Origin of the sequence: Thermococcus sp. LS2 (genome assembly GCF_012027375.1) — an archaeon.
In the GTDB taxonomy this organism is placed as follows: Archaea; Methanobacteriota_B; Thermococci; order Thermococcales; family Thermococcaceae; genus Thermococcus_B.
This window is the reverse complement of the sequence record NZ_SNUI01000003.1, coordinates 221116-274137: the sequence shown is the minus strand read 5'-3', so window position 1 is coordinate 274137 and position 53022 is coordinate 221116. Positions and strand designations below refer to the sequence as shown.

Here is a 53022-nt window from a genome sequence, read left to right as displayed (position 1 = left end):
TCGGCGAGGAAGATAAACAAGGTTGAAAAAGTGCTGGAGATAATTGAAGCTCTTCAAGACCAATCAGAATATGGTGCCCCAATAGATGACATAATTAAGGAGGCCGTGAGAGCAGGAATTGATAAGAAAGAAGTTAGAAAGCTTATTGAAGATCTTAAAGCTAGTTCAAGGATTTATGAACCAAGGAACGGTTACTATAAAGTACTGTGAAAAGGTTATAAAGGGGAATGAATAGCTTCCTACGGAGGTGTTGATATGGGAGAGAAGCATGACTATTACGATTATGAGAAGCTCTTGGAGAAAGCTTATGATGAATTACCGGAGAATGTTAAGCAGCATACGTCAAGATTTGAAGTACCAGTTGCCATAGTTACAATTGAGGGTAACAAGACGATCATAGAGAACTTTAGGGACATAGCCGAGGCTATGAACAGGGATCCAAATCACTTGCTTAAGTTCATTTTGAGAGAAGTTGCTACCGCTGGAACTCTCGAAGGAAGAAGAGTTGTTCTTCAGGGTAGATTCACTCCATACCTCATAGCAAATAAGATGAAGAAGTACCTCAAGGAATACGTCATCTGTCCAGTGTGTGGTTCACCAGATACAAAGATTATCAAAAAGGGTAGGTTCCACTACCTCAAGTGTGAAGCGTGTGGTGCAGAAACACCAATTGCACACTTGTGATGTAATTCATGGAATTCTTTATCTTTCATATTTTCGCTGCTGCGCTTTTTTCTCCAACTTTGTTCACTAAGTTTACAAAATTAACTGTAAAAGCTTGAATTTTGATTGTTCAATTTTGGGCAGCTTTACTTATTGAGCTTTTATTTTGCTAGTATAAAAATCCTTTTAAACTTTACAAACTACAAACTTTAGACTAATGCTAATGGGGGATTTCTATGAGCATGAAAGAGAAGGTGAACGAACTGTATGAAAAGAAGAAGAAAATTTTACAGATGGGAGGAGAGGCTAAGATTCAAAAGCAGCACGAAAAAGGCAAACTCACTGCAAGGGAGAGGATTGAGAAACTTCTCGACCCGGGGAGTTTTGTTGAGATTGGAGCCTTCGTCAAGCACAGAAACACTGAATTCGGTCTTGACAAGATGGAATTACCAGCGGATGGTGTCATAACAGGGTACGGAACAATAGACGGTAGATTAGTTTTCGTTTACGCTCAAGACTTCACAGTGATGGGTGGTTCATTAGGAGAAATGCATGCAATGAAAATTAAACGCATTATGGAGCTTGCATTAGAAGCAGGCGCTCCAATAATTGGGCTCAACGACTCCGGTGGTGCAAGGATTCAAGAAGGTGTAGATTCACTCAAGGGATACGGTGAGATTTTCAAGATGAATACAATTTTGAGTGGTGTTGTCCCACAGATTACAGCCATCATGGGTCCTTGTGCTGGTGGTGCAGTTTACAGCCCAGCCATTGGTGACTTCATTCTCATGGTTGACAATCCCGCAACATTCATGTTCATTACCGGACCACAAGTAGTTAAGGCAGTTACTGGAGTAGAAGTCTCGCCAACACAACTCGGTGGAGCAATGGTTCACGCCCAGAAGAGCGGACAGGCACACTTAATCGGCAAAAGCGACGAGGAAGTCCTCATGCTCATCAGAAGACTATTAAGCTACCTGCCATCAAACAACATGGAAAAGCCCCCAAGAGTCAAGACAAACGACCCACCATTTAGAAAGAGCGACAAACTTTACGAAATCGTCCCAGATGATCCAAACAAGGGTTATGACGTTAGACAAGTGATTTATGAGATCGTTGATAGGGACGCAAACGGAAACCCAGACTTTCTTGAGATACAGCCCTACTTTGCTCCCAATGCTGTTGTCGGCTTTGGAAGGATGAATGGGCAGACAGTTGGAATAGTAGCGAACAATCCAATCCACCTCGCTGGCGTCCTAGACATTGACAGCTCAGACAAAATAGCAAGATTCGTCAGAACTTGTGATGCATTCAACATTCCAATTGTAACACTCGTTGATGTTCCCGGTTACCTGCCAGGAGTTCAGCAAGAGTACGGAGGAATAATTAGGCACGGTGCAAAAGTTCTCTACGCTTATGCGGAAGCGACAGTCCCAATGGTCACTGTTATTTTAAGAAAAGCTTACGGTGGGGCTTACTTGGCCATGGGTTCAAAGCACTTGGGGGCTGATTTCGTCTTTGCTTGGCCGACTGCTGAGATTGCCGTCATGGGCCCAGAGGGGGCTGCAAACATAATCTTTAGAAAGGAGATTGCCAAGGCGGAGAATCCAGAGGAGTTCAGGCAACAAAAAATCAAGGAGTATAGGGACAAGTTTGCTAATCCATACGTTGCCGCAAGCAGGGGTTACATTGATGATGTGATTGACCCCGCAGAGACGAGAGGAAAAATCATAATGGCCCTTGAAGCCTTAGAGTCTAAGAGGGTTAAGTTGCCACCGAAGAAGCACGGAAACATTCCGCTGTGAGGTGTTCAACATGGTTACGATGCAAGCGTTCCTCGAGGGACTTTACATTACGATCTTAGGAGTTACAGTAGTTTTCGCCGTTTTAACTATTTTAGCTATTGCAATGTATGCAATCGGTTATTTCGAGAAGCGCTTGATTGAGAAGGAATCTCCAAAAGAAGCGCCAGTGGTTAGGGTTGAGAAAAAGGTCAAGGTTGAGGAGAAACCAAAGATTGAGCCCAGAAAGCTTGCTGTTATTACAGCGGCAATTTTGGCTTATATTGCTGAGAAGAATGCTCAGCTGAGACCCGTTCCATTTAGAAGGAAGCCTTCTGATGCTTGGCGTTTATATGGTATTCAAACTCAAATGGAGGAGGTTGAGAATTTCAATTATGAGTTAGGGAAGTGGTAGAGATGAAGGGGAAAGTCAAGGTCATCGTTGATGGTGTCACTTATGATGTTGAGGTTGAAGAACTTGGCATGGGTAAGTTCAGAGTATCATTTGAGGGGGAGAGTTATGAGGTTGAGGCTAAGGACTTGGGGATTCCATTGAGTGCACTGGAGATGCCAGTCCAGGCGCAAGTTCCTTCTGCACCTGCACCAGCTCCAACTCCTGTAACAACTCCTGTTTCGGCTCCAACGGCGCCAGCTCCTTCGCCGGCTCCGGCGGGTGAGGGTGTTGTTACTGCGCCGATGCCTGGTAAGATTTTGAGGATTCTTGTTAATGAAGGGGATCAGGTTAAGGTTGGTCAAGGGTTGTTAGTGTTAGAGGCAATGAAGATGGAGAATGAAATCCCAGCACCAAAAGATGGGGTAGTGAAAAAAATCCTCGTAAAAGAAGGCGACACAGTAGACACCGGACAACCACTAATAGAAATAGGGTGAGGAAACATGGGATTAGAACAAGCAATAATTGACTTCTTTGCACACATGGGTTTGCTTAACATTACAATAGGGCAAGTAATAATGATACTTGTGGGGCTCACGCTCGTCTATTTGGCTATAGTTAAGGAAATGGAACCCTTGCTGTTGCTTCCTATTGGTATAAGTGCTGTGCTTGTAAATCTGCCGTTTACTGGAATAGCTGATCCGCCACATGGTTTGTTATATTTAATCCACCGCTATCTCATTAGCACAGAGATAGTTCCATTGCTTATCTTCTTTGGTCTTGGCGCAATGACAGATTTTGGCCCTATGATAGCTGATCCCAAAACTGCATTACTCGGTGCAGCTGCTCAGATTGGTGTCTTCATCGCAATGCTTACGGCGGTTGCCTTGGGCTTTACTCTTCCAGAGGCGGCTTCAATTGGTATCATCGGTGGTGCTGATGGGCCTACAACAATTTATTTAACAACAAAATTAGCCCCTCATTTGCTCGGTGCAACAGCAGTTGCGGCTTACTCTTATATGAGCCTAGTTCCATTGATTCAGCCTCCAGTTATTAAGGCATTGACAACTCCAGAAGAGAGAAGGATCAGGATGGAGCAGCTGAGGCCAGTATCAAAGCGTGAAAAGATTCTCTTCCCAATTGCTTCAATGCTGATCATTGGTCTCTTAGTTCCTTCAGCAGCCCCACTAATTGGCATGCTCATGATAGGCAACCTCTTCAGAGAGAGTGGTGTCGTTGAGCGTTTAAGCAAAGCGGCAAGGGAAGAGCTTATGAACATCGTTACAATCTTCCTTGGACTTGGCGTTGGTTCAACAATGAGAGCTGAGTACTTCCTAAATGTCAAAACACTCATGATTCTTGGCTTAGGTGTCATTGCATTTGCAACAGCAACAGCCGGTGGCGTTCTCTTAGGAAAGCTCATGATGAAGCTCAGCGGAGGAAGAATAAACCCAATGATTGGTGCTGCTGGTGTTTCAGCAGTTCCTATGAGTGCAAGAGTTGTTCAAAAATTAGCAGCTGAAGAAGACCCAGGGAACTTTATATTAATGCATGCAATGGGTCCAAACGTTGCTGGTGTTATTGGAACTGCAGTGGTTGCCGGTGTCTTGCTTTCAGCTCTCGGCTGATTTTTCTTTTCTAACCATTTGGCAAATTAATTTTGATGTTTCGCCAATGAAAAGTTTAAATAGTAGGAGGGCATTTTAGTTAAGACCGGTGGTGAAAGTGAAAGTTAAAAGCATAATGACACCAGATCCCGTAGTTATTGAACTGCCAGCATCAAGGAGCTATGCTCTTGAGCTTTTTAAAAAGCACAAAGTTAGGTCTTTTCCTGTTGTCAGGAGAGGAACCAAAGAGCTAGTTGGTATTGTAAGCATTAAAAGGGTCCTTGTGAATCCTGATGAGGATCAGCTGGCAATGCTTGTGAAGAGGGATGTTCCCGTTGTTAAGCCTACTGATGACCTAAAGAAAGCCGTCCGCTTAATGCTTGAGTATGACTATAGGAGAGTAATTGTTGTTGATGATGAAGGTAAAGTTGTTGGAATTCTCACAGTTGGCGACATTATAAGGAGATATCTGGCAAAGAACGAGAAGTACAGGGAGGTTGAAATTGAGCCTTATTACCAAAGATATGTGAGTGTTGTGTGGAGAGGTACTCCGTTAAAGGCTGCTTTGAAAGCTCTGCTCTTGTGTAATGCAATGGCAATCCCGGTAATTGATGATGATGGAAACTTAATTGGAATAGTTGATGAGACAGATTTGCTTAAAGACAGTGAAGTTGTTAGAGTAATGAAGAGCTCCGCTTTAGCAGTTTCAAGCGAAGAAGAGTGGATTCTTGAAAGCAATCCAATTTTGCTCTTTGAGAAGGCTGAACTTCAGATGCCAAAGAAACCCGTTGAGGATATAATGACAAGAAATCCAATAATAGCAACTCCACACATGAGCGTCTATGATGTGGCAAACAAGATGGCCAAATACAGGATTGAACAGCTTCCAGTTATTAGAGGAGAAGGCGACCTCGTGGGATTAATCAGAGATATGGACTTAATAAAGGTCATTGTGAACAGAAAATGACTGAGATTTTTCTTTCTTTTATAGGTTTTGGAAACGTGGGCAAGGGAGTTGCGAGAGTTCTTCTTGAAAAAGCAGAACAGTTTAGGATAAAGTATGGTTTAGAGTTTAGAGTTGTTAGCATTTCTGATTCTAAAGCTACTATCTGGGATGAGAGTGGAATAGACTTGAGAGAGGCGCTAATGGTTAAGGAAACGTTTGGAAGCTTAGACAAATGGGGCAATGACTATGAGGTCTATCAAATGTCCCCAATGGAAGTTGTGAAGGAAGTTGAGAGCGACGTTGTTATTGACGTAACCAATGATGTGAACGCGTGGAAATGGCATATGGAGGCTTTCAGACATGGTAGGCATGTTGTAACTTCAAACAAACCTCCCTTAGTTTTTCATTTCATGGAGCTCACCCAAGAGGCTTACATGAGAGGAGTGAATTACAGATTTGAGGCAACTGTGATGGCTGGAACGCCAATAATAACCCTTTTGCAGGAAAGCCTCTTAGGAGATGAAATTTTGAGCATTCAGGGAGTTTTAAATGGTACAACAACTTTTATTTTGAGCCAGATGGAGAGAGGACTTAGCTTTGAAGATGCATTGAAGAAGGCTCAAGAGCTTGGAATAGCTGAGAGGGACCCAAGCACGGACATTAATGGTATAGATGCTGCTTATAAAGCTGCAATTCTCCATAACGTTGCTTTCTATCCAATAAGCTTTGAGAAGTTGAAAATTAAGGGCATTGCTGAAATATCAATGGAAGATATAGAGAGAGCTAAGAGAGAAGGTAAGGTCATAAGATTGGTTGCTGAAGTTAGAAAAGGTAAAGTCTCAGTTGAGCCGAAAGCCCTTCCGAAGGATTCACCGTTAGCTGTTTATGGAACACAAAATGTCGCAGTCATTGAAACGGACTTGTTGGGAGAGCTTGTAATTAAAGGCGCTGGCGCGGGAGTTAAGGAGACTGCTTCAGCTGTTGTGAGTGATGTCATCAAAGCCGTGAGGAGAGAATAACCAAATCTTTATATTTCCATAGTTGAGCTTTTCTTCGGTGAGAGCATGGAGCATGTGATTGCACTCCATCAAGTGTATGGCGAGCTCATATTTAGAGGGTTAAAGTCTCATGAAATTAGACGCTCACGCGTGTTTAATGAGGGGGATATTGTCTTCCTTTACATAGCGAGAGGAAATTTATTCACCCTTAAGAGAACACTTGAGAAACTCGGCTTAACTGAGGAACAGCTGTTGACTAAGAGGGGAACAATTGCGGGCGGCTTTGAGGTGGGGGAAGTCATAAAAGCTGATTTTGAAACCCTTTGGGAGCTCACAAAAGATACAAGCGGCTTAACCTTCGTTCACGGAGAAGAAAGGGGTAAGCAGTGGCTCAAAGAATATATCAAAAATTACGGCTACGCCTTTACTATCGAAAAGCCTTTCCTCTTCAAGGAGCCTATAAGCAGAGAAGAAATGAAGGAAAAGTACGGTGTTTTCGTGGAGGGTATTATCCACCTCTCAAGCAGGACGAGGCAACCTTGGGTTAAAGCTCTGCTTGAGGACTTAATGAGCAGGGAAGCGGTGTTCATTTAGCGTCTTCGTTCTCAAGTTCTTCGGGCTCAATTACTACATAAGGCCCCGTGCTGAGCTTTTTAATTTCTTCCTTTGTCAAAAGCCTACTCTTGACTTTTTCACCTATCAAAGCGCTGTTTCCAAAGGGATCCATGATCTTAACCGTTAGAGGTTTTCTGCCTTCCTTGACATCTTCAATATAGTCTAAGAGCTCATCAATCTTCTTTACTGCTTCCTTGTCGTTTTCCTGTTCTTTGAAGTTCCTTGCCATTAAGAGTGTTTCTCTAACTCTCTCTAAAACTCCTTCAACGTTGCTCACGAATCCTTGACTCGCTGGGCCGGGTTCAATCTTTATGCCGAGTTCTTCCAGTTCAATTGTCCCACTCTTGCTCCTCACGACTCTTGTAAACAAGTCCTTCTCTTCTTCTACTTTTACAGTATACAGCTTTGGTTCTTTTTCCTCTAATATCATCACATCTGCACTTCTGTAACCGCATTTTTCGCAGATAATCGTTGATTCCATGACTTTGCCAAAATAAGGGATGTCGTGAATGTATTGGAGGGCCTTAAGCGTGTTTTTGCCGCCACAGATTGGGCAGTCTCCTAATCTAATCTCTTGAATGTTAGGTTTTTCTTCACTCATGAGCGTCACCAATAGAAGAGCCAAAAAATGAGTTTATAAAGTCATGGTAGGAAAGGAAAGAAGAATCAGCCTTTGTATATCTTGATGTCTGGTGGAGTCACTATAAGCTTAATTTCATATTTTGAAATCTTTGCGAGGTCTCCCCCAAGAGCGTTGACCATGCCCTTTAGCTGTTCAGCCATTTTTGCTAAAACTTCTTGTTTTGATTCAAGTGGGGTGAAATCCGCAATAACGATATTTCCTTGCTGTAACTCCTCTGAAATTTTTCCTAAATCAGTGTAACTGGTAACGACGATCTTTTTGATGTATCTTATTTCAGGCTTTACAAGCTCTTTTGTGAGCTCATCTTCCTCTAGAGGAATGACATCGATGTCAGCTCTGGGGGTTGGACTTACCTCTTTCTTTATAGACTTGAGCGGTTTCTTTTTCGATTCATCTTTAATAATTTTGTCAAACAGTCCCATTATTTTTCCCTCCATGAAATCTAGACTGAATTTATTTTTGTGCATTGGTGTTTATATTTCTTGTGGAAGGACGACAAGGGGCTTTGCCCCTTATCTCCCTTTACCCTCAATCCCCATCTCTCTCTATTGGGGAAACTACGTTTCCCTCACCCTTCCTTTCCTCTCAACTACTGGGGGAGCTATGCTCCCCTCACCCCTCATATTTTTAAAATTAATTTCCGAAAATCTTTTCGATTTTTTCCAGTTCTCTTTTCTGAATCAACCTCAGCAGAGCAGAGTAGTAAGCAATTTCAAGAGCATTCTCTTCTATGTTTTGTTCTATGAGAGCATCGAGCCTGTGGATTATTTCTTCTTCAGCTTTCTTTAGGGCTTCCTCAGAATAGCCGGCAAATTTGAGTCCCATCACGATGGCGAGAACTTCCGGTGGAATGGTTTGAGATTTTGGTTTCTTCGTCTCTATCTTCTTCCCGCTGATCTCCGCGAGGAACTGCCTGAACTCCTCAAGCTCCGGCTCGATGTCGATGCCTGCTTGTTTGAGAATAACAAAGGGATCGTCTGCAGCACCAGATATTGCCTTGGATGTCGCTTTGAGATGTTTTAGACTTTCTACGGATGGGATCATCTTGTCCAATATCTTTGCAGACTTGTTGATCGACTGTATGATTACTTTCCGGTTTTTCTTTGTTTATTGGGGGTGTTTCTGCTTTGCTCTAAGTGGTAGATCAGCAAATCTGCGAATTCTTCCAGGTTCTTCTTCAACTCTTCCCAACCCTTCTCATCATCGGCCCACTCCAATAGTGCCTCGCCGATGGCATCTCCAAGGAGCGGTGAGCTTGTGCCGGCGTGTGGACAAGTGTTAGCGCCAGTTTGTATGATCCGTCAGGGCTTGCGCGGGCGAGAATCTTGAGAAGTCCATTTGCAGGGTTCGTATATACGCTCGATATGTAGTCAATGTTTTCCTTCGGAAGCCCATATTTCCTCGCAAACTCTTCCAGTATTTCATCCCAGGTTTTCTCCTGTGGCTTTTTCTCCTCTTTCTTCCTTTTCCAGAAGGGCATCACACCACTTATAAATCTTACACCTTCACTCCAATAAGCCTTTCCCTACTCCCAGACAATCCTCATATCTGTGGGTGTGTAAATTTCCTTTATTCTGAGCTCCTTCATATAAGCTCTCTATGGGGAGGAGGGGCGTTAGCCCCCGATGGACAAGAAGATAGGAAGGGCGTGGGAAACGTAGTTTCTCGAACTTTGGGAAAGTTTGATCAAATTGTTAAAGTTACTTAATTTGGTAAGGATTAAGTTTGTACGTCTTCTATTTGCTTGTGGAGTATTATGAGCTTAATTTAAATCCACAGGTCGGTTTTGGTTTGTGTTCCTTATTCTTTTGCGCTCGAAGAGCGCTGTTTTGAGTCGAACACTCTGCGAGTTTGTGATGTTTTGGCATAAGCTCTCTCTGTACATCTTAGTGAGCCTTTGACGTAGGAATTTTGATCAAACTTTGCGAAGGCAAAGTTTGCTTTGCAAAAATTTTTCACACTTCAAAGACAGAAAAAGGGTGGAAGGGTTCGAAAGCCTTTTAAATACTTTCCTTTTACTCCATCACAGCTTCCCTATGTGTATAAGTGAAGGATGAGCAAAAATGACCTTACACATCTTCATTCCAGATTCACTCCTTGAAGAAACAACTGACCCTAAAATACGAACCTACAAGGTTGGACAGATAGCAAGGGCAGCTGCAATATTCGGTGTTGAGCACATATGGATTTACAAAGCCGGCGGCAAGGATGGAAAGTTCATAAAACTAATCCTTGAATACGCAGAAACTCCCCAATATCTCCGCAAAGCACTGTTCCCAATAATGAAGGAGCTCAAATACGTTGGTGTGATCCCTCCCTTAAGAACCCCTCATCATAAGCTCAAGGGGAAACCCAAGGTGGGGGAAATTCGGGAGGGTGTAATCATTAAAAAGGGAAAGCGGCTTTACGCGGACATTGGCCTTGATGAGCTCGCTCTCGTTGAAGGCTCTGGAGAAGGGCGAATGACGTTCAAAATAGTCTCAGTAAAGCCTTTGAAAGTGATTCCAGTAAAACCCGTTGAATACTGGGGATACAGGGTTCATCTCACGAACAAAACATTGGCAAAAACACTTAAAAAGGCAAAGCTCAACCTTGCAATCGCGACCTCACGTAAAGGTGAGGATGTAAGAAAAGTTAAGCTCCCTCCGCTGGAGGGGGAAATTGGATTCGTGTTCGGGTCGCCGAGAAAGGGCGTGATGGAGATCCTGAGAGACTTCAATGAGGATTATCCCTTTGATTTAATCCTCAATACCATTCCAAATCAAAAGACGAAAACCGTTAGAACCGAAGAAGCCGTGTTGGCGACTTTGGCCGTGTTTAATTTCATAAGGAGGGATTGATATGGGTAAGATTAGCAAGCCAAGAAGAGGTTCATTGGCATATTCCCCAAGAAAAAGGGCTAAGAGCATAGTCCCTAGAATTAGAAAGTGGCCTCAAGAGGAAGAAGTAAGGTTGCTAGGATTTGCTGGCTACAAGGCAGGAATGACTCACATACTCATGATTGACGACAGACCAGGACTTACAAAGGGCAAAGAGATATTCATGCCAGTTACAATAGTCGAAACTCCACCAATGGTCGTCTTTGGAATCAGAGCATACAAGCAGGGCTACCTTGGATTGGAGACAGCAACAGAGGTCTGGATTCCAAATCTCAACCCAGACTTAAAGAGAAGGATCAAGACACTTCCAAAGAACTACAGTGAAGATGCATTCCAGCAGAAGCTTGGTGAGCTTGAAGACCTCGTTAAAAGCGGTGAAATCGTCGAAGTTAGGGCTTTGGTTCACACTCAGCCAAGGCTCATCAAGCTCAAGAAGAAGCCAGAAGTCATGGAGTACGCTGTTGGTGGAAAGAGCGTGGAAGAGAAGTTTGCTTATCTCAAAGAAAAGCTTGGAAAAGAAATCAGGGTAAAGGAAGTTCTTAAGGAAGGTGAACTCCTCGATGTTATAGCTGTCACAAAGGGTAAGGGAACCCAAGGTCCAGTTAAGAGATGGGGTATTAAGATCCAGTTCCACAAGGCTCAGAGAGCTGGAAAGGGAAGACACGTTGGTAACTTAGGTCCATGGCACCCAGCAAGAGTTATGTGGACAGTTCCACAAGCTGGTCAGATGGGCTTCCACCACAGGACAGAGTTCAACAAGAGGTTGATCGCTATTGGTGAGAACGGAGTTCTTGAGCTTGATGGAAACAAGATTGAGATTACACCAAAGGGCGGCTTCCCACACTATGGAATCGTTAGGAGTGACTTCCTCATGATTGCAGGTTCAATCCCCGGTGCAATTAAGAGAATCATTAGAGTTAGACCAGCAATCAGACCACCAGCTAAGAAGCCACCTGTTGAGAGACCACAGATTACATACGTTAGTAGGGAATCAAAGCAATGAGGTGAGTTAGATGAAGGTTAAGGTATTTTCACTCAACGGCGAGCCAATTGAGGAGATTGAGTTACCTAAGGTATTTGAGACCCCATTTAGACCAGATTTGATTAGGAGAGCGGTCATTGCTTCATGGACACACAGAATTCAGCCTCAAGGTAGAGACCCAATGGCTGGTAAGAGAAGGGTCACAGAGAACATTGGTAAGGGTCATGGAATGGCAAGAGTTGAGCGCATTAAGACTCCTCCAAGGTTTGCTGCATTCGTCCCATTTGCAAGAGGCGGTAGAAGAGCTCACCCACCAAAGGTCGAGAAGATAATCTGGGAAGACATCAACAAGAAAGAGAAGAAGCTCGCTCTCATGAGTGCAATTGCAGCAACAGCCAACTATGATTTAGTTAGAGCAAGAGGTCACATAATTGACAACGTTCCGCAGATTCCGCTCATCGTTGAGGATGAGCTCGAGAAGATAGGCAAGACAAGGGAGACAAGGGAGATATTCAAGAAGCTTGGCATTTGGGACGACATTGAGAGAGCTAAGAAGAACACAAAGGTTAGAGCTGGAAAAGGTAAGATGAGAGGAAGGAGATACAAGAAGGCTAAGGGTCCACTCATCGTCGTTGCAAAGAACGAAGGAATACTCTTGGGCGCAAGGAACCACCCAGGTGTTGATGTTGTATTAGTCGACAACCTTGGAGTTGAGATGCTTGCTCCAGGTACACACCCCGGAAGATTAACCGTGTGGACAAAGGGTGCAATTGAGAGATTGAGGGAGATTTACGGGTGATGAAAGATGGATCCGTACAAGGTTATTATCAGACCTGTCGTTACAGAAAAGGCAGTTTCGTTGATTGAGAAAGAGAACAAGCTCACATTCATTGTTGACAGAAGAGCCACTAAGCAAGATATCAAGAGAGCTGTGGAGGAAATCTACAAGGTTAAAGTTGAAAAGGTCAACACACTTATTACAATGAAAGGCGAGAAAAAGGCATACGTTAAGCTCAAGCCTGAGTACAACGCAAGTGAAATTGCTGCTAGAATAGGATTGTTCTGAGGTGGGTGAGAATGGGTAAGAGTTTGATTCAACAGAGGAGAGGTAAAGGAAGCACAACTTTCAGAGCTCCATCTCACAGGTATAGGGGAGCTGTGAGATACGTTCCCCTTAACTTGACAAAGGAGAAGACACTCGTTGGTAAGGTCGTTGAAATCCTCCACGACCCTGGAAGAACGGCACCAGTTGCAAGAGTTAAGTTTGAGAACGGTCTTGAAAAGCTCATCATAGCTCCAGAAGGGCTTCTTGTTGGAGATGAAATAGCCATTGGACCAAACGCACCAATCAAGATAGGCAACACACTTCCACTAGCAATGATTCCTGAGGGAACTTACGTTTATGACATTGAGGGAGTCCCAGGAGATGGAGGAAAGTTCGTAAGAGCTGGCGGTAGCTATGCACTGATTGTTTCAAGAGAAAAAGACAAGGTCATTGTTCAACTGCCGAGCGGTGAGCTTAAAGCCTTCAACCCAATGTGCAGAGCAACAATTGGTGTTGTCGCTGGCGGTGGAAGGTTGGAGAAGCCACTTGTCAAAGCAGGTAAAGCTTATTACGTCATGAAAGCAAGGAACAGGTTCTGGCCGAAGCCAAGAGGTGTCAAGATGAACGCTGTGAACCACCCACACGGTGGTAAGGAGCACCACATTGGTAGACCAAGTACAGTTTCAAGGAGAGCTCCACCTGGAAGAAAGGTTGGTCATATCGCTGCGAGAAGAACAGGTAGGAGAAAGTGAGGTGATTTGAATGGCAAGAAAAGAGTTTAGATATCGCGGTTACACCCTTGAAGAGCTCTTAAACATGCCTCTCGATAAGGTAGCTGAGCTTTTCCCTGCAAGACAGAGGAGGAGCTTAAAGAGAGGCTTTAGTCCAGAGCAGAAAAAGCTCTTAAGAAAGATTAGATTGGCTAAGAAGGGTAAATACAAGAAGCCGATCAGAACACACTGCAGAGACATGGTTATCCTTCCAGAGATGGTTGGAATAACAATCTACGTCCACAACGGAAAAGAGTTCGTACCCGTTGAAATAAAGCCAGAGATGATAGGACACTACTTAGGTGAGTTTGCATTAACAAGAAAGAGAGTCCAGCACGGTTCACCTGGTGTTGGTGCAACAAGATCATCAATGTTCGTTGCAATCAAGTGAGGTGGTATGAATGCCTAGAGGAAGATTTGGCTACTCTTTCCAAAATTTTGATCCAGAGAGGATGGCAAGGGCTAGTGGGAGAGATTTGAGAATCTCACCAAAGTTCTCAGTTGAAATCTGCAGAGAGATTAGGGGAATGATGCTCAACGATGCAATAAAATTCCTTGATGATGTAATTGCAATGAGGAGACCAGTTCCATTGAGAAGATTCAACGACTCACAGGGACACAAGAGAGGAAAGGGCTTCGGTCCAGGTAGATATCCAGTCAAGGTTGCAAAGGCAATCAAGAAAGTTCTCTTGAATGCAAAGAACAACGCAGAGCAGAAGGGCTTAGACCCAGACAAGCTTAAGATCATCCATGCAGCAGCTCACAGGGGACCAGTGCTTAGAGGATACATCCCAAGAGCTTTTGGAAGAGCTACACCATTCAATGAAGAAACAACACACATTGAGATAGTTGTTGAGGAGATTAGGAGGTGAGCTCATGGCTATTGAGAGATACTTCATTAGAGAAGCAGTTAGAGAAATGCTCATCGACGAATACCTTGAGAAGGAATTAAGGAGAGCTGGTTATGGCGGTTTAGATATCAAAAAGACACCTCTTGGAACAAAGGTCATAATCTTTGCAGCAAATCCAGGTTACGTTATAGGTAGAGGTGGAAGAAGAATCAGAGAGCTCACAAGAGTTCTTGAGAGACAGTTTGGTCTCGAGAACCCACAGATTGAAGTTGAGGAAATTAAGAACCCCTATCTAAACGCAAAGGTTCAGGCCGTTAGGCTTGCTCAAGCTTTAGAGAGGGGAGTTCACTTCAGAAGGGCAGCTTATGCGGCAATTAGAGCAATCATGAGAAACGGTGCAAGAGGTGTCGAGATTAGGCTCAGCGGAAAGCTTACAGGTGAGAGAGCAAAGAGCGTTAGATTCTACCAAGGCTACCTCGCAAAGGTCGGAAATCCAGCAGAGACACTCGTTAGCAAGGGATACGCCCAAGCTTTGCTCAAGCTTGGTGTTATCGGTGTTAAAGTTGCAATAATGCCACCAGAGGCAAAGCTTCCAGATGAGATTGAAATTATCGAGAAGCCAATTGAGGAAGAGGTGAGCGAACAATGAAGCCTAGCGAAATTAGAGAGATGAGCTTGGAAGAGATTGAGCAGAAGATTAGAGAGCTCAGAATGGAGTTGGCTAAGGAGAGAGGAATGCTCACAATGGGAACATCTTTAGAGAACCCGATGGTTATTAGGAACCTCAGACGGGATATAGCCCGTTTGTTAACAATTAAGAGGGAGAAGTTGAGAGAAAGAAGGTGATGTTTGGTGCCAAGGATCGTGAACCCTCTGGATGAGATGTTATTTAAGGAGGTATTGAAGGAGCAGCAGAGGATTAAGGTATATATTGAGCGTGCAAGGTATGGAAAGCTGAAGACCATAATTGAGGGCATAGATGAGAAGGAATTTGACCTTGAGGAGATTGCAAAAAAACTGAAGGCGAAACTAGCATGCGGAGGAACAGTAAAGAAAGGAAGGATAGAACTTCAAGGGGATCACAGAGAAAGGGTCAAGCAATTGTTGGCAGAGTATGGATTTTCAGAGGACTTAATAGAAATCGAGTGAACAAGAAAACATTAATATGGCACGAGCTAATAGGACTGAAAGTGAAAATCAAGAGAAGCTCCCATCCAGAGCTGGTTGGCATTGAAGGTTATGTAGTAGATGAGACCAAAAATACGCTCACAATCGTCGGGGAGAAAGTTTGGATAATCCCCAAGAACGTTGCTGAGTTTGAGTTTGAAGTTGGCGATAAAAAAATCGTGATTGATGGAAAGGAACTGATTGGAAGACCCGAGATGAGATTGAAAAAGAGGTGGAGAAGATGAGAGACATTGGGTTGAGAATTCAACCTCCCGCTGAAAAATGTGACGATCCCAAGTGCCCATGGCATGGGCACTTAAAAATCCACGGTAGAGTATTTGAGGGAATAGTTGTCAGCGACAAGCCAAGAAGAACTGTTACAGTTGAAAGACAGTACTACCACTACCTTAGAAAGTACGAGAGATACGAGCTCAGGAGAAGCAAAATACACGCACACAATCCGCCATGCATCAATGCAAAAGTTGGCGACAAAGTTTTGATTGCTGAGACAAGGCCATTAAGCAAGACAAAGCACTTTGTCGTCGTTGCAGTTTTGCAGAAAGCTGGTGAGAGGTGATTGCGATGGCAAAGAGGGGAAAGAAGGGTGCTGGTGCAACCAGAGGTGTTTCACCTGTAAGGCCTACAAGGGCTTTACCAATTGGTGCTTACCTTAAGGTTGCCGACAACAGCGGTGCAAAGGTCATCCAGATTATTGGTGTCGTTGAGTACCACGGCGTTAGAAGAAGATTAGCTTCCGCTGGAGTGGGAGACATGGTAGTTGCAACAGTTAAGAAAGGAAGACCAGACATGAGACACCAAGTCGTTAGAGCAGTCATTGTTAGACAGAGAAAGGAATACAGAAGATTGGATGGCATGAGGGTTAAGTTCGAGGACAATGCTGCTGTCATTACAACGGAAGATGGAGTTCCAAGGGGAACTGAAATCAGAGGTCCAATTGCAAGAGAGGCGGCTGAGAAGTGGGTTAGATTAGGTGGTATTGCGAGCATAGTATTGTGAGGTGAGATAAATGGAGCTTAAGAGTAAGCAACCAAGGAAGCAGAGGAAGTTTTTATATAACGCTCCTCTCCACTTGAGGCACAAGATAATGAGCGCTACACTTTCACCAGAGCTTAGGAAGAAATACGGCGTAAGGAACTTGCCAATAAGGACTGGTGATAAGGTTAGAATTATGCGCGGAGATTACAAGGGTGTCGAGGGCAAAGTAGTTGAAGTTGACCTCAGGAGATACAGGATTTACGTTGAGGGAGTTACACTTAAGAAGGTCAACGGAACCGAAGTGTTCTACCCAATACACCCCTCAAACGTTATGATTGTTGAGCTTAACCTTGACGATGAGAGAAGGAAGAAGATAATTGAGAGGAGGGCTTGAATATGGCAAGAAAAGGTGCTAAGAGGCATTTAAAGAGACTTGCTGCTCCAACTCAATGGTATATTGAGAGAAAAGCCTACAAGTGGGCTGTGAGACCAAGGCCAGGACCGCACAACATGAGGACATCAATTCCGCTCCTCTACATCGTTAGAGACTATCTTGGCTATGCAAAGACGGCAAGAGAGGCAAGAAAGATACTCAACGAAGGCAAAATCCTTGTAGATGGGAAGGCAAGAAAGGACTACAAGTTCCCCGTTGGGATTATGGATGTTGTCTCAATCCCAGAGACTGGTGAGCACTACAGGGTTTTACCAAACAGAATTGGTAAGCTCATCCTTCACCCAATAAGCGAGGAAGAGGCTAAGATAAAGCCGCTCAGGATTAACAACAAGAGAATGGTTAAGGGTGGAAACCTACAGCTCAACTTCCATGATGGAACCAACTATCTCGTAAAGCTCAGCTCACTCACCGATGAAGTCAAAGATCGCTTCAAGACATCATACACAGTCCTCATGAAGATGCCGGAGAGAGAAATCGTTGAGATACTTCCATTTGAAATCGGTGCATATGTCTTCGTTACACAGGGTAAGAACGTTGCAAGAATAGGTAAGATAGTTGAGGTCAGACACTTCCCAGCAGGCTGGCCAGATGTCGTTACAATTGAAGACCAAGAAGGCGAGCTCTTCGACACACTCAAAGAGTATGCCTTCGTTATTGGAAAGGACAAGCCAGAGATTTCACTGCCATGAGGTGAATTGAAATGATAGCAAATAGAGAGCAAATTTTAGCTGATTGGGAAGCTCATCCGATGAGAAGACCAAGGGTAGCCAAGGTTACAATTAACATTGGTGTTGGTGAGAGTGGAGAAAGGTTAACAAAAGCAGAGACAATGCTTCAACAACTTGTTGGGCAGAAGCCAATTAGGAGAAGGGCAAAGAAGACAAACAGAGACTTTGGAATTAGAAGAGGAGAGCCAATTGCTGTAAAAGTCACACTTAGAGGAAAAAAAGCCTACGAGATTCTTAAGAGACTTCTGGTAGCAGTTGATAACAAGCTCAAAGCTTCAAACTTTGACGAACACGGAAACGTCTGCTTTGGAATTGAGGAACACATAAACATCCCGGGTGTTGAGTACGACCCAGAGATCGGTATCTTCGGTATGGACGTCTGTGTCACACTCGAGAGACCAGGATTTAGAATTGCAAGGAGAAGAAGAAAGAGGACAAAGATACCCACAAGACACAAGCTCACAAAGGAAGAGGGTATAGTTTTCATGCAAGAGGAGTTTGGCGTTGAGATTGTGGAGGGATGAATATGGCCAAGGCAGATTACAATAAAAGAAAGCCGAGAAAGTTTGGTAAAGGTGCGAGAAGGTGCATTCGCTGCGGACAATATGGGCCAATCATCAGAATCCATGGACTTATGTTGTGCAGACACTGCTTTAGAGAGATAGCTCCAAAGTTAGGATTTAGGAAATACGAGTGAGGTGAGAGAAGATGACTTTACTTGACCCATTGGCAAATGCCCTATCACATATTACAAACAGTGAGAAGGTTGGGAAGAAGGAGGTTTACATAAAGCCAGCCTCAAAGCTCATTGGAGAAGTTTTGAGAGTTATGCAGGAGAACGGCTACATCGGTGAATTCGAATTCATTGACGACGGAAGGGCTGGAATTTACAGGGTTCAGCTAATAGGTAAAATAAACAAAGCCGGAGCAATAAAGCCAAGATTCCCCGTCAAAGCTAGGGACTACGAGTACTGGGAAAAGAGGTTCCTCCCAGCATTCGAGTTTGGAATATTGATAGTCTCAACATCACAGGGTGTAATGACACACAAAGAGGCAAGAGATAAGGGAATTGGCGGAAGGTTGATAGCTTACGTCTACTGAGGTGAGAGAGATGCCAATTGATGCGTGGGTAAGGGAAGAGATTGAAATCCCAGAGGGAGTTGAAGTCACAGTTGAGAATAACGTTGTCAAAGTAAAGGGGCCAAAGGGAGAGATTGAGAGAGAGCTGAAGTATCCTGGAGTTAAGATATTCACAGAAGACGGTAAGGTTGTGATATACAAGGACTTTCCAAGGAGAAAGGACATAGCAATTGCAAGAACCTTCAAAGCTCACATAAACAACATGATAAAGGGTGTAACAGAGGGCTTTACATACAAGCTTAAGGTTGTTTACAGCCACTTCCCAGTTACTGTTAAGGTTCAAGGGGACAAAGTTATCATTGAGAACTTCCTCGGTGAAAAAGCTCCAAGAATTGCTCAGATCTTGCCGGGAGTGAAAGTCAAGGTCATGGGACAGGAAATCATTGTTGAAGGAATTGACAAAGAAAAAGTTGGACAAACAGCTGCAAACATTGAGCAGGCAACAAGAATCACAAAATGGGATAGAAGAGTGTTCCAAGATGGAATTTACATTGTTGAGAAGGCTGGCAAGCCTATAAAGTTCTGAGGTGTGAGAAATGAATGAGAAAGCGAGACTCTTAAGAATTAGGGCAAAGCTCAAGAGAAAGAAGCCAAGATTCCTTAGGCAAGAATGGTGGCGCTTTCCAAAGTTCAAGAATGATCCAAAGTGGAGAAGACCAAGGGGAATTGACAGCAAGATGAGGCTCAAGAAGAAGGGTAAGCCAAGGTCACCAAGCATTGGATGGAGCTCACCTAAACTTGTTAGAGGATTACATCCAAGCGGATATGAGGAAGTGTTAGTTCACAACGTCAAAGAGCTTGAAGCCCTTGACCCAGCAAGACAGGCAGCAAGGATTGCAAGAACCGTCGGAAAGAAGAAGAGAATCATGATAATTGAGAGAGCAAAAGAGTTAGGTATTAAAGTGCTTAACGGGTGAGGATAATGAGAATGCAGAGAAGGATTGCTGCTGAGATTTTAAAATGTGGCGAGAACAGGGTCTGGATTGACCCTGAGAGAATTGAGGATGTTAAATCCGCTATCACAAGGGAAGATATCAAGCGTTTAATAAAAGAGGGAGTTATTAAGAAAAAGCCAATCAAGGGACAGAGCACTTACAGAGCCAAGATAAGGCATGAACAGAGGAAGAAGGGAAGACACAGGGGACCAGGAAGCAGAAAGGGTAAGAAGACAGCAAGAATGGGCAAGAAGGAAAGGTGGATTATGACTATCAGAGCATTGAGAAAAGAACTTAGAAAGCTCAAGGCAGAGAAGAAGATAGATGTTCACACCTACAGGAGATTGTACATAAGAGCGAAGGGTGGACAGTTCAAGAACAAGCACCAGCTCTACCTGTTCCTTGAGGAAAAGGGAATATTGAAGAGGTGATATAAATGGCACACGGGCCAAGATATAGGGTTCCATTCAGGAGAAGGAGAGAAGGCAAGACCAACTATCACAAGAGGCTCAAGCTCCTCAAATCAGGCAAGCCAAGGTTAGTGGTTAGAAAAACACTCAATCATCACATTGCCCAAATCATCGTTTACGATCCAAAGGGAGATAGAACTTTAGTTTCAGCTCACACAAGGGAATTGATGAGAGACTTTGGCTGGAAGGGACACGGTGGAAACACTCCAAGTGCTTATCTGCTCGGTCTGCTCATCGGCTACAAGGCACTGCAGAAGGGCATAAGCGAAGCTATCCTTGATATAGGCTTGCACCCACCAACAAAAGGTTCAAGCGTCTTTGCAGTCCTTAAGGGAGCTGTTGACGCTGGTTTAAACGTTCCGCACAGCGAGGAAATTTACCCAGAGGATTATAGAATCAGGGGAGAACACATAGCCGAATACGCTAAGATGCTCAAAGAGGAAGACGAGGAGAGATATAGAAGACAGTTTGGCGGTTACCTCCTTAAAGGTCTCGAACCTGAAAAGCTTCCAGAGCACTTTGATGAGGTCAAAGCGAGAATAATTGAAAAGTTTGAGGGGGCGAGAGAATGAGCCAAGACTGGAGGGAATACGCTCAAAGAGTATTAGAAGAATGGCAGCCCAAGACTAAGTTGGGCATGCTCGTTAAGGAAGGACAGATTACGGACATTCACGAGATCTTCAGAAAGGGCTACCAGATTAAGGAGCCAGAGATTGTTGATGTCCTCCTTCCAGAAGTCAATGCAAGAGAAAACCAACAAGTCCTTGATATTGCTCTGACAGTTAGAATGACTGACAGCGGTAGGAGAGTAAGATTTAGGGTCTTAGCTGCAGTTGGTAACAGAGATGGTTATGTTGGATTGGGCATTGGTCATGGAAAGGAAGTCGGTATCGCAATTAGAAAAGCAATAAACTATGCTAAGATGAACATCATCGAAATTAAGAGAGGCTGTGGTTCATGGGAGTGCAGATGTAGAAGACCACACTCAGTTCCATTCACCGTTGAAGGAAAAGAGGGAAGCGTCAGAGTCAAGCTCATACCAGGGCCAAGAGGTCTTGGACTTGTCATTGGTGATGTCGGCAAGAAGATACTGACCTTGGCAGGAGTTAAGGACGTATGGTCACAAAGCTTTGGTGAGACAAGAACAACAGTTAACTTTGCAAAAGCAGTGTTTAATGCACTCTACAACACAAACAAAGTTGCTATTAAGCCCGACATGATCGAAAAGTACGGCATCGTCGTTGGTAGAGAGATGCCACAGAACTTTGAACTGTGAGGTGAGCAAGGATGGCAAAGATAGCAATAATTAGGATTAGAGGAAGAGTTGGGGTTAAGAGACCAGTAAGGGATACACTCGCAATGCTTAGACTTCACAAGGTCAACCACCTCGTCATAGTTGATGACACACCAAGCTACAAGGGAATGATCCAGAAGGCGAAGGACTACATTACATGGGGCGAAATTAACGCGGAGACATTAGCTAAGCTCATAAGAAAGAGGGGCAGATTAATCGGGAACAAGAAGGTTACAGATGAGTATGTCCAAGAGAAGCTCGGAATGACAATTGAAGAGTTTGCCGAAAAAGTCATTAATGGAGAGATGAAGCTCAGCGACTTGCCAAACCTCAAACCAGTCTTTAGGCTCCACCCACCAAGGGGTGGCTTCAAGGGAAGCAAGAAGAGGACATTCAAAGAGGGCGGAGCTTTAGGTTATAGAGGCGAGAAGATTAACGAGCTTATAGAGAGAATGCTGTGAGGTGCTTGCGATGATTAGGAGAAGAAAGAAAGTGAGAAAGCTGAGAGGATCACACACTCATGGCTGGGGATGCAAGAAGAAGCACAGAGGTGGAGGTCACAAGGGCGGTAGAGGAATGGCTGGAACTGGAAAGAGGAAGAAGACAAAGTGGACTTGGGTTATCAAATACATGCCTGACCACCTCGGTAAGAGGGGATTCAGCAGACCAAAGGCTGTCCAGAGAGAAATCATAGCAGTCAACTTGAAGTTCATTGACGAGCACTTGGATGAGCTTATGCAAATGGGAATTGCATATGAAGAGAACGGAAAAATCATAGTTGACACAACCCAGTTCGCTGACAAGGTTTTGGGAACTGGAAAGCTCACAAAGCCTTTGGTTATCAAGGCTTATGCCTTCTCCCCCAAGGCTCAGGAAAAGATTGAGCAGGCAGGGGGAGAGGCAATCCTCGCTTGATCTTTTTATTTTAAATTTTGGCAGGTGTTAATCATGGGCGCAAGGGATATAGTTTATGCATTAGAGAGATGGTTCCCAGAGATTGAAAGACCAAAGAGGCATGTTCCTTTAAAAGAAAAGTTTGCTTGGACCGGAATTGTACTGCTATTGTATTTCATCTTATCAGAAATTCCTCTATTCGGTTTGCCACCAACTGTTCAAGACTATTTTGAAACCTTAAGAGTTGTTCTCGCTGGTAGAAGCGGTAGCATTCTCACCTTAGGTATCGGTCCTATTGTTACTGCTGGAATTATCATGCAGCTTTTAGTCGGTTCTGAGATAATAAAGCTCGACTTATCAGACCATGAGGATAGAAGATTTTACCAGGCACTGCAGAGAGTGTTTGCAGTATTCATGTGTTTCTTTGAGGCAGCTATCTATGTATTAGCTGGTGCGTTCGGAAACCCATCGTTAGGAATAAAAGTCCTCTTGATACTTCAGCTTGCATTTGGTGGATTACTCCTTATAATCATGGATGAACTCGTTAGCAAGTGGGGAATTGGGAGTGGTATCAGCTTATTCATTGCTGCTGGTGTTTCGCAGACAATAATTACAAGAGCATTCAATCCTTTAACCACAACACAAGTAATTGATCCCCTTACAGGACAGCCAGCAATAATCGGTGCGATTCCTGCATTCATCCAGCATCTAATTCATGGTGATCTGACGGGTGGATTTTACAGAGGAACCTTGCCAGATATGAGCAATGTATTGGCAACTCTGGTAGTGTTCCTTATCGTCGTATATTTAGAGAGCATGCGTGTTGAGATCCCACTCAGCTATGGAAGAGTTACAGTTAGAGGAAGATATCCAATTAGGTTCATGTATGTTTCGAACATTCCGATTATCTTAACCTTCGCACTTTATGCAAACATTCAGCTTTGGGCTAGATTATTGCAGAGACTTGGACATCCAATCTTAGGGCAGTTTGACCCCCAAACTGGAGCTGCAATTTCAGGATTTGTTAGATACACTATTCCTCCTAGGGATATCTTCCACGTTACAGCTGATCCAGTAAGGGCATTGATCTATGCCCTTATGACAATCGTTTGGTCTTTAATCTTTGGATTCCTCTGGGTTGAGCTTACGGGATTAGATGCAAAGAGCATAGCAAGGCAACTGCAAAGAGCAGGTCTCCAAATTCCAGGATTTAGAAGGGATCCGAGAATCCTTGAGAGAGTGTTGCAGAGGTACATTCCGTACGTTACCTTCTTGGGCTCATTCACCCTAGCTGTGGTTGCAGTATTGGCTGACTTCCTTGGAGCATTAGGTACAGGAACAGGAATACTGCTGACTGTCGGAATCCTCTACAGGTTCTATGAGGAGATAGCGAGGGAGCAAGTAAGCGAAATGTTCCCAATGCTCCGCAGGTTCTTCGGTTGACATTTCTTTTTCCAAAAAATCTTTAAACCCTTACTTCTTTTATCTCATTGACAGCAAATTCATCTATTTAATTCATTAAAGGTGATACCAAATGCCGTTTGTAGTCATAATTACTGGCATCCCAGGGGTAGGTAAGAGCACCATTACAAGATTGGCTTTGAAAAGGACACGGGCTAAATTCAGACTCATTAACTTTGGCGACTTAATGTTTGAAGAAGCGGTAAAATTAGGTTGGGTTAAGCACAGGGATGAAATGAGGAAATTGGAGTTGCCGAAGCAGAGAATTCTACAGCAGAAAGCTGCAGAAAAAATTGCGGAAATAGCCAAAAAGGAGCCCGTTCTTTTAGATACACATGCTACAATCAGAACTCCCCTTGGCTATTTGCTGGGATTCCCAAGGGAGGTCATTGAGACCATAAATCCAAACTTTATTGTAATAATTGAGGCAACTCCAAGCGAAATCCTCGGTAGACGTTTGAGAGATCTCAAAAGAGACAGAGATGTTGAGACTGAAGAGCAAATCCAGAGACATCAAGATTTAAATAGGGCTGCTGCAATAAGCTATGCAATGCATTCCAATGCACTTATAAAGATAATTGAGAACCATGAAGACAAAGGTTTAGAAGAAGCTGTTAATGAGTTGGTGAAAATACTCGATTTGGCGGTGGAGGAATATGCTTGAGCCGATATATCTTGTACTGGATAAAATATTTGGGCCGTTGTTGGTCTCAACTCCCCCATTGTGGGTAGTGACAATCTCAGGTATAATACTAGGTTCGTTTTTCACACTAGTGAACTACTTCTTAGTTGACCAAGAAAAGTTGAAGAGACTTCAAAAGCTGAGCAAAGAATTTCAGGAAGAGTGGAAGGAAGCACAGAAAGCTGGGGATGAGAAGAAGCTTAGAAAGCTTCAGCAGAAGCAAATAGAGCTTTTAAAACTTCAGAATGAAGTTATGAAAGATACATTCTTCAAGCCCATGTTAGTAACAATGCCAATATTCTGGATATTCTTTGGATGGATGAGGAGATGGTATGCTGAGGTTGTTGTTGTAAAGCTACCATTTAACTTCTTCATTGCTGACTTTTTCCACAAGGCGTCATCTCTTCATGCAAATGAGCTCGGCTACATTGGATGGTACATCCTAACTTCAATGGTAGTAGGACAAGTTTTAAGGAAGATATTGGACATGGCTTAGTTAAGTTTAAAAATGCTGAACAAAAATGCTAAGCGAGGTGGAGAAAAATGAAACCAATGTATGGGTCAAGGTCATGGAGGAGGAAATACGTTAGAACTCCTGGGGGAAGGACTGTCATACACTTTGAGAGAAGAAAGCCAAAGATTGCTCACTGTGCAATGTGCGGAAGACCACTTAACGGCATTCCAAGAGGAAGACCAGTTGAAATGAGAAAGCTACCAAAGACCAAGAAGAGACCAGAGAGACCAATGCCGCACCTCTGCCCAAGATGCATGCGCAAGGTCATGAAAGCCCAGGTTAGAGCTCAGATTTCTTGATTTCTAAAACTTTATTAAGTGGTTAAAATGCCAAAAGGCTGCCTAGTGATAACAGTAAGCGGTTTAGCAGGTTCAGGAACTACAACACTATGCCGCAATATTGCCAGACATTATGGATTTAAGCATGTCTATGCTGGTTTAATTTTTAGACAGATGGCCAGAGAAATGGGTATGACTTTACAGGAGTTTCAAAAATACGCTGAGCTTCACCCAGAGATTGATAGGGAAGTTGATAAGAGGCAGATTGAGGCAGCTAAGGAGTGCAACGTTGTTATTGAAGGTCGTTTGGCTGGCTGGATGGTTAAGAATGCTGACCTTAAAATTTGGCTTGATGCTCCAATAAAAGTTAGAGCCGAAAGGGTTGCAAGGAGAGAGGGCATTAGTGTTGAGGAAGCGTTCATACAGATTGCCGAGAGGGAGAAGCAAAATAGGAAAAGATATTTAAACCTTTATGGTATTGACATCAACGACCTTTCGATTTATGATTTAGTCATAAACACTTCGAAATGGTCGCCCGATGGGGTCTTCGCTATTGTGAAGGCCGCCATCGACCACCTGTACCCCGATGGCGACACGGGGTTTAGGACGAAAAAATGAGGAGGTGGGATGAATGCCAGCAATTGATATAGGAAGAATAGCCGTTGTTATTGCCGGAAGGAGAGCCGGACAAAAGGTTGTTGTAGTTGATATAATTGACAAGAACTTCGTCCTCGTTACAGGTGCTGGATTGAACAAGGTTAAGAGGAGAAGAATGAACATAAAGCACATCGAGCCGCTCCCAGAGAAGATTAGCATTCCAAGAGGAGCAAGCGACGAGGAAGTTAAGGCCGCCCTTGAGCAGGCTGGAATAAGTTTAGCTTGACAATAAGCCAAGCCTTTTTGACTTCTCTTTTCTATTCTTACTTGGGTGGGATTTATGAAAAATGCACTTGTTACTGGAGCTTCCGGTGGAATTGGAAAGTTAATTGTAAAAAGATTGACTGAGCAGGATTATTTTGTTATTGGAGTTGGCAGGAATGAAAAAGCACTTAGAGAGCTTAGCTCACTCGGAAATTTTGACTACATTATTACGGATTTAAGTGAAAAGGGAGCGGCGGAGAGGATTAGAAAGGCGCTGGAACGGAGGGGTATTGAAAGGCTTGATCTTCTCATCAACAACGCGGGCTTTGCTATAGCTAAACCTCTCCTTGAGCAAAATGAGGAAGAACTCGAGAAACTTTTCAAGGTAAATGTAATAGCCCCAATTGTGCTTACGAAGGAGCTTCTGGACATGATTCCCAGAGGTGGAAAAGTCGTGTTTGTTATAAGTGCTGCAGCATTTGTTAACACCGTAGAGCTGCCGTCTTATGGGGCTGCAAAAGCTTCTCTCCACTATATGGTTGTTAATCTTGAAAAAGAGTTGAAAGAAAAAGATGTTCATATAATTAAGGTGTATCCGAGACAAGTAGCAACTCCTTTCTGGTATGGGAAAGTCCCTAAAGGTTCCGTCAGCCCAGAAGAAGCTGTAGACGTAATTTTAAAAGCTATTAAGAAAAACAAAAGCGAAGTGTTTGTCCCTGCTTACGTCAAGCTCGTTAAGTATCTCCCAAGATGGCCGGTCTTTGACTACAAGTTTAAATTCTGAGGGCAGATTTATAAAGCAAAATTCTGAGATTCTTACATGACAATCATTGGGTGATACTCATGGCGAGAGATGAAGTTAGAAGAATCCTTCCAGCAGACATCAAGAGGGAAGTGCTAGTCAAAGATGAAAAAGCTGAGACCAATCCAAAATGGGGCTTTCCTCCAGAGAAAAGACCAATAGAGATGCACATGCAGTTTGGCATAATCAATCTCGACAAGCCTCCGGGACCTACGAGCCACGAGGTTGTTGCATGGATTAAAAAGCTCTTCAACTTAAAGAAAGCTGGTCATGGAGGAACACTTGATCCAAAGGTCAGCGGCGTTTTACCGGTTGCCCTTGAGAAAGCAACCCGTGTAGTTCAGGCTTTGCTCCCAGCTGGAAAGGAGTATGTAGCTTTAATGCATCTCCACGGCGAAGTTCCCGAGGATAAAATCTACAAAGTTGTGAAGGAGTTTGAGGGAGAAATCATTCAGAGACCGCCGCTTAGGAGTGCCGTTAAAAGAAGGTTGAGGACGAGAAAGGTTTACTACATCGAGATTTTGGAAATAGAAGGCAAAGATGTCCTCTTCAGGGTTGGCGTTGAGGCTGGAACTTACATACGTTCACTTATCCACCATATTGGGCTGGCTTTGGGAGTCGGTGCTCACATGGCCGAGCTGAGAAGAACGAGGAGCGGGCCGTTTAAGGAAGATGAAACATTAGTGACTTTACACGACCTTGTAGATTACTATCATTTCTGGAAGGAAGATGGAATTGAGGAATACTTCAGGAAAGCAATCCAGCCGATGGAGAAGGCAGTGGAGCATCTGCCGAAGGTCTGGATAAGAGATTCAGCAGTTGCCGCTGTTACTTATGGAGCAGATTTGGCCGTTCCAGGAATCGTTAAGGTGCATGCAGGCATAAAGAGGGGAGATTTAGTTGCTATAATGACGCTCAAAGATGAGCTTGTCGCATTAGGAAAGGCTATGATGACGAGTCAAGAAATGCTTAACAAGAGCAAGGGAATAGCTGTTGATGTCGAAAAGGTGTTCATGCCGAGGGATTGGTATCCCAAGTTATGGTAAAGGGCAAAGAATATTCTTCCTTCTTCATTCTCTTAATTCACTGGGAGACTTTGCCTTTACGATCCCTGAGATCATATTCACGAGTAAGTTTTCACGCTCACATTTTTAAACCCCTCAACGAATCTTCAACCATGAGTCATTACTATTCCGAAAATCCCAATGTTCCACTAAAAACTAGGACAATTGAGGTATTTATTAGAGGGCAGTATTTTAGGTTCATTACAGCAAGTGGAGTCTTCTCTTTCGGGAAATACGACGAGGGTACTCGATTATTGGTTGAAAATGCTATGCTTGAAAAAGATTGGCGTGTTTTGGATTTGGGCTGTGGATACGGTGCAATTGGCATTGTGGTAGCTAAATTTGTTGATTATGTTGTGATGACTGACATTAACAGGAGAGCAGTAAGCATAGCAAAGAAAAACTTAAAAATCAACAATGTGAAGAATGCCGAGGTTAGGTGGGGTAACCTTTATGAACCAGTGAAAAATGAAAAGTTTCACAGCATAATTACAAACCCACCAGTGCATGCTGGCAAGGAAGTTTTAAGGGAAATAGTTATAAATGCTCCCAAGCATCTCTACGATGGAGGTCTGCTCCAGCTGGTGATAAGAACTAATCAGGGCGCAAAGTTTATTAAAGCCCTAATGGAGCAAACCTTTAAAGATGTGAGAGAATTAGCTAAAGGAAGTGGCTATCGGGTGTATGCCGGGATCGCCTAGCCTGGGATGGCGCGGGCCTTGAGAGCCCGTGGGCGTTTGCCCGCCGGGGTTCAAATCCCCGTCCCGGCGCCAAAATCCTCTTTGAAGGATTAATCTGGAGGTGTATTTATAATGGCAGAATTTAGGCATATCGTCCGTGTTGCGGGAGTAGATTTAGATGGAAATAAACAGCTCAGATGGGCGCTCACAGGAATAAAAGGAATAGGCATAAACTTTGCCACAATGGTGTGCAGAGTTGCTGGATTAGACCCATTCCAGAAGGCTGGTTACTTAACAGACGAACAGGTTAAGCTCATTGAGGAAATTCTTGAAGATCCAGTTAAGCATGGAATTCCAGCTTGGGCAGTAAACAGACCAAAGGACTACGAGACTGGAAAAGACATGCATCTCATTGGTGCAAAGCTTGTCATGGCATGGCGTGAGGACATCAACAGGCTTAGGAGAATTAGGGCATACAGAGGTATTAGACACGAGCTTGGCTTGCCATTGAGAGGCCAGAGAACAAGATCAAACTTCAGAAGAGGACAAACTGTAGGTGTCAGCAGAAGGAAGAAGTGAGGTGGTATAGATGGGAGACCCTAAGAGACAAAGGAAGAAGTATGAAACTCCCTCTCATCCATGGATTAAGGAGAGGCTTGACAGAGAGAGAGTTTTAATGAATAAGTATGCTCTCAAAAACAAGAAAGAGCTTTGGAAGCACGAGACTCAGCTTAAGGAGTTCAGAAGAAGAGCAAGAAGATTGCTCGCAGCAAGAGGAAAGCAGGCAGAGATTGAGAGACAGCAGCTTCTCCAGAGATTGGCAAGACTTGGAATCCTTCCGGAGAATGCTGTGTTAGATGATGTTCTCTCACTTACGATTGAGGACATCTTAGAGAGAAGACTCCAGACACTTGTTTACAGAAAAGGTCTTGCAAGGACAATCAAGCAGGCGAGACAGTTAATTGTTCACGGCCACATAGAGGTCAATGGGCAGATAATCAGGTCACCGAGCTACCTTGTCCTCAAGGAAGAGGAGGATGGTATAACCTACGCAAAGACCTCACCTTTCGCTAAGGAATCACACCCTGAGAGAGTTGTTATTGAGCAAGCTAAGCAGGCGGGTGAGGCTCAATGACTGAGGAGGTAAATATTAAGAAGAAGGAGAAATGGGGAGTTGCTCACATTTACTCCTCATACAACAACACCATAATTCACATAACCGACCTCACAGGCGCAGAGACAATTTCAAGATGGAGCGGTGGTATGGTTGTTAAGGCAGACAGAGATGAGCCATCCCCATACGCAGCCATGATTGCTGCAAAGAGAGCCGCTGAAGAGGCCTTGGAGAAGGGTATTGTTGGTGTGCACATTAAAGTTAGAGCTCCTGGAGGAAGCAAGAGCAAGACCCCGGGACCAGGTGCTCAAGCTGCAATTAGAGCTTTAGCTAGAGCTGGTCTTAAGATCGGCCGTGTTGAAGACGTTACACCAATACCCCACGACGGTACAAGGCCCAAGGGCGGCCGTAGGGGTAGAAGAGTCTGACCTCTCTTTACAACTTCTTTTTTGGTGAGAAAAAATGGAAATTAAAATTCTTGAAAAAAGGGAAGATGCAATTCGCTTTATCTTAGAGGGTGTTGATGCGGCTTTTGCGAATGCATTAAGGAGAACAATAATTGGTGAAGTTCCGACTTTTGCAGTTGATGAGGTTGAGTTCTATGAGAACGATTCAGCTCTCTTCGACGAGATTATCGCTCACCGCTTAGCCATGATCCCGCTCACCACTCCATATGACAGATTTGAGCTCGATGCTCTTGAGCTTGATGATTATACTGTCACTTTAAGCTTAGAAGCTGAAGGCCCAGGCATAGTGTACTCAGGCGATTTAAAGAGTGATGACCCAGATGTAAAACCGGTAACTCCAAATATACCCATTGTAAAACTAGCAGAAGGTCAAAAGTTGACCTTTAACGCTTATGCTAAGCTTGGAAGAGGAAAAGACCATGCAAAGTGGCAACCGGGCTTTGCTTACTACAAGTACCTCACAAAGATTTATGTGAGCAAAGAAGTCCCAGACTGGGAGAAAATAAAGAAGCTGGCAAAGAAGAGGAAGCTTCCCGTTGAGGAAACTGAAGATGAGCTTATCATAACAACAATCACTGCTTTCTATCTTCCAAGGGAGTTTGAGCAATATATGGGTAGCTTGATTAAAGAGGAAATTGTGCCAAATGCATTCGTGTTTACAGTAGAGAGCAACGGAGAGCTTCCCGTTGAGGAAATGGTAAGCATAGCGCTCAAGATTTTGATGAGAAAGAGCGATAAATTTATAAACGAGCTTCATAAATTAGCCGAATAGCCTTAGTGCGGGGGTTGCCGAGCCTGGTCAAAGGCGCGGGATTCAGGGTCCCGTCCCGCAGGGGTTCCGGGGTTCAAATCCCCGCCCCCGCACCATAATGATCACCCCGTCCCTCGGCGCGAGAAGGAATTGAGGAGGAATGCTCATGAAGAGAACAGGTCCAACTGATATCAATTTGAGAAGGCTTATAAGGTATTTAAGGAAGAAGTCAAACGAGGAAGGAGTAAAGATATGGAAGGACATAGCTTGGCGTCTTGAAAGACCAAGAAGGCAGAGAGCTGAGGTAAACATCAGCAAAATCAACAGATACACAAAGGATGGCGACATGGTTGTTGTTCCAGGAAGTGTCTTGGGTGCAGGAAATCTCGATCACAAGGTTATCGTTGCTGCATGGAAGTTCAGCGAGAAAGCTAGAGAAAAGATTATCAAAGCTGGTGGAGAGGCAATAACAATTGAGGAGTTAATCGAGAGAAATCCAAAAGGTAGTGGAGTAATCATAATGGAGTGATGAGCTATGAGGATTATTAACGCTGAAGGTCTCATATTGGGAAGACTTGCATCAAAAGTCGCTAAGATGCTCCTCGAAGGGGAAGAAGTTATCATTGTCAATGCTGAAAAAGCTATAATCACCGGAAACAGAGAGAACATCTTTGCAAAGTACAAGCAGAGAACTGAGCTTAGAACAAGAACAAACCCAAGAAGGGGTCCATTTTATCCAAAAAGAAGTGACGAGATTGTTAGAAGAACAATCAGAGGAATGCTTCCATGGAAGACTGACAGAGGAAGGAAGGCTTTCAAGAGACTCAAAGTTTACGCCGGTGTTCCAAAGGAGTTTGAAGGAAAAGAGTTTGAGACAATAATGGAAGCACACATGTCAAGGCTTAAGACACCCAAGTATGTGACAGTTGGAGATGTTGCAAAGTATTTGGGTGGAAAGTTCTGAGGTGATAGTAATGAGAGTTATTCAAACTGCTGGAAAGAGAAAGACTGCAATTGCGAGAGCAACAATTAGAGAAGGTAAGGGTAGAGTTAGGATTAACAACAAGCCAGTTGAGATTATCGAGCCTGAGATCGCAAGATTCACAATCCTCGAGCCACTCATCTTAGCAGGTGAGGAGATCGTCAGCAAAGTTGACATTGATGTCAAAGTGCAAGGCGGAGGATTCATGGGACAGGCTGAGGCTGCAAGAGTCGCAATTGCAAGAGCTCTAGTTGAATGGACTGGAGACATGAATCTCAAGGAAAAGTTCATGAAGTACGATAGAACAATGCTTGTCGGCGACAGCAGAAGGACAGAGCCGCACAAGCCAAACAGGTCAACTAAGGGTCCAAGAGCAAAGAGACAAAAGAGTTACCGTTGAATTGGTTTGCTTTCCTTTAAAACTTTAGTTTAGAGTTAAAACTTTAAAAGGTGATTTGCTTGATAGTTCCCGTGAGATGCTTTACATGTGGAAAGGTCATAGGGGATAAATATTACATCTTTAAAGAGCGCGTTGAGAAGGGTGAAGACCCTGAGAAGGTGCTCGATGACCTTGGATTGGAGAGATACTGCTGCAGAAGAATGCTCCTCACTCACGTTGAGTTGATTGATGACATCATGCAGTATAGAGTGTATTGAAAAACCACATTTCTTCGGAGGGGCCGTGGGGTAGCTTGGTCTATCCTCCCGGCCTGGGGCGCCGGAGACCCGGGTTCAAATCCCGGCGGCCCCACCAAAATTGGCATAGGTGATAAACATGTTCAAGTACACGAGATTTGAAAAGGCGAGAATTATTGGAGCAAGGGCATTGCAAATAGCAATGGGTGCTCCCGTCTTGATTGACATTCCAGAGGGCATAACCCCGTTGGATGCCGCGATATTGGAGTTTGAAAAGGGTATAATACCAATAACCGTTATAAGACCGAGCTGATGAAAGATGACGATAATAGAGAACGTTGTGGGTAGGGTTGCAATCCTCAAAGGCGGCAAATATTCAATTGAAGTTGACGTTATAACTAGCTCTGGCTTTGGAAGATTTGCAGCTCCCGTTGATGAGAACCCCTCCCTATACGTTGTTGAAGCCCACAGAGCTGTTAGTGAAGTAGATGAGATTATAGGACCCGAGCTCATTGGTTTTGATGCTCAAGAACAAGAGCTCATTGACAGCTATCTCTGGGAAATTGACGGAACAGACAATTTAAGCCACATCGGTGCCAACACTGCATTAGCTGTCTCAATAGCTGTTGCAAAAGCTGCAGCTAACGTCAAGAAAATGCCCCTTTACAGCTACATTGGCGGAACATTTACAACAGAGCTTCCGGTTCCGCTTATCGGCTTTGCAAGCGATGAGTCTTTTGACTACTACGTCATGGTCAGAGATTTGATGGAGATAACAGATGTTGTTGATGCAATGGTCAAGATTGAAGAGCATGCCAAAAAAATCAGCGTTGAGGAGCTTTCAAAAGCTTCAGAAACTGCAAGTGATGAGCTTGGCCTAGATGTTGCAATAGGGCTTGTCCAAAAAAGACCACTCGAGCTTGAAGAAGTCCTTAGGATTGTAGAGGACAACAACATAGCCTACATAAAGCCAATTGGCACTGAGGAGCTTTTCCTCGAGCTCATTGCCAGTACGCACGGGGTCTTTGTTGACGGTGAATACCTCTTTAAGGAGAAGGACATACTTGATAGGAGATACTATAATGCGCTTTCAATAAAGCCTATAAACCTCGGCACACTCACCGATTTATACAACCTTGTGAATGATGCGAAATCCGAGAGGATTACGCCCATATTGGCTGAGGCAAAGTTTGAGTCTGCTGATGAAGCTTTGCCTCACATAGCTGTTGGGCTCAAATGCCCAGCTATAATGCTCTATAAAGATTCGCTAGTTAAAATAAACGAACTTATTAGGATAGCCGAAGATTTGGGTGAAAGAGGAAGGATAATAACATTTGAGGGGTGAAAGAAATGGAAGAGTATTTAGTTCCACTCGACCAATATTTAGCAGCTGGAGTTCACATCGGAACACAGCAGAAAACTAAGGATATGAAGAAGTTCATCTATAGGGTTAGGCAAGATGGTCTCTACGTTTTGGATGTTAGAAAAACAGATGAGAGGCTCCGCATAGCTGGTAAGTTCCTTGCAAAGTTTGAGCCAGACAAAATCTTAGCGGTTAGCGTTAGGCTCTACGGTCAAAAGCCGGTTAAAAAGTTCGGCGAAGTTACTGGTGCAAGAGCAATGCCTGGAAGATTTCTCCCTGGAACAATGACAAACCCAGCAGTCAAGAACTTCTTTGAGCCAGATGTTCTTATTGTCACAGACCCAAGAGCTGACCACCAAGCACTCAAGGAGGCTGTTGAAGTTGGAATCCCAATTGTGGCTTTAGTCGACACTGAGAACTTGCTCAGCTACGTTGACTTAGCAATCCCAACAAACAACAAGGGTAGAAAGGCGCTAGCTTTGATTTACTGGATACTTGCAAGGGAAATCCTCTACAACCGCAAAGAAATTGAGAGCAGAGAGGACTTCAAGGTTCCAGTTGAGGACTTTGAGATGAGGATTATTAGGACTTGAGCTTTAGTTTTTTGTTATCTTTTTCTGGCACTCTTGTTTTGTTCTTGTAACCTTTCGCGATAATAAACCAAAACCCTATAAGCCCTTTTGCATAACTTTTTTGGGGTGATAGCTATGATAAGGTACCCAGCAGTGGCTGGCAGTTTTTATCCCGCTGATGAAGAGCTTGTGATGATGCTTGAGCGCTTTTTCAGTGACTTAGGAGAGCCTGGCAGTGAGAGGAAGATAACAGCTGGGGTTGCTCCTCATGCCGGTTATGTCTTTTCAGGCTACACAGCATCAAGAACATACAAAGCGATTTATGAAGATGGCCTCCCGGAGACATTCGTCATAATAGGGCCTAACCACACGGGCTTTGGCTCACCTGTTGCCGTTTATCCAGAGGGGAAATGGATCACTCCGTTAGGAGAAGTTGAAGTTGATAGCGAATTAGCCAGAGCAATTGTTAAGAATTCCGGTATAGCTGACTTGGATGAGCTGGCTCACAAGTATGAGCACTCCATAGAGGTTCAACTACCGTTTATACAATATATAGCTGATAAAGCTGGCAAGGAAATCAAAATAGTGCCGATAGATCTTGGGCTTCAAGATGAGGAGGTTGCTGAGGACTTAGGAAAAGCAATTTTTGAAGCTTCCCATGAGCTTGGCAGAGATGTTGTTGTGATTGCTAGCACAGATATGATGCACTATGGCTATATGTACGGCTACGTTCCTTTCAGGGCGAGAGGAGAAGACTTGCTTGGCAGGATTAAGGAGTGGGACTTCAGGGTCATTCAGAAAATCCTAGAGTTTGACTACAAGGGCATGTTCGATGAGATAAGGAAAATGAATCATACGATGTGTGGTCCAGGTGGAGTTGCCACTGCAATAGTGTTTTCAAGATTAGCTGGAGCTGTTGAAGCAGAGCTTTTGCACTACACCACAAGCTTTGAAGTCAGCAGAAGTATGGATGCAATAGTTGGCTATGCATCGATTGTGATTAGAAAATCCTGATCTTTTCTTTTCATTCTGAGACCAAAAGGAAAATAAATCTTAGACTTCAACTTTTCTAGGGAGTAAATTTCACTGAATTTAATGGAGGGTTAAAAATGAGAGTTCTCGCGTCAGCTCCAGCTAAAATTATTCTCTTCGGTGAACACAGCGTCGTTTATGGGAAGCCTGCCATAGCAGCGGCTATTGATTTGAGGACATACGTTTGGGCTGAGTTCAACAAGAACGGGAGGATTAGGATTGAAGCTAAAGACATTAGAGTGCCAGGCTTAACTGTTTCGTTTTCTGACAAGGAAATCTATTTCGAAACTGATTACGGAAAAGCTGCAGAGGTTTTAAGCTATGTAAGGGAGGCAATAAACCTTGTAATGGATGAAGCTGGGCAAAAGAAGGGAGTTACCGTTTCAATTACGTCTCAAATCCCAGTTGGCGCTGGGTTGGGCTCCTCAGCAGCGGTCGCTGTTGCAACTATAGGTGCAGTTTCGAGACTTTTAGGCTTGGAGCTTACCAAAGAAGAAGTGGCAAAGCTTGGGCATAGGACAGAGCTTTTAGTCCAAGGAGCTTCAAGCGGAATTGATCCGACAGTTTCAGCAATTGGCGGCTTTCTTTACTACGAGAAGGGCAATTTTGAGGAGCTGCCAGCAATAGAACTGCCAATTGTTGTCGGATACACGGGTTCAAGTGGCAGCACGAAGGAATTAGTTGCAAAAGTGAGGAAGAGCTTTGAAGAGATGCCGGAGATTATAACCCCAATTCTAAACTCAATGGGCAAAGTCGTTGAGAAAGCTAGGGAAGTGATTCTGGCAGACTATGACAAGGAACTTAAATTCCAGCTCCTTGGAAGGCTCATGAACATAAACCATGGCTTGCTTGACGCCCTCGGAGTCTCAACAAAGAGCTTGAGCGATTTGGTGTATGCTTCAAGGGAGGCTGGTGCTTTGGGCGCTAAAATCACAGGTGCTGGTGGGGGAGGATGTATGTATGCCTTAGCTCCAGGAAAGCAGAGTGAAGTGGCAACAGCAATAAAGATTGCCGGTGGAATGCCTATGATAACAAAGATTAGCAGGGAAGGTCTTAGAATAGAGGAGGTTGAGGAATGATACTCATCAAGCTTGGTGGAAGTGTAATAAGCGACAAGGAGAAAGAATACTCATTCCACAAGCACATAGTGGAGCAGATAGCTGAAGAAATTGCTCAATTTTACCCAGATGAGAGCTTCATCCTAGTTCACGGCGGTGGAAGCTTTGGGCATCCAAATGCAAAGGAATACAAAATCACTGAAGGTCTCAGAGGGGATGTTGATAGAAAGAGAATTGGCTTCTCAAAGACTCATCAAGCAATGCTCAAGCTCAATAATTTGATAATTCAAACTTTCTTAGAGAAGGGTTTGCCTGCTTATTCTGTTTCTTCATCATCAATCTTTCTAATTGAAAATAAAGAGATAGTTTATGCTGAGCTTGAGATTTTGAGAAAGCTCCTTGAGCTTGGATTTATCCCTGTTTTGTTTGGAGACACAGCGATAGCCCTTGACAAAGGCATAGACATCCTTTCGGGAGACCAGATAGTAAGCTATCTCACAAAGATGCTCAAGCCGAGCAAAGTGATCTTTTTGATGGACGTTGATGGGATTTATGACAAGAATCCAAAGGAAAGAGATGCAAAGCTAATTGAAGAGCTCAATGCTGAAGAAATTAGACATTTGCTGGAAAGTTCAGAGTCAGCTGGAATTGATGTAACTGGAGGAATTGGAAACAAGCTGAGGGAGGCTTTAAAAATAGCAAAGCACAGTGAAGTTTATTTCATAAACGGGAAAGTTAGGGGGAATCTCAGTAAGGCTATCAAAGGTCAAAGAGTCGGCACAAAGCTTAGAAAACTTGAGCATCCAAAAATCTCTTAACCTATTCTTTCACTTTTCATTTAGGAGGTGCTTTCATGGATAAGGAGGAGCTCACGATAATCAGGAAGTTTGAGCATATCGAGCACTGTTTAAAGCGGCAAGTTGAGGCTCATGTAACTAATCAATTTGAGAACATTCACTTTGTCCACACTTCTCTCCCAGAAATAGATAAAGATGAGATTGATTTGAGCGTTGAGTTTCTTGGAAGGAAATTTGACTACCCGATAATGATTGCTGGAATGACAGGCGGAACAAGAGGCTCTCAGCTTGCTGGAAAGATAAACAAAACCCTAGCTAAAGCTGCTCAAGAGCTGAACATCCCTATGGGAGTTGGAAGTCAGAGGGCAATGATTAGAAAGCCAGAAACTTGGGAAAGCTACTACGTTAGGGATGTTGCACCGGATATTTTTCTCATCGGGAACTTAGGCGCACCTCAATTTGCTGAGACTATGCCAAATCGCTATGGTATTGAAGAAGCACTAAAAGCTGTCGAGACAATTCAAGCCGATGCTTTAGCTATCCACATGAATCCTCTCCAAGAGAGCGTTCAGCCTGAAGGAGATACGCAATACAGGGGAGTTCTTAAAGCGTTAGCTGAACTTAAGAGCGAGCTCCCATACCCAATAATAGCTAAAGAAACAGGTGCTGGGGTTTCAATGGAAGTTGCAATAAAGCTTGAGAGCATTGGAATTGATGCCATTGACGTTGGCGGTCTTGGAGGCACGAGCTGGAGCGGCGTTGAGTACTACAGGGCAAAAGACGAAAGGAGCAGAAATCTGGCCTTAAAGTTCTGGGACTGGGGAATTCCCACAGCAATTAGTGTTGTGGAAGTTAGATATGCAACTGACTTGCCGATAATAGCAACTGGCGGAATTAGAGACGGTATAATGATTGCAAAAGCTTTAGCTCTTGGAGCGAACTTAGCTGGAGTTGCTTTGCCTCTGCTGAAACCAGCAGTTAGGGGAGATGTTGAGGGAGTAATTAAGATTCTCCAGAGATATATTGATGAGCTCAGAAATGCTATGTTTCTTGTTGGAGCGAGAAATGTGGAAGAGCTTAGGAAAGTCCCACTGGTGATTACGGGCTTTGCAAGGGAGTGGTTGGAGCAGAGAATTGATCTAGCTGAGTTTCTCAGAGTAAGGAGGAGAAAAGCTTAGCTTTTTCTGCTTTTTAAATGTTCATTTTTGTTCAGTCTTTTACTTAAGTTTCTTTTGATTAGTAGAGCTGATAAAACTATAGCTTAAAAAATCTCACTAACAAAAAATTAGGTAAAAAATTTACTTTCAATAAAAGAAAAAATTTATAAATCATAAAGTCATAATTATTATTGCAATATTTAGTGGAGGATGAAAGTATGAAAAAACTGTTTGGAATTTTGTTGGGGTTATTGATAGTTGGGGCAATGGGATATATTCAAGCAACTCCTATTGGTGGTGCTAAAGTTACTCTGATAGATGAGGATGGAAAAGCTCTAACAGACCATGGCAAAGTTTACTATTCAGTCTGGACTTTTGATGAGAATGGAGATATCAAAGTTCTCCAGGAGGGAACGTTGAGCAAAAACTTCCTGTTCACAAATAATATTATAAAAATCTCCACTCTCGATACACCAAAGAGCATTGCAAGAAAGATTGGCTCAAAAACGGCATTCATTGGGATTGACGTGTGGATTGTTAAGGATGGAAAGCTTTATACGTTTCCACCAGAAAGCATCGAAGTTGGAATAAACAAAAACACATTTGCAGAAAATTTTGAGTTGAAATTCAACTTTAAAGAGGCAAAAATTAAAGATTTGAAAGCTCTTAATTTGAAAACATCAAAAACAGAGCCTTTGGCTCATGATGTTTATTACATCTGGAAAACTGAAAGACAAAAATCTTATGCTAATGTTAGAATACCCGTTTTGATAATACACAACAAAGCTTGGAGTGATGTATTTGCAACTGTTGATATTGCGGTTCAAGTTCACAAATACTGGGGACCAGATGTTACGGTAGCTTTTGGCGACCAGATCTCTAAGAAAGTAAGCTTTGATCCTAGCTCAATAACAGTCAAAGTTCTTGGAAGATCAATAACTGACTATTATGCTGGAGGAGATGATATTACCGTTCCCAAGGAGTATTCTTGGGGCTACGTTTGGATTAAAGGAACGGTCCATTACATTTATCAGAAAGAATACATCTGCACAGCATGGTGCTATCCCACAGGAAATGAGAGATACTTTGCAAAAATTGACAGTTCTATTATTGATAGATACGGAATTGTTAAACACATAAAGAGTGGGGCAACTCTTGGGAGACCGCCTTATAATTTTCCCAGCAGCTGGATGAGGAGATCGGGAGGCATCAATGGCGGTGTTGAGGATCCAGTATCTATATCAGAATTTTACGGAACCATCTACGCCGGAACTGATGGACATAGCTTTGGTGTTGGGGTTCCGGTGGGAGCGATACTTAAGTACTTTGCTGGGGGAGCTTTGCCAGAATGGTTTGACACCTTAATTGTTGGATTCAGTGAAAGTGACTATGCAAGCTACGTAATGTTAGGTCATTTAAAGAATAAAGGACCACAGAGCACTGTAACATTCTATGCCATGGAGAGCAGCTATAAGGTCAGAATTCCAGTTCATCACTGGTGGGGCACCATCTACGAGGATGTTAACGTTCCGGTTGGTTTGTATGTTGAAGTTTCTTGATGATTTCTTAACTTTTTATTTTTAACCCTCCGTACACGTACATTCAAATCTGTCTGACATCACTATTCTTTAACCAAGGTTACCGGTCATTACCAAATACACATCTTTTTAAACCCTACCTTCAATTATTACTTAGCTTGACCTTATGCTCGTGAGAGCTTAGAGGTCAAACACGGGAGGAAAAGAAATGATAAATATTTACACCCTAGGCGGTTATGAAGAAGTAGGTAAAAACATGACAGCCATTGAATACAATGGGGAAGTTGTGATAATAGACATGGGCATTCGCTTGGATAGGGTTCTCATCCATGAAGATGTTGAGTTTCAGAAGATGCCCTCAAAAGAGCTGAGAAAGATAGGTGCAATTCCAGATGACACTCCAATTAGGAATAAAAAAGTCGTTGCAATAGCTTTTTCTCACGGTCATCTTGACCATATCGGTGCGGTAGCAAAGTTGGCTCCTCATTATCCAGACGTTCCGATTTACGGAACCCCATACACAATAAAGCTTGCAAAGAGCGAAGTCAAGAGCGAACAGTATTTTGAAGTTAAAAACCCAATGTATGAGACTCAATATGGTGAAATTGTTCAAGTTAGTGAAAATCTGGCAATTGAATTTGTTCAGATAACTCATTCAATTCCCCAATCTTCGATAGTCGTTGTTCACACCCCAGAGGGCGCTGTGGTCTATGCATGCGACTACAAATTTGACAATAACAGCCCTCTTGGAGAAAAGCCAGACTACAAGAGGCTCAAGGAAATCGGTAAGGAAGGAGTCAAAATTTTAATAGCAGAATCTACAAGGGTTGCCGAAGAAACAAAGACGCCAAGTGAAGCGGTTGCAAAGATGCTCCTTGAGGATTTCTTCTATTACGATGGTATGGAAGAGAAAGGTTTGATAGCCACGACATTTGCCTCGCACATCGCTCGCCTCCAAGAGCTTATAGAGATAGCCAACAACATGGGAAGGCAGGCTATTTTGGTCGGTCGCTCCTTAGCAAAATACACAGGCATAGCTAAACAATTGGGATTGATAAAGATGAAAGGTTCAAGGGTTCTCAGGAGTCCCAATGCAGTTCAAAAAGCCCTCAAAGAGATTTCACAGGCAAGGGAGAACTACCTCTTAATAGTCACGGGTCATCAAGGTGAGCCTGGGGCGGTTTTAACAAGGATGGCAAATGGAGAGCTTTACGATTTGGGTAAGGATGACACTGTTGTTTTCTCTGCTGGAGTGATACCAAATCCTTTGAACATAGCCCAGAGATATGCTCTGGAAATAAAGCTTAGAATGAGAGGTGTTAGAATAATTAAGAACTTACATGTTTCAGGTCATGCTTCAAGAGAAGACCATCGCTATCTGATTAAGATGCTCAATCCAGAAAACATTGTACCAGCTCACGGGGACTTTAGAATGCTCACTCATTATGCTGAACTCGCAGAAGAGGAAGGATATTTAATTGGTAGAGATGTGTTTGTCTCGAGAAATGGATACAAGGTTGAAATTGCGAGGTGATAACATGAGCAAGTTTGATGCACTCTTCAAATCAATAAAAGAGAAAGCAAAAGTTGTTGATGATGTCATCTTTGAGCTTTTGCCTGAAAAGGAGCCGAAAGAGCTGTATGCAGCAACAAGACACTATCCCCTAGCTGGAGGAAAGAGAGTCAGACCTTTTGTCGTTCTCACTGCTACAGAGGCTGTTGGTGGGGACTGGAAGAAAGCCCTTTACCCAGCTGCAGCAATAGAGATTCTCCACACTTATACGTTAATTCACGATGACATCATGGATATGGACGAGACAAGAAGAGGAAGAGCAACGGTCCACAAAGTGTGGGGCATCAACATGGCAATCCTCGCTGGGGATTTAATGTACTCTGTTGTCTTTGATGCGGCAACAAAAGCTCCAGTCAGTGCAGAAAAGATCGTTGAAATCGTCAGAGCAATAGCGAGGGCAGGTATTGAGATATGTGAAGGTCAAGCTCTTGACCTTGAATTTGAGACAAGAGACGCAGTCACAATTGACGAGTATCTAAAGATGATTGACGGTAAAACTGCGGCCCTCTTTGACGCTTCTGCAAAGATTGGGGGTATAATTGGAACAGACAACCAAGAGTATATACAAGCACTTTCAAAGTATGGAAGAAACGTTGGGCTGGCATTTCAAGTTTGGGATGATGTCCTTGACTTAATTGCCGATGAGGAAAAACTTGGAAAGCCAGTTGGGAGTGACATAAGGAAAGGCAAGAAGACGCTTATAGTTGCTCACTTCTTCCAGCATGCGAGCGAAGAGGATAAAGCTGAATTCTTGAAGGTGTTCGGCAAATATGCTGGAGATGTTAAGGGCAAGGGCATAATTGAAGAAGACATTAGAGAGGAGGTTGCAAAAGCAATTGAGCTGCTCAAGAAGTATGGAAGCATTGAATATGCTGCAAGATTTGCCAAAGACCTAGTAAAGGAAGCTAAAGAGGCCTTGAAAGTTCTTCCAGAAAGTGAAGCAAGGAGAAATCTTGAGTTATTGGCTGATTTCATCGTGGAGAGGGAGTATTAGTGGATTTTCCTTACTCCCTCCGCTTGAATAATTACGAGGGAGAAATAATTTCGCTGGCTTTCATTTTATTTGTTTTATCTGGTTTAGTTTTTGAGTCCATTAGAATTTGAGATTAACTTTGCATCTCTGTGGAATATCTTGTGTTATCTAATCCTTCCATTGATTTTTGTCGTCGTTGCTCATGAGGTGCTTCATGCTGCAGCTGCAAAGCTCTTTGGGGCTAAAGTTGAGTTTGGAATTTCAGTTTTTGGAAAAGTGAATTTAGCTCCCTACACAGGTATAAGGACTCCTCTAAGAAAGAGAGAGAGTGGATTTACATTATAATTGCCCCTGTTTTATTGTCTGCTGTCGCTTTTGTCCTCGCCTTTGCTTTGAAAAGTCTATGGTGGGGAGTTGTTTTTATATTCAACACTTCTGGCTTAGCGGGGGATTTGTTGGCCTTGATAATCATCGGCAGAATGTCTGATGGTGCTTTGATTGTGGATGAAGGAACTGTTACAAAAGCTACTCATGAATTTCCGAGGATTTCGAGGAGAACTTCCATAATGATCAAGATCCTTGCTTTAGCTTTGCTGCTTTGTATCATTTTGAACTTTAGGGTTGAGGTTGTTATGGGGAAGTGAAGTCACCAAGGTCGAACACCAAATAGCCTTTCTCTCTAAGTTCTTCTTTCCTATCAACATGTTTTGCAATCAATCCGTAATGTTCTGCTTTTGTGCTTATTTTAACGCTTTTGCGCTTTTCTTTTAGTTCTTTTAAGATTTTCATAGCATTTTTGTATGAAAGCTCCTTCCATTTGACCTCAAAGAAGCCCGCTTCGCGTGTGATGCTATTAATAGTCACCAAGTCAATCTCTTTCTCTTTGTCCCACCATCTGCCGATTTTTGTGAACTTGAAGGGGAGCTTACTTTCAATGTTCAGTTTAATCAGAAACTGCCTTGCAACTCTTTCAAAGACTTCTCCAAGATACTTATTGAATTCATCCCTAAAATCCTCAAAACTTATTGCTCCAATCTCTATGTCATCCTTGTAGGGATAAACAAAGCGAAGCCAAAAACGATAGTAAAAGTCTTTTACTCGGTAAATCCCAAACTTTCTGCGCTCTCTTTGTGTTATCGGAAACTCTTTGTAGATTAAGTCGAGTGTTTCAAGTGTTTTCAGGTATTTTGGCAGGTTTGTTATTGCTATCTTAGTTTCGTTAGCTATTTCTGTAAGCTTGGTTTTTCCTTCATTAATAGCTTTTAAGATGTTTAAATAATCTATCGGTTCTCTAAGCTCGTCTTTCAGGAGTCTTTCGGCATCTTCATAAAGGATGCTCACCTTGTTGTAAAAATTGCGCTCAATGTTTTCTTCAACGCTCAGCGAGTCGTTAAAGTACTGAAAATATGCGGGAATTCCATCGATGCATCCGTAAACTTTCACGAGTTCTTCCCATGAGTAGCGGGGAAAAGCTTCTTTTAAGTGGAAGAATCCAATCGGTGAGAGCTTTAGCTGAGCGGTTCTCCTTCCGTAAAGGGGATTTTTATAGCTCATCAAGCTTTCCATCGTGGAAATTGAAGAGCCGAGAAGAATGAGCATAATCCGTGAGTCCTTTAGAATTTCATCCCATATGTACTGGAAAACTGAAGGAATAGATTTGTCCTCCTCCACCCAGTATGGGAACTCATCAATAACAAAAACAAGCCTTTTAAAATCTTTAACTTTTTCAAAAAACTCCTCCAAGCTACGGGCTTCAATGAAGACGTTGAACTTTCTGTTAAAATTCTGAATTAGGCGAGTGAGTTCAAGCTCTATTGGCTCTTTTCTCGCTAAGAAATAAAAGCTGGGTTTGTCTTTTATGAACTGCTTGATTAGTTCAGTTTTTCCAATTCTTCTGCGTCCATAGATTAGGATAAGGTGAGCTTTATTTTGGATGTAAAGCTCCTCAAGTGCTTTGAGTTCTTCTTCTCTGTCGATGAATTTTAGTATCATGATATTAAATATCACGTTATTAAATTTAAGAGTTTCGGCTAAGAGATTTTCACAGTTGATAATGATTTTGCGGTATATAGATTTGGGATTGTGCCGTGATGTTTTAATCAGTATGCAACATCCATCTTTCTGAAAAGGATGTATGCAATTATTAGCATAGCACCTGAAAAAAGCGTGAGCGTAGCTATTTGAAAAGCAGTATTTACTTGTATCCCCAGAAGAGACGCTCTTATTAAGTTCGCTGCATATGTTAAAGGATTAAACTTTGCAATTTCTGAGATGAGTGGGGGGAGATATTCAGGAGGATAGAATATGCCGCTAATTGCTATTATTGGCGTTGTTATCATCCTGTTGAACATTGTTAGCTTGTCTGGAGTCTTTACAACTGCACTGACACAGAATGACAGTGATGCAAATATTATTGAACTCATCACAACAGCATAAAGAAACAGGAATGGGGTGGCATATGAAAGGCTCACTTCATCTTTTATTATTGTAGTAGAAAGCAGCCCTAAGGTTATGGCAGTTGATGACGAGATTATAACAATTGAGAGCACCCTTGAGAGGAAATATTCAGCTCTTGAGGAAAAGCTCAAAATTTGCTCTAACATTCCATTGTATTTATCTGTCCAGAGCATTGACCCGCATAATATCGAAAGCTGCAGAGTATTTATCAAAATGGCAGCAGGTACAAAAAAGGCGGAATAGCTTAAATATCTGTCATACATCGGTATAGGTTTTACAATTTTGTTGTATGCCAATGAAATTATGAAAATGTAAATGAGCGTTGGAAGGAGTAAGCTAAAAAACAGGTGAGGCCTCAGGTCATAGGTCGTTCTTAGATTCCGATATATCAGGCGTCTCATTTTTAATCACCTTAAGATATGCCTCTTCTAAGTTGGCTGAGTTGGTTTTCCTAATTAGAGACTTTGGAGAGTCAATTGTTAATATTCGTCCCTTATTTATAATTGCGATTCTGTCGCATAGTCTTTCTGCTTCCCACATATTGTGAGTTGTAAAGAATACGGGGATTTTCATATTCCTTATAACTTCGATGACCTTATACCTCGATTCAACATCTAAGCCAACTGTAGGCTCATCAAGAAACAATAACGTTGGTTTATGTACTAATTCCCTGGCTATTTGGAGTCTTCTTCTTTGTCCAATTGATAGTTCAATAGCTTTTTTGTTTGGCTTTAAATCGAATTCATTAATAAGTTTTGAGGCTCTTTCTTTGGCTTCCTCTTTGCTTAACCCTCTTAGGTATCCGTAAAGCCAGATATTTTCAAACACTGAGAGATAAGGTTCAAAGCTAATTCGTTGCTGAACATAACCAATGCTTTTTCTTTCCTCTCTTGAAAGCTCTTTTGGACTTTTCCCGAAGATTTTAACGGAGCCTTTGTCTGCCCTTAAGATACCAAGAATTATTCTCACTGTAGTTGTTTTACCAGCACCATTGGGCCCTATAAATCCAAATATCTCTTTTTTAACATCAAAGCTTATTCCTTTAAGCACCCATGTACTGCTAAACTTTTTCCATAAATTTGAGACTGAAATGACCTTCATGGTTTATCCCTTGATTAATTTAAGTAGCTTGAATATTTCAAGATAATGTCCATAGCTTCGTTGAATATTCTACATACTATCGGGCAGGATACTCTTCTCCTAGTTCATAACTTCTGAAGGCTATTCCGGGGCAAACACCACCACATAAGGCATAATACTTACAAGATTTGCATTTTTGGAGTATGTCTAATGATTTTAATTTTCCGTATATGTCTTTCCAATCTCTACGTATATCCCTTGAATCTGACAAGAGTTCTTTTAGTGACTTTTCTTTTAGAGAGCCTAATTTCCATTCTGTCATTCTATCACATGGAGTAATTGTTCCATCAGGTTCAATATTTATATAAGCAATGTAGGGTACACACTGAAATGAGAATTTTTCAAATTCTTTATTATCTTGGAGTAGTTCTATGTTAAATGAGCCAATAATACGAAATCCTGAATTTTCTTTGTTGTATATGGACATTAATCGCAATAAATTCTCAAGAAACTCTCGAATTTCTTGTATAGTTGGTCTAAACTCTTTCCAATTTATAAATCCACATCCAACTGGCATTATTAAAGTTGGAATCCACATAGAGACATTTAGATCAAGCAAAAGGTCAACAAAATCTTCCATTCTTCCTATTAGATGTCCTCTCAAAGAACTAGCAACAGCTACGTTTACACCATTATCGGTTAATGTTTTGATTGAGGTAATAATTTTTTATATGCGCCAGGAACACCAACAAAGGGATCAACATCCTGCTCGCTAATGCCATGTAATGAGACTTGGACAATAAGATTATCAATTTTAGATATTTTTTAATTATCTCCGGGGTTAGAAGTGTGGCATTTGTATAAACTCGTAGTGGAAATGCATATTCACCTGCATACTGAAGTAGTTGGAGAGTGTCCCTTCTTAGAAAAGGTTCTCCCCCTGTGAAGAATAAATAACTTGCTCCATATTCTGAGAGTTGATCAATTATGTTCATCCATTCCTTGGCTGTTAGTTCTTTAATTTGTGGGCTCCACTTATTATTACCTTGAAGACAATGTTTACATTGGAAGTTACATCTATGAGTCAAAGTTAGAAGGGCTCTGCTACACATACTAAATGGATAAATTTCTACAGATTTGCTCTCGTATGTATCGCTGAAAGTAATTATCCCTAGGTTATGCATTTCTAGTATTGTTTTAGCAACATCTTCTTGTGGTACCCCCATGTCATTGGATATTTCTTCACATATTTGATCAAATGTTAGCTTCTCTTTTGAAATTCTCAGTACAATTTCTTTGAAAATAGAATCACCGAATCACCGAAATAATAATCATTTTGGTAATAGGGTTCGACGAAATAATACTTGCCCCTATATTCATGAAGGCGTAATGGTCTAAGAAGAGATATATAGACCATTCTGCTCACCCTAAGGGAAAAATATTAAAAATTTGAAATTAAACGTTATTGGCTAACTTATTTATCTCATCTATGAACTCTTTATGATATACTGAAATTCCGATATATTTATCTTCTCCAGCATGGAAACCTTTTGTATTTATCACACAACTAAACTTTTTTAAATGTTGAGAACTCCTTTTCCTATTCATCATTATCACCAAAATATTACTATAACTCTTTGTTTATTTTTTCTATAACTATAAGTTTAAAACAAAAAGTTAGATATACAATCTACCAAACTCAAAAACTAGTAATGATAAAAAGGGAATAAAAGCAAAGCTCACTCAATAAACACCGCAGGCTTCATCGGCATTGCTTGCTTCTTCTTTCCGCCTTTGTCCTCCTCTGGATTAATTACAATCTCCAAGCCAAGCTCCTTCTCAATGAAGTCTTTTGCTTCTCTCAAGGCTTTCTCCTCATCAATGCGCTTTATGTCAAAAGCTCTCTCTTTTATCAGCTTGTTCACTAGGTTTGCCACTTCTTTGCCCTTCTTTCTCATCTCTGGATCTTTCATGACTTCGCTCATCACAGCCTTAAAGTCTCTCTTCTCTGCAACAATCTCAGCAACTTTCCACTTCCACTCTGGAGCTGTATAGATATAGGCTTTCTTTGCATCCTCCAGCTTTGCAACCTTTATAATTTCCTTAATGTCCTCAATCAGCGACTTAATGTAATCCTCTTCCAGCTCTATTGCCTCGTTCCACCACTCTGGATTTGGCTCAGGCCACTTAGCCAAGCTGACAAATCCCTCTCCGCCTAGCTTTTCCCACAGCTCCTCACAGATATGTGGTGTAAACGGTGCCATCAAGCGAACCCATATATTCGCCAGTGTCCTCAAGACATAGCGCTTTGCTTCGTCGTCTCTGCCTTCAGTCCTCCTCATGTACCATCTCAAGTCGTTCAATATGCTGTAGAATGCCCACTGGACAGCAGTCCTCGTCCTAAACTCTTCCAAGGCTTTAGTTGCTCCCTCAATCGCTTTGTTCAATCTGTGTAGCATCCATTTGTCAATGTCTTTCAACTCAGCTGGCTTTGCCTCATATTCAGCAAATTCGCTTATCAGCTCATAGAACCTCTCTAACTGTCCTCTCAGCTTTGATACTTCTTTGTTCCTCCAGTCAAAGTCGCTGTCATGCTCAGCTAAGCTCATTATGTACAGCCTCACGACATCGGCTCCGTTCTCGTTTATCGCGTCAATGAAGTTCAGTACGTTTCCTTTGCTCTTGCTCATCTTCTTACCTTCCAGCGTTCCGTAGCCATTGACGGCTATTCCCTTCGGCCAGTGCTCCCTTCTGAACAGTGCTACATGATTGAAGACAAAGAACGTTAGGTGGTTTGGGATTAGGTCTTTAGCAGAGCATCTCCAGTCCAGTGGATACCAGTATTCAAACTCCTCTTTCATCTCTCTGATAACTTCAGCTGGAATTCCAGTCTTTTTGCTCAGCTCTTTCTCTTTCTCCTCGCTCCTCTCATCTAGGAATATGTAATCGAACAGCTCTGGAATCAGTTGCTCCCCTCTAATGCCGTACTTGTTAATCGCTCTTGAGATTGTGTAGTAAGCCATGTAAATCGTTGAATCGCTCAAGCTCTCAATCACCCATTCTGGGTCCCAAGGTAGCGGAGTTCCCAGTCCAATCTTTCTTGCACATGCTTTCTTGTCCAGCCAGTCAAATACAGCTTTGAATTGGGCTCTCCTTGACTCTGGGATTATTTTCATCTGCTCCAAGCACTCAAAAGCCTTAGCTTTCCACTCTGGGTTTCCGTAGTCAATGAACCACTGGTCGTGGATTATCTTAATCACAGCCCTGTTTCCAAACCTTGAAATGACATTCTTTTCAGCAAATTCATACATGATGTCGGCGATTCCTTTCTTCTTCATGTCTTCAGCAATTATGTCCTTAACTTTGCTCACTGGAATGCCCTTGTACGGCTCAATCTTGAAGATGCCCTTATGGTATTCAGCCTTGTATATTGTCTTTGTTGCCTGCTCCAGCTTTTCTTTGTCCTCTTGGCTCTTCACTCCTAGCTTTGCAACCTCTTCAACTGCTGGGAACTCGCCGTAGCCTTCCAGCTCAATCAGCGAGATGTACGTGATGTTCTCGACGATTCTTGGATCAATATCATACTTCAGCAAAATGTCTGTGTTTCTCTTCAAATCTTCCAGAGCGGCATGGTCAAATGGTGCATGCGCTGGAACGCTCATAACAACACCGGTTGCGTTGTCTGGGTCAACGAAATCTGCTGGCAGAATTATTATCTCATCTCCAGTAACGGGATTCTTAACCCACTTGCCTATCAGCTTCTCTCCCTTGAACTCCTCCAATACTTCAATCTCCTTATCTTGGAAGCTCAGCTTATAGGCTGCCTCTTTGCTGACTACCCATATTTCCTCTTTTCCTTTGTATATCACTTTAGCTTTGACGTATGTAGCATTGGGGTTCAGCCACATGTTAGTTACTCCGTAAACTGTCTCTGGTCTCAGCGTTGCTGCTGGCAAGTAAATAATCTCACCATCCTCCTCTAAGATGAACTTAATTAAGATGTACTCCAAAATTGGAACATCTTCTCCATCCATCAAATCATGGTCGCCGAGAGGTGTTCCAACAACTGGATCCCATCTAACTCTGTGTGCTCCTTTAACTATCAGCCCTTTCTCTTTCAGCCTCAAGAACTGCCAAGTTATGAAAGCATTAAACTGCGGATGCAGTGAAGTTGTGTGAAACTCTCTGCTCCAGTCAACGCTGAATCCAGCTCTAATGAATGTCTCCTTTGCTGCTTTCATGAAGTATTTGACGATGTTTATTGGATCCTCAAACGTCCACAGAATATCTTCCGGCACTTTGTAAACATCTCTGTAAACAAAAATCGTCTGAGGATCGCGGTGCTTTATTCTTTCGGCAATTCCAACTATTGGTGAACCTGTGATGTGCCATGCCATTGGGAACAAAACATTGTAACCCTGCATTCTCTTGAATCTCGCTATAACATCTGGGATTGTGTACGTCCTTGCGTGTCCAACGTGCAGATGCCCTGATAGGTATGGGAAAGCAACTGTGATGTAGAACTTTGGCTTATTTCTATCTATCTTTGGCTCAAAGATTTTCTCTTCGTTCCACTTCTTCTGCCACTTCTCCTCAATAGCCCTAAAATCTACCATAGTCTGACCTCCCTAATGGTTGTTTGAACAGCAAAAAGAGCATGCACGGAGAATTTTTGAGAATGCCAAATAGGGGGATTATCGAAGAAATACTCAGCCTTGATAGTTGAGAAGATACTCCCCCCTCATTGGCATCGCCATAGATTTGGAATTGGAGTATTTAAAAGTTGTGGTTGTCTGAGTATCTTTGGGATTTGGATAGGGAGAATCGCAACTTTTAAAAACTCAAACTCTAAACTCACCTCGACTAGGCGGGGGAACCCGCGGGATGTTCCGCTCTGCGGAGAACCACAAACAGCGAAAGCGAGGTGGAAAGAATGGGAATGTACAAATACATTAGGGAAGCTTGGAAGAGCCCAAAGAAGAGCTATGTTGGACAGCTTTTGAAGGTTAGAATGATTAAGTGGAGAAGGGAGCCAAGCGTTGTTAGGATTGAGAGACCAACAAGACTTGACAGAGCAAGGAGCTTAGGCTATCAGGCAAAGCAGGGTTATGTAATCGTTAGGGTTAGAGTTAGGAGAGGAGGAAGAAAGAGGCCCAGGTGGAGGGGCGGTAGAAAGCCCTCAAAGATGGGTATGGTCAAGTACTCACCAAAGAAGTCTTTGCAGTGGATTGCTGAGGAAAAAGCTGCGAGAAAGTTCCCCAACCTTGAAGTGCTCAACTCCTACTGGGTTGGCGAGGATGGAATGTATAAGTGGTTTGAGGTTATAATGGTTGACCCACACCACCCAGTCATCAAGTCCGATCCTAAGATAGCTTGGATTGCAATGAAGGTTCACAAGGGTAGAGTCTTTAGAGGTCTCACAAGTGCAGGTAAGAAGTCAAGAGGACTTAGAAACAAGGGTAAGGGTGCTGAGAAGATTAGACCAAGCATTAGAGCAAACAAGGGTAAAGGTAAGTGATTTGCTTTTCTTATTCTCTTTTACTTGGATTAACCCTTTTTGGTGTAAATTTCTGATAATTTTCCTTTAATTGGTTCAAATTCGTGAATTTGACGATTTTGAGGGAAATGCTTAAATTTCATGAGCGATATATTTTAAAATGAGAGAGTGAAAAATGTTTGAGGTGAGAGCTATGGCAAAGCTTCAAGCTCATAGTGTAAAGATTAGGACGTTCATTCATGCAACTGAAGACCCCGAAAAGGTGCTGGAGGCGTTGGAGACTCTATTTCCAGAGGATTTGTCACCTCAAGATGTTGACTTTGAGATAATTGAGACAGAAGGTTACTTTGGAAACCCAATCCTTGTCATGGACGCAGAGATTAAGAGGAGCAAAAACGTAAGAAAATTCCTTGAGAACCTCAAAGCTCTGCTTAGTGAGGAAGATAAAGCTTACCTCATTGAGCATGCTGAGGAAAAAGTTGACGAGACTGGAACCTTCTACATTCGCTTTGACAAGCAGAGAGCATACTTAGGAGAAGTTAAAGTTACTGAGGGTGAAGATGTTATCCATGTAAGAATTAAGGTTAAGGCATTCCCAATGAAGAAAGAAAGCGTTGTAAAATCAGTTAAGGAGTGGCTGAGCGAATGAAGTGGGTTGAGCTAGATATCAGAGATGAGAAAGCTTACGAATTAGCTGAGGAGTGGTATGATGAAGTTGTCTTTACAAAAAAGCTTGCATTAAATGGTAACCTAGATTATGAAAAGCTGAAGGAGGAAATCAAAGAGCTCAGAGAAAAGTACGGAAAAGTTGCCCTCCTCGTGATTACGAACAAGCCCTCACTAATTAGAGAAATCAAAAACAGAAACCTCAAAGCTCTCCTCTACGTTCAAGGAGGCAATATGAAGATTAACCGCTTTGCTCTTGAAGTTGGTGTTGATGCTCTCATAAGTCCAGAATTTGGAAGGAAAGATAACGGATTTGATCATGTTCTTGCAAAAATTGCCGCAAAGAATGATGTTGCGATTGGCTTTTCTATATCTCAGCTTTTGAGGGCAAACCCATATGAGAGAGCCAACATTTTGAAGTTCATGATGAAGAACTGGCAGCTCGTTGAGAAGTACAAAGTGCCGAGGTTCTTAACATCTTCAGCTGAAAATTTGTGGGAAGTTAGGGCTCCGAGAGATTTAATGAGTTTAGGAATTGCTCTAGGAATGGAGATTCCCCAAGCAAAGGCTTCAGTTAGTTTTTATCCCGAAAAAATTGTAAAGAGAAAATAGATTATAAGTGACTAATATCCTTTCAAAATCGGGATCTCTCCGGGCTCGTAGTCTTGAAGTTTGCCCTCCAAAAAGTCTGCATAACCCTTTAAGTCTAGTAGTCCAT

General features: G+C 42.7%; 78 protein-coding genes, 3 tRNA genes and 1 pseudogene (2 of these 82 cut by a window edge). 70 read left to right on the top strand and 12 right to left on the bottom strand.

Translation table 11 applies throughout. From position 1 onward, the window contains the following. The 9 genes from E3E24_RS06275 to E3E24_RS06235 form a co-directional block, all read left to right on the top strand. Nucleotides 1-210: the final stretch of an LAGLIDADG family homing endonuclease gene (locus tag E3E24_RS06275; RefSeq protein ID WP_167885244.1), read on the top strand. Its footprint begins 5166 nt before the window's first position; 210 of the gene's 5376 nt are visible here — the last part of the coding sequence; its start codon lies beyond the left edge, outside the window; the stop codon is at nt 208-210. Nucleotides 211-255: 45 nt separating this feature from the next. Next, nucleotides 256-684 (top strand): translation initiation factor IF-2 subunit beta, encoded by a 429-nt coding sequence (locus tag E3E24_RS06270; RefSeq protein ID WP_167885245.1) that lies wholly within the window; start codon nt 256-258, stop codon nt 682-684. Between the two features lie 215 nt (nt 685-899). Further along, complete coding sequence (mmdA, locus tag E3E24_RS06265) at nt 900-2468, top strand: methylmalonyl-CoA decarboxylase subunit alpha (RefSeq protein WP_167885246.1); 1569 nt, start codon at nt 900-902, stop codon at nt 2466-2468. Nucleotides 2469-2478: 10 nt separating this feature from the next. Further along, nucleotides 2479-2859 carry an OadG family protein gene (locus tag E3E24_RS06260; RefSeq protein WP_167885247.1) on the top strand — a complete coding sequence of 127 codons (381 nt, stop codon included), beginning with the start codon at nt 2479-2481 and terminating at the stop codon, nt 2857-2859. A 2-nt stretch (nt 2860-2861) separates the two neighbouring features. Further along, nucleotides 2862-3332, top strand: a complete 471-nt coding sequence (locus E3E24_RS06255; protein ID WP_167885248.1) for an acetyl-CoA carboxylase biotin carboxyl carrier protein subunit — start codon at nt 2862-2864, stop codon at nt 3330-3332. Between the two features lie 6 nt (nt 3333-3338). Continuing rightward, nucleotides 3339-4463 (top strand): sodium ion-translocating decarboxylase subunit beta, encoded by a 1125-nt coding sequence (locus E3E24_RS06250; protein ID WP_167885249.1) that lies wholly within the window; start codon nt 3339-3341, stop codon nt 4461-4463. A 97-nt stretch (nt 4464-4560) separates the two neighbouring features. After that, nucleotides 4561-5409, top strand: coding sequence for a CBS domain-containing protein (locus E3E24_RS06245; RefSeq protein ID WP_167885547.1), 849 nt, complete (start codon nt 4561-4563; stop codon nt 5407-5409). After that, nucleotides 5406-6407 (top strand): homoserine dehydrogenase, encoded by a 1002-nt coding sequence (locus E3E24_RS06240; RefSeq protein WP_167885250.1) that lies wholly within the window; start codon nt 5406-5408, stop codon nt 6405-6407. Before E3E24_RS06245 ends, E3E24_RS06240 begins: the two co-directional genes overlap by 4 nt. Nucleotides 6408-6452: 45 nt before the next feature. Continuing rightward, nucleotides 6453-6980, top strand: coding sequence for an ASCH domain-containing protein (locus E3E24_RS06235; protein WP_167885251.1), 528 nt, complete (start codon nt 6453-6455; stop codon nt 6978-6980). Here the strand turns inward: E3E24_RS06235 and E3E24_RS06230 are convergent. From E3E24_RS06230 to E3E24_RS06215, 4 genes are all read right to left on the bottom strand, one after another. Next, complete coding sequence (locus E3E24_RS06230) at nt 6973-7602, bottom strand: ZPR1 zinc finger domain-containing protein (RefSeq protein ID WP_167885252.1); 630 nt, start codon at nt 7600-7602, stop codon at nt 6973-6975. The two genes, E3E24_RS06235 and E3E24_RS06230, sit on opposite strands and share 8 nt — an antisense overlap. Nucleotides 7603-7667: 65 nt before the next feature. Then, nucleotides 7668-8066 (bottom strand): cell division protein SepF, encoded by a 399-nt coding sequence (locus E3E24_RS06225; protein ID WP_167885253.1) that lies wholly within the window; start codon nt 8064-8066, stop codon nt 7668-7670. A 211-nt stretch (nt 8067-8277) separates the two neighbouring features. After that, nucleotides 8278-8697, bottom strand: a complete 420-nt coding sequence (locus E3E24_RS06220) for a hypothetical protein (RefSeq protein WP_167885254.1) — start codon at nt 8695-8697, stop codon at nt 8278-8280. A 124-nt stretch (nt 8698-8821) separates the two neighbouring features. Continuing rightward, complete coding sequence (locus tag E3E24_RS06215) at nt 8822-9124, bottom strand: hypothetical protein (RefSeq protein WP_167885255.1); 303 nt, start codon at nt 9122-9124, stop codon at nt 8822-8824. A 583-nt stretch (nt 9125-9707) separates the two neighbouring features. Here E3E24_RS06215 and E3E24_RS06210 point away from each other — a divergent pair. The 58 genes and pseudogenes from E3E24_RS06210 (at nt 9708) to E3E24_RS12860 (ending at nt 43248) form a co-directional block, all read left to right on the top strand. After that, nucleotides 9708-10484, top strand: a complete 777-nt coding sequence (locus E3E24_RS06210; RefSeq protein WP_167885256.1) for a putative RNA uridine N3 methyltransferase — start codon at nt 9708-9710, stop codon at nt 10482-10484. A gap of 1 nt (nt 10485) precedes the next feature. Next, a complete protein-coding gene (locus tag E3E24_RS06205) occupies nt 10486-11526 on the top strand; it encodes a 50S ribosomal protein L3 (RefSeq protein ID WP_167885257.1) in 1041 nt (346 codons plus the stop codon). A 10-nt stretch (nt 11527-11536) separates the two neighbouring features. Further along, a complete protein-coding gene (gene rpl4p / locus E3E24_RS06200; protein WP_167885258.1) occupies nt 11537-12304 on the top strand; it encodes a 50S ribosomal protein L4 in 768 nt (255 codons plus the stop codon). A 6-nt stretch (nt 12305-12310) separates the two neighbouring features. Continuing rightward, nucleotides 12311-12571, top strand: a complete 261-nt coding sequence (locus tag E3E24_RS06195; RefSeq protein ID WP_167885259.1) for a 50S ribosomal protein L23 — start codon at nt 12311-12313, stop codon at nt 12569-12571. 11 nt (nt 12572-12582) lie between these two features. After that, a complete protein-coding gene (locus tag E3E24_RS06190; protein ID WP_167885260.1) occupies nt 12583-13302 on the top strand; it encodes a 50S ribosomal protein L2 in 720 nt (239 codons plus the stop codon). Between the two features lie 10 nt (nt 13303-13312). Beyond that, nucleotides 13313-13711: a 30S ribosomal protein S19 gene (rpsS, locus tag E3E24_RS06185; protein WP_013466371.1), complete on the top strand. Its 399-nt coding sequence runs from the start codon at nt 13313-13315 to the stop codon at nt 13709-13711. A 10-nt stretch (nt 13712-13721) separates the two neighbouring features. After that, nucleotides 13722-14192 carry a 50S ribosomal protein L22 gene (gene rplV / locus E3E24_RS06180; RefSeq protein ID WP_167885261.1) on the top strand — a complete coding sequence of 157 codons (471 nt, stop codon included), beginning with the start codon at nt 13722-13724 and terminating at the stop codon, nt 14190-14192. A gap of 4 nt (nt 14193-14196) precedes the next feature. Continuing rightward, nucleotides 14197-14820, top strand: coding sequence for a 30S ribosomal protein S3 (rpsC, locus tag E3E24_RS06175; RefSeq protein ID WP_167885262.1), 624 nt, complete (start codon nt 14197-14199; stop codon nt 14818-14820). Beyond that, complete coding sequence (gene rpmC, locus E3E24_RS06170) at nt 14817-15017, top strand: 50S ribosomal protein L29 (RefSeq protein WP_167885263.1); 201 nt, start codon at nt 14817-14819, stop codon at nt 15015-15017. The genes rpsC and rpmC overlap by 4 nt, the downstream gene beginning before the upstream one ends. A 3-nt stretch (nt 15018-15020) precedes the next feature. Next, nucleotides 15021-15320 carry a stress response translation initiation inhibitor YciH gene (gene yciH, locus E3E24_RS06165; protein ID WP_206205315.1) on the top strand — a complete coding sequence of 100 codons (300 nt, stop codon included), beginning with the start codon at nt 15021-15023 and terminating at the stop codon, nt 15318-15320. Beyond that, nucleotides 15206-15583, top strand: coding sequence for a ribonuclease P protein component 1 (locus E3E24_RS06160; RefSeq protein ID WP_167885265.1), 378 nt, complete (start codon nt 15206-15208; stop codon nt 15581-15583). The genes yciH and E3E24_RS06160 overlap by 115 nt, the downstream gene beginning before the upstream one ends. After that, nucleotides 15580-15915 (top strand): 30S ribosomal protein S17, encoded by a 336-nt coding sequence (locus tag E3E24_RS06155; RefSeq protein ID WP_042679429.1) that lies wholly within the window; start codon nt 15580-15582, stop codon nt 15913-15915. The genes E3E24_RS06160 and E3E24_RS06155 overlap by 4 nt, the downstream gene beginning before the upstream one ends. A 5-nt stretch (nt 15916-15920) precedes the next feature. Beyond that, the gene (locus E3E24_RS06150; protein ID WP_167885266.1) at nt 15921-16355 is read left to right on the top strand and encodes a 50S ribosomal protein L14; all 435 of its coding nucleotides are present in this window, start codon (nt 15921-15923) and stop codon (nt 16353-16355) included. Between the two features lie 10 nt (nt 16356-16365). Beyond that, nucleotides 16366-16728: a 50S ribosomal protein L24 gene (rplX, locus tag E3E24_RS06145; protein WP_167885267.1), complete on the top strand. Its 363-nt coding sequence runs from the start codon at nt 16366-16368 to the stop codon at nt 16726-16728. A gap of 2 nt (nt 16729-16730) precedes the next feature. After that, nucleotides 16731-17477, top strand: coding sequence for a 30S ribosomal protein S4e (locus E3E24_RS06140; RefSeq protein WP_167885268.1), 747 nt, complete (start codon nt 16731-16733; stop codon nt 17475-17477). Nucleotides 17478-17488: 11 nt separating this feature from the next. Continuing rightward, a complete protein-coding gene (locus E3E24_RS06135) occupies nt 17489-18040 on the top strand; it encodes a 50S ribosomal protein L5 (protein WP_167885269.1) in 552 nt (183 codons plus the stop codon). A gap of 2 nt (nt 18041-18042) precedes the next feature. Further along, the gene (locus tag E3E24_RS06130) at nt 18043-18213 is read left to right on the top strand and encodes a 30S ribosomal protein S14 (protein ID WP_167885270.1); all 171 of its coding nucleotides are present in this window, start codon (nt 18043-18045) and stop codon (nt 18211-18213) included. Between the two features lie 11 nt (nt 18214-18224). Further along, nucleotides 18225-18617, top strand: coding sequence for a 30S ribosomal protein S8 (locus E3E24_RS06125; RefSeq protein ID WP_167885271.1), 393 nt, complete (start codon nt 18225-18227; stop codon nt 18615-18617). A gap of 10 nt (nt 18618-18627) precedes the next feature. Continuing rightward, nucleotides 18628-19182, top strand: coding sequence for a 50S ribosomal protein L6 (locus tag E3E24_RS06120; protein WP_167885272.1), 555 nt, complete (start codon nt 18628-18630; stop codon nt 19180-19182). A 10-nt stretch (nt 19183-19192) separates the two neighbouring features. Beyond that, nucleotides 19193-19573 (top strand): 50S ribosomal protein L32e, encoded by a 381-nt coding sequence (locus E3E24_RS06115; RefSeq protein WP_167885273.1) that lies wholly within the window; start codon nt 19193-19195, stop codon nt 19571-19573. A 5-nt stretch (nt 19574-19578) separates the two neighbouring features. Then, nucleotides 19579-20022: a 50S ribosomal protein L19e gene (locus E3E24_RS06110; RefSeq protein ID WP_206204916.1), complete on the top strand. Its 444-nt coding sequence runs from the start codon at nt 19579-19581 to the stop codon at nt 20020-20022. A 5-nt stretch (nt 20023-20027) separates the two neighbouring features. Continuing rightward, nucleotides 20028-20633: a 50S ribosomal protein L18 gene (locus tag E3E24_RS06105; protein WP_167885274.1), complete on the top strand. Its 606-nt coding sequence runs from the start codon at nt 20028-20030 to the stop codon at nt 20631-20633. Continuing rightward, nucleotides 20630-21337: a 30S ribosomal protein S5 gene (gene rpsE, locus E3E24_RS06100; protein WP_167885275.1), complete on the top strand. Its 708-nt coding sequence runs from the start codon at nt 20630-20632 to the stop codon at nt 21335-21337. Before E3E24_RS06105 ends, rpsE begins: the two co-directional genes overlap by 4 nt. Before the next feature lie 11 nt (nt 21338-21348). Further along, the gene (locus tag E3E24_RS06095; protein WP_042679448.1) at nt 21349-21816 is read left to right on the top strand and encodes a 50S ribosomal protein L30; all 468 of its coding nucleotides are present in this window, start codon (nt 21349-21351) and stop codon (nt 21814-21816) included. Between the two features lie 10 nt (nt 21817-21826). After that, the gene (locus E3E24_RS06090; protein ID WP_167885276.1) at nt 21827-22270 is read left to right on the top strand and encodes an uL15m family ribosomal protein; all 444 of its coding nucleotides are present in this window, start codon (nt 21827-21829) and stop codon (nt 22268-22270) included. A gap of 33 nt (nt 22271-22303) precedes the next feature. After that, the gene (gene secY, locus E3E24_RS06085; protein WP_167885277.1) at nt 22304-23692 is read left to right on the top strand and encodes a preprotein translocase subunit SecY; all 1389 of its coding nucleotides are present in this window, start codon (nt 22304-22306) and stop codon (nt 23690-23692) included. Between the two features lie 91 nt (nt 23693-23783). Further along, on the top strand, nt 23784-24374 hold the full coding sequence (locus E3E24_RS06080) for an adenylate kinase (RefSeq protein WP_167885278.1): 591 nt from the start codon (nt 23784-23786) through the stop codon (nt 24372-24374). Further along, on the top strand, nt 24367-24888 hold the full coding sequence (locus E3E24_RS06075) for a DUF106 domain-containing protein (protein ID WP_167915731.1): 522 nt from the start codon (nt 24367-24369) through the stop codon (nt 24886-24888). The genes E3E24_RS06080 and E3E24_RS06075 overlap by 8 nt, the downstream gene beginning before the upstream one ends. Nucleotides 24889-24935: 47 nt before the next feature. Then, complete coding sequence (locus E3E24_RS06070) at nt 24936-25205, top strand: 50S ribosomal protein L34e (RefSeq protein ID WP_167915730.1); 270 nt, start codon at nt 24936-24938, stop codon at nt 25203-25205. A gap of 27 nt (nt 25206-25232) precedes the next feature. Continuing rightward, the gene (gene cmk, locus E3E24_RS06065) at nt 25233-25802 is read left to right on the top strand and encodes a (d)CMP kinase (RefSeq protein ID WP_167885549.1); all 570 of its coding nucleotides are present in this window, start codon (nt 25233-25235) and stop codon (nt 25800-25802) included. A 13-nt stretch (nt 25803-25815) separates the two neighbouring features. After that, a complete protein-coding gene (locus E3E24_RS06060; RefSeq protein WP_167885281.1) occupies nt 25816-26067 on the top strand; it encodes a 50S ribosomal protein L14e in 252 nt (83 codons plus the stop codon). Between the two features lie 54 nt (nt 26068-26121). Continuing rightward, a complete protein-coding gene (locus tag E3E24_RS06055; protein ID WP_167885282.1) occupies nt 26122-26829 on the top strand; it encodes an SDR family oxidoreductase in 708 nt (235 codons plus the stop codon). Nucleotides 26830-26888: 59 nt separating this feature from the next. Continuing rightward, nucleotides 26889-27893, top strand: a complete 1005-nt coding sequence (locus E3E24_RS06050) for an RNA-guided pseudouridylation complex pseudouridine synthase subunit Cbf5 (protein WP_167885283.1) — start codon at nt 26889-26891, stop codon at nt 27891-27893. A 131-nt stretch (nt 27894-28024) separates the two neighbouring features. Next, entirely contained in the window at nt 28025-28612 is a 588-nt protein-coding gene (locus tag E3E24_RS06045; protein WP_167885284.1) for a class I SAM-dependent methyltransferase, read from the top strand. Continuing rightward, nucleotides 28598-28684 (top strand) — tRNA-Ser (locus tag E3E24_RS06040). Before E3E24_RS06045 ends, E3E24_RS06040 begins: the two co-directional genes overlap by 15 nt. A gap of 39 nt (nt 28685-28723) precedes the next feature. Beyond that, nucleotides 28724-29170, top strand: coding sequence for a 30S ribosomal protein S13 (locus E3E24_RS06035; RefSeq protein ID WP_167885285.1), 447 nt, complete (start codon nt 28724-28726; stop codon nt 29168-29170). A 10-nt stretch (nt 29171-29180) separates the two neighbouring features. Beyond that, a complete protein-coding gene (locus E3E24_RS06030; RefSeq protein ID WP_167885286.1) occupies nt 29181-29726 on the top strand; it encodes a 30S ribosomal protein S4 in 546 nt (181 codons plus the stop codon). Next, entirely contained in the window at nt 29723-30133 is a 411-nt protein-coding gene (locus tag E3E24_RS06025) for a 30S ribosomal protein S11 (protein ID WP_042679474.1), read from the top strand. The genes E3E24_RS06030 and E3E24_RS06025 overlap by 4 nt, the downstream gene beginning before the upstream one ends. A 34-nt stretch (nt 30134-30167) precedes the next feature. Beyond that, nucleotides 30168-30944 (top strand): DNA-directed RNA polymerase subunit D, encoded by a 777-nt coding sequence (locus E3E24_RS06020; RefSeq protein ID WP_167915729.1) that lies wholly within the window; start codon nt 30168-30170, stop codon nt 30942-30944. A gap of 7 nt (nt 30945-30951) precedes the next feature. Continuing rightward, nucleotides 30952-31039: transfer RNA gene (locus E3E24_RS06015), tRNA-Leu, on the top strand. Nucleotides 31040-31089: 50 nt separating this feature from the next. Continuing rightward, nucleotides 31090-31452, top strand: coding sequence for a 50S ribosomal protein L18e (locus E3E24_RS06010; protein WP_167915741.1), 363 nt, complete (start codon nt 31090-31092; stop codon nt 31450-31452). A 6-nt stretch (nt 31453-31458) separates the two neighbouring features. Further along, complete coding sequence (rplM, locus tag E3E24_RS06005) at nt 31459-31887, top strand: 50S ribosomal protein L13 (protein WP_167885289.1); 429 nt, start codon at nt 31459-31461, stop codon at nt 31885-31887. Between the two features lie 10 nt (nt 31888-31897). Continuing rightward, entirely contained in the window at nt 31898-32305 is a 408-nt protein-coding gene (locus E3E24_RS06000) for a 30S ribosomal protein S9 (protein WP_042679482.1), read from the top strand. A gap of 59 nt (nt 32306-32364) precedes the next feature. Next, nucleotides 32365-32562, top strand: a complete 198-nt coding sequence (locus E3E24_RS05995; RefSeq protein ID WP_042679484.1) for a DNA-directed RNA polymerase subunit N — start codon at nt 32365-32367, stop codon at nt 32560-32562. A 19-nt stretch (nt 32563-32581) separates the two neighbouring features. Next, nucleotides 32582-32659, top strand: a tRNA-Pro gene (locus E3E24_RS05990). Nucleotides 32660-32680: 21 nt separating this feature from the next. Then, nucleotides 32681-32854 (top strand): DNA-directed RNA polymerase subunit K, encoded by a 174-nt coding sequence (locus tag E3E24_RS05985; protein ID WP_167885290.1) that lies wholly within the window; start codon nt 32681-32683, stop codon nt 32852-32854. Between the two features lie 6 nt (nt 32855-32860). Next, nucleotides 32861-33886 carry a hypothetical protein gene (locus tag E3E24_RS05980; protein ID WP_167885291.1) on the top strand — a complete coding sequence of 342 codons (1026 nt, stop codon included), beginning with the start codon at nt 32861-32863 and terminating at the stop codon, nt 33884-33886. A gap of 5 nt (nt 33887-33891) precedes the next feature. Further along, nucleotides 33892-34497 carry a 30S ribosomal protein S2 gene (gene rpsB, locus E3E24_RS05975; RefSeq protein ID WP_167885292.1) on the top strand — a complete coding sequence of 202 codons (606 nt, stop codon included), beginning with the start codon at nt 33892-33894 and terminating at the stop codon, nt 34495-34497. A gap of 114 nt (nt 34498-34611) precedes the next feature. After that, on the top strand, nt 34612-35490 hold the full coding sequence (locus E3E24_RS05970) for an MEMO1 family protein (protein ID WP_167915728.1): 879 nt from the start codon (nt 34612-34614) through the stop codon (nt 35488-35490). A gap of 95 nt (nt 35491-35585) precedes the next feature. Next, nucleotides 35586-36587 carry a mevalonate kinase gene (locus E3E24_RS05965; protein ID WP_167885294.1) on the top strand — a complete coding sequence of 334 codons (1002 nt, stop codon included), beginning with the start codon at nt 35586-35588 and terminating at the stop codon, nt 36585-36587. Next, nucleotides 36584-37384: an isopentenyl phosphate kinase gene (locus E3E24_RS05960; RefSeq protein ID WP_167885295.1), complete on the top strand. Its 801-nt coding sequence runs from the start codon at nt 36584-36586 to the stop codon at nt 37382-37384. The genes E3E24_RS05965 and E3E24_RS05960 overlap by 4 nt, the downstream gene beginning before the upstream one ends. 35 nt (nt 37385-37419) lie before the next feature. After that, nucleotides 37420-38541, top strand: a complete 1122-nt coding sequence (gene fni / locus E3E24_RS05955; protein ID WP_167885296.1) for a type 2 isopentenyl-diphosphate Delta-isomerase — start codon at nt 37420-37422, stop codon at nt 38539-38541. A 170-nt stretch (nt 38542-38711) separates the two neighbouring features. Further along, nucleotides 38712-40079: a hypothetical protein gene (locus tag E3E24_RS05950; protein ID WP_167885297.1), complete on the top strand. Its 1368-nt coding sequence runs from the start codon at nt 38712-38714 to the stop codon at nt 40077-40079. A gap of 187 nt (nt 40080-40266) precedes the next feature. Beyond that, the gene (locus E3E24_RS05945; RefSeq protein ID WP_167885298.1) at nt 40267-41592 is read left to right on the top strand and encodes an RNase J family beta-CASP ribonuclease; all 1326 of its coding nucleotides are present in this window, start codon (nt 40267-40269) and stop codon (nt 41590-41592) included. Between the two features lie 4 nt (nt 41593-41596). Then, nucleotides 41597-42625: a polyprenyl synthetase family protein gene (locus E3E24_RS05940; protein WP_167885299.1), complete on the top strand. Its 1029-nt coding sequence runs from the start codon at nt 41597-41599 to the stop codon at nt 42623-42625. A 90-nt stretch (nt 42626-42715) separates the two neighbouring features. Then, entirely contained in the window at nt 42716-42949 is a 234-nt protein-coding gene (locus E3E24_RS05935; RefSeq protein ID WP_167885300.1) for a hypothetical protein, read from the top strand. Next, a pseudogene (locus tag E3E24_RS13060) lies at nt 42937-43038 on the top strand (DUF3267 domain-containing protein); the annotation flags it as partial. The gene E3E24_RS05935 and the pseudogene E3E24_RS13060, both read left to right, overlap by 13 nt. Before the next feature lie 21 nt (nt 43039-43059). Continuing rightward, complete coding sequence (locus tag E3E24_RS12860) at nt 43060-43248, top strand: hypothetical protein (protein WP_240912109.1); 189 nt, start codon at nt 43060-43062, stop codon at nt 43246-43248. On the opposite strand, the gene E3E24_RS05925 is transcribed toward E3E24_RS12860, so the two are convergent. The 7 genes from E3E24_RS05925 to leuS all read right to left on the bottom strand — a co-directional run bounded on the left by E3E24_RS05925 (nt 43235) and on the right by leuS (nt 50757). Further along, the gene (locus E3E24_RS05925) at nt 43235-44596 is read right to left on the bottom strand and encodes an ATP-binding protein (protein ID WP_167885301.1); all 1362 of its coding nucleotides are present in this window, start codon (nt 44594-44596) and stop codon (nt 43235-43237) included. The genes E3E24_RS12860 and E3E24_RS05925 overlap by 14 nt on opposite strands. A 107-nt stretch (nt 44597-44703) precedes the next feature. Then, nucleotides 44704-45462 carry an ABC transporter permease gene (locus E3E24_RS05920; RefSeq protein ID WP_167885302.1) on the bottom strand — a complete coding sequence of 253 codons (759 nt, stop codon included), beginning with the start codon at nt 45460-45462 and terminating at the stop codon, nt 44704-44706. Beyond that, a complete protein-coding gene (locus E3E24_RS05915; RefSeq protein ID WP_167885303.1) occupies nt 45422-46162 on the bottom strand; it encodes an ABC transporter ATP-binding protein in 741 nt (246 codons plus the stop codon). Before E3E24_RS05915 ends, E3E24_RS05920 begins: the two co-directional genes overlap by 41 nt. A gap of 76 nt (nt 46163-46238) precedes the next feature. Then, complete coding sequence (locus tag E3E24_RS05910; RefSeq protein ID WP_167885304.1) at nt 46239-46781, bottom strand: SPASM domain-containing protein; 543 nt, start codon at nt 46779-46781, stop codon at nt 46239-46241. 52 nt (nt 46782-46833) lie between these two features. Then, on the bottom strand, nt 46834-47253 hold the full coding sequence (locus E3E24_RS13055; protein WP_370520466.1) for a radical SAM protein: 420 nt from the start codon (nt 47251-47253) through the stop codon (nt 46834-46836). Between the two features lie 343 nt (nt 47254-47596). After that, nucleotides 47597-47749 (bottom strand): hypothetical protein, encoded by a 153-nt coding sequence (locus tag E3E24_RS05900; RefSeq protein WP_167885306.1) that lies wholly within the window; start codon nt 47747-47749, stop codon nt 47597-47599. A 131-nt stretch (nt 47750-47880) separates the two neighbouring features. Continuing rightward, a complete protein-coding gene (gene leuS / locus E3E24_RS05895; protein ID WP_167885307.1) occupies nt 47881-50757 on the bottom strand; it encodes a leucine--tRNA ligase in 2877 nt (958 codons plus the stop codon). A 317-nt stretch (nt 50758-51074) separates the two neighbouring features. Between leuS and E3E24_RS05890 the strand changes: the two genes are divergently transcribed. From E3E24_RS05890 to E3E24_RS05880, 3 genes are all read left to right on the top strand, one after another. Continuing rightward, entirely contained in the window at nt 51075-51659 is a 585-nt protein-coding gene (locus E3E24_RS05890; RefSeq protein ID WP_167885308.1) for a 50S ribosomal protein L15e, read from the top strand. A gap of 172 nt (nt 51660-51831) precedes the next feature. Then, nucleotides 51832-52287, top strand: a complete 456-nt coding sequence (locus E3E24_RS05885) for an RNA-binding protein (protein ID WP_167885309.1) — start codon at nt 51832-51834, stop codon at nt 52285-52287. Next, complete coding sequence (locus E3E24_RS05880) at nt 52284-52916, top strand: Ribonuclease P protein component 3 (protein WP_167885310.1); 633 nt, start codon at nt 52284-52286, stop codon at nt 52914-52916. Before E3E24_RS05885 ends, E3E24_RS05880 begins: the two co-directional genes overlap by 4 nt. Nucleotides 52917-52927: 11 nt before the next feature. Here E3E24_RS05880 and E3E24_RS05875 read toward each other — a convergent pair whose 3' ends face one another. Further along, nucleotides 52928-53022 carry the 3' portion of a TrpB-like pyridoxal phosphate-dependent enzyme gene (locus E3E24_RS05875; protein ID WP_167885311.1) on the bottom strand. 1246 nt of this gene lie beyond the right edge of the window, so the window shows 95 of its 1341 coding nt (coding positions 1247-1341); its start codon lies beyond the right edge, outside the window — the gene reads right to left on this strand; the stop codon is at nt 52928-52930.

Coding starts and splice junctions, on each gene's coding strand:
- E3E24_RS06255 (WP_167885248.1), top strand. CDS start 2,862: ATGAAGGGGAAAGTCAAGGTCATCGTTGATGGTGTCACTTATGATGTT.
- E3E24_RS06130 (WP_167885270.1), top strand. CDS start 18,043: ATGGCCAAGGCAGATTACAATAAAAGAAAGCCGAGAAAGTTTGGTAAA.
- E3E24_RS06125 (WP_167885271.1), top strand. CDS start 18,225: ATGACTTTACTTGACCCATTGGCAAATGCCCTATCACATATTACAAAC.
- cmk (WP_167885549.1), top strand. CDS start 25,233: ATGCCAAAAGGCTGCCTAGTGATAACAGTAAGCGGTTTAGCAGGTTCA.
- secY (WP_167885277.1), top strand. CDS start 22,304: ATGGGCGCAAGGGATATAGTTTATGCATTAGAGAGATGGTTCCCAGAG.
- E3E24_RS06225 (WP_167885253.1), bottom strand. CDS start 8,066: ATGGGACTGTTTGACAAAATTATTAAAGATGAATCGAAAAAGAAACCG.
- E3E24_RS06095 (WP_042679448.1), top strand. CDS start 21,349: ATGGCAAAGATAGCAATAATTAGGATTAGAGGAAGAGTTGGGGTTAAG.
- rpsS (WP_013466371.1), top strand. CDS start 13,313: ATGGCAAGAAAAGAGTTTAGATATCGCGGTTACACCCTTGAAGAGCTC.
- E3E24_RS06160 (WP_167885265.1), top strand. CDS start 15,206: ATGCGGAGGAACAGTAAAGAAAGGAAGGATAGAACTTCAAGGGGATCA.
- E3E24_RS06135 (WP_167885269.1), top strand. CDS start 17,489: ATGATAGCAAATAGAGAGCAAATTTTAGCTGATTGGGAAGCTCATCCG.
- rpl4p (WP_167885258.1), top strand. CDS start 11,537: ATGAAGGTTAAGGTATTTTCACTCAACGGCGAGCCAATTGAGGAGATT.
- E3E24_RS06115 (WP_167885273.1), top strand. CDS start 19,193: ATGAATGAGAAAGCGAGACTCTTAAGAATTAGGGCAAAGCTCAAGAGA.
- E3E24_RS06050 (WP_167885283.1), top strand. CDS start 26,889: ATGGCGAGAGATGAAGTTAGAAGAATCCTTCCAGCAGACATCAAGAGG.
- E3E24_RS05900 (WP_167885306.1), bottom strand. CDS start 47,749: ATGAATAGGAAAAGGAGTTCTCAACATTTAAAAAAGTTTAGTTGTGTG.
- rplV (WP_167885261.1), top strand. CDS start 13,722: ATGCCTAGAGGAAGATTTGGCTACTCTTTCCAAAATTTTGATCCAGAG.
- E3E24_RS06110 (WP_206204916.1), top strand. CDS start 19,579: ATGAGAATGCAGAGAAGGATTGCTGCTGAGATTTTAAAATGTGGCGAG.
- E3E24_RS06260 (WP_167885247.1), top strand. CDS start 2,479: ATGGTTACGATGCAAGCGTTCCTCGAGGGACTTTACATTACGATCTTA.
- E3E24_RS06000 (WP_042679482.1), top strand. CDS start 31,898: ATGAGAGTTATTCAAACTGCTGGAAAGAGAAAGACTGCAATTGCGAGA.
- E3E24_RS06210 (WP_167885256.1), top strand. CDS start 9,708: ATGACCTTACACATCTTCATTCCAGATTCACTCCTTGAAGAAACAACT.
- E3E24_RS06190 (WP_167885260.1), top strand. CDS start 12,583: ATGGGTAAGAGTTTGATTCAACAGAGGAGAGGTAAAGGAAGCACAACT.
- E3E24_RS05910 (WP_167885304.1), bottom strand. CDS start 46,781: ATGGAAGATTTTGTTGACCTTTTGCTTGATCTAAATGTCTCTATGTGG.
- E3E24_RS06060 (WP_167885281.1), top strand. CDS start 25,816: ATGCCAGCAATTGATATAGGAAGAATAGCCGTTGTTATTGCCGGAAGG.
- E3E24_RS06090 (WP_167885276.1), top strand. CDS start 21,827: ATGATTAGGAGAAGAAAGAAAGTGAGAAAGCTGAGAGGATCACACACT.
- E3E24_RS05945 (WP_167885298.1), top strand. CDS start 40,267: ATGATAAATATTTACACCCTAGGCGGTTATGAAGAAGTAGGTAAAAAC.
- E3E24_RS06240 (WP_167885250.1), top strand. CDS start 5,406: ATGACTGAGATTTTTCTTTCTTTTATAGGTTTTGGAAACGTGGGCAAG.
- E3E24_RS06235 (WP_167885251.1), top strand. CDS start 6,453: ATGGAGCATGTGATTGCACTCCATCAAGTGTATGGCGAGCTCATATTT.
- E3E24_RS05890 (WP_167885308.1), top strand. CDS start 51,075: ATGGGAATGTACAAATACATTAGGGAAGCTTGGAAGAGCCCAAAGAAG.
- E3E24_RS05925 (WP_167885301.1), bottom strand. CDS start 44,596: ATGATACTAAAATTCATCGACAGAGAAGAAGAACTCAAAGCACTTGAG.
- E3E24_RS05915 (WP_167885303.1), bottom strand. CDS start 46,162: ATGAAGGTCATTTCAGTCTCAAATTTATGGAAAAAGTTTAGCAGTACA.
- E3E24_RS06070 (WP_167915730.1), top strand. CDS start 24,936: ATGAAACCAATGTATGGGTCAAGGTCATGGAGGAGGAAATACGTTAGA.
- E3E24_RS06080 (WP_167885278.1), top strand. CDS start 23,784: ATGCCGTTTGTAGTCATAATTACTGGCATCCCAGGGGTAGGTAAGAGC.
- E3E24_RS05940 (WP_167885299.1), top strand. CDS start 41,597: ATGAGCAAGTTTGATGCACTCTTCAAATCAATAAAAGAGAAAGCAAAA.
- E3E24_RS06035 (WP_167885285.1), top strand. CDS start 28,724: ATGGCAGAATTTAGGCATATCGTCCGTGTTGCGGGAGTAGATTTAGAT.
- E3E24_RS06030 (WP_167885286.1), top strand. CDS start 29,181: ATGGGAGACCCTAAGAGACAAAGGAAGAAGTATGAAACTCCCTCTCAT.
- rpsE (WP_167885275.1), top strand. CDS start 20,630: ATGAGCCAAGACTGGAGGGAATACGCTCAAAGAGTATTAGAAGAATGG.
- rplM (WP_167885289.1), top strand. CDS start 31,459: ATGAGGATTATTAACGCTGAAGGTCTCATATTGGGAAGACTTGCATCA.
- E3E24_RS06215 (WP_167885255.1), bottom strand. CDS start 9,124: ATGCCCTTCTGGAAAAGGAAGAAAGAGGAGAAAAAGCCACAGGAGAAA.
- E3E24_RS06155 (WP_042679429.1), top strand. CDS start 15,580: ATGAGAGACATTGGGTTGAGAATTCAACCTCCCGCTGAAAAATGTGAC.
- E3E24_RS06270 (WP_167885245.1), top strand. CDS start 256: ATGGGAGAGAAGCATGACTATTACGATTATGAGAAGCTCTTGGAGAAA.
- E3E24_RS06010 (WP_167915741.1), top strand. CDS start 31,090: ATGAAGAGAACAGGTCCAACTGATATCAATTTGAGAAGGCTTATAAGG.
- rplX (WP_167885267.1), top strand. CDS start 16,366: ATGGAGCTTAAGAGTAAGCAACCAAGGAAGCAGAGGAAGTTTTTATAT.
- E3E24_RS05970 (WP_167915728.1), top strand. CDS start 34,612: ATGATAAGGTACCCAGCAGTGGCTGGCAGTTTTTATCCCGCTGATGAA.
- E3E24_RS06045 (WP_167885284.1), top strand. CDS start 28,025: ATGAGTCATTACTATTCCGAAAATCCCAATGTTCCACTAAAAACTAGG.
- E3E24_RS05980 (WP_167885291.1), top strand. CDS start 32,861: ATGACGATAATAGAGAACGTTGTGGGTAGGGTTGCAATCCTCAAAGGC.
- E3E24_RS06230 (WP_167885252.1), bottom strand. CDS start 7,602: ATGAGTGAAGAAAAACCTAACATTCAAGAGATTAGATTAGGAGACTGC.
- E3E24_RS05960 (WP_167885295.1), top strand. CDS start 36,584: ATGATACTCATCAAGCTTGGTGGAAGTGTAATAAGCGACAAGGAGAAA.
- fni (WP_167885296.1), top strand. CDS start 37,420: ATGGATAAGGAGGAGCTCACGATAATCAGGAAGTTTGAGCATATCGAG.
- E3E24_RS06055 (WP_167885282.1), top strand. CDS start 26,122: ATGAAAAATGCACTTGTTACTGGAGCTTCCGGTGGAATTGGAAAGTTA.
- E3E24_RS05985 (WP_167885290.1), top strand. CDS start 32,681: ATGTTCAAGTACACGAGATTTGAAAAGGCGAGAATTATTGGAGCAAGG.
- leuS (WP_167885307.1), bottom strand. CDS start 50,757: ATGGTAGATTTTAGGGCTATTGAGGAGAAGTGGCAGAAGAAGTGGAAC.
- E3E24_RS06120 (WP_167885272.1), top strand. CDS start 18,628: ATGCCAATTGATGCGTGGGTAAGGGAAGAGATTGAAATCCCAGAGGGA.
- E3E24_RS06140 (WP_167885268.1), top strand. CDS start 16,731: ATGGCAAGAAAAGGTGCTAAGAGGCATTTAAAGAGACTTGCTGCTCCA.
- E3E24_RS05885 (WP_167885309.1), top strand. CDS start 51,832: ATGGCAAAGCTTCAAGCTCATAGTGTAAAGATTAGGACGTTCATTCAT.
- E3E24_RS05920 (WP_167885302.1), bottom strand. CDS start 45,462: ATGAGACGCCTGATATATCGGAATCTAAGAACGACCTATGACCTGAGG.
- rpmC (WP_167885263.1), top strand. CDS start 14,817: ATGAAGCCTAGCGAAATTAGAGAGATGAGCTTGGAAGAGATTGAGCAG.
- E3E24_RS06195 (WP_167885259.1), top strand. CDS start 12,311: ATGGATCCGTACAAGGTTATTATCAGACCTGTCGTTACAGAAAAGGCA.
- mmdA (WP_167885246.1), top strand. CDS start 900: ATGAGCATGAAAGAGAAGGTGAACGAACTGTATGAAAAGAAGAAGAAA.
- E3E24_RS06025 (WP_042679474.1), top strand. CDS start 29,723: ATGACTGAGGAGGTAAATATTAAGAAGAAGGAGAAATGGGGAGTTGCT.
- E3E24_RS06205 (WP_167885257.1), top strand. CDS start 10,486: ATGGGTAAGATTAGCAAGCCAAGAAGAGGTTCATTGGCATATTCCCCA.
- E3E24_RS06020 (WP_167915729.1), top strand. CDS start 30,168: ATGGAAATTAAAATTCTTGAAAAAAGGGAAGATGCAATTCGCTTTATC.
- rpsB (WP_167885292.1), top strand. CDS start 33,892: ATGGAAGAGTATTTAGTTCCACTCGACCAATATTTAGCAGCTGGAGTT.
- E3E24_RS06105 (WP_167885274.1), top strand. CDS start 20,028: ATGGCACACGGGCCAAGATATAGGGTTCCATTCAGGAGAAGGAGAGAA.
- E3E24_RS06075 (WP_167915731.1), top strand. CDS start 24,367: ATGCTTGAGCCGATATATCTTGTACTGGATAAAATATTTGGGCCGTTG.
- E3E24_RS06150 (WP_167885266.1), top strand. CDS start 15,921: ATGGCAAAGAGGGGAAAGAAGGGTGCTGGTGCAACCAGAGGTGTTTCA.
- E3E24_RS06250 (WP_167885249.1), top strand. CDS start 3,339: ATGGGATTAGAACAAGCAATAATTGACTTCTTTGCACACATGGGTTTG.
- E3E24_RS05965 (WP_167885294.1), top strand. CDS start 35,586: ATGAGAGTTCTCGCGTCAGCTCCAGCTAAAATTATTCTCTTCGGTGAA.
- rpsC (WP_167885262.1), top strand. CDS start 14,197: ATGGCTATTGAGAGATACTTCATTAGAGAAGCAGTTAGAGAAATGCTC.
- E3E24_RS05880 (WP_167885310.1), top strand. CDS start 52,284: ATGAAGTGGGTTGAGCTAGATATCAGAGATGAGAAAGCTTACGAATTA.
- E3E24_RS13055 (WP_370520466.1), bottom strand. CDS start 47,253: ATGTGTAGCAGAGCCCTTCTAACTTTGACTCATAGATGTAACTTCCAA.